The sequence below is a fragment of the Flavobacterium sp. ZT3R18 genome (assembly GCF_007097385.1).
Classification (GTDB): domain Bacteria; phylum Bacteroidota; class Bacteroidia; order Flavobacteriales; family Flavobacteriaceae; genus Flavobacterium.
On sequence record NZ_VJZS01000014.1, the window covers coordinates 57,672 to 115,342 of the forward strand.

38 protein-coding genes and 2 pseudogenes (2 of these 40 cut by a window edge) are annotated in these 57,671 nt (G+C 34.7%); 28 read left to right on the top strand and 12 right to left on the bottom strand.

The features are described from left to right. From FNW52_RS14635 to FNW52_RS14660, 6 genes are all read left to right on the top strand, one after another. Positions 1-49, top strand: partial view of an energy transducer TonB gene (locus FNW52_RS14635; protein WP_185965999.1) — the 3' portion only. The gene continues 308 nt to the left of window position 1, outside the view; 49 of the gene's 357 nt are visible here — the last part of the coding sequence; its start codon lies off the left edge, out of view; the stop codon is at positions 47-49. A 189-nt stretch (positions 50-238) separates the two neighbouring features. Beyond that, positions 239-694 (top strand): DUF3291 domain-containing protein, encoded by a 456-nt coding sequence (locus FNW52_RS14640; RefSeq protein ID WP_143378192.1) that lies wholly within the window; start codon positions 239-241, stop codon positions 692-694. Between the two features lie 3 nt (positions 695-697). Next, on the top strand, positions 698-1,492 hold the full coding sequence (locus FNW52_RS14645) for a cyclase family protein (RefSeq protein ID WP_143378193.1): 795 nt from the start codon (positions 698-700) through the stop codon (positions 1,490-1,492). Positions 1,493-1,515: 23 nt separating this feature from the next. Further along, complete coding sequence (locus tag FNW52_RS14650; protein ID WP_143378194.1) at positions 1,516-1,917, top strand: GNAT family N-acetyltransferase; 402 nt, start codon at positions 1,516-1,518, stop codon at positions 1,915-1,917. Further along, a complete protein-coding gene (locus FNW52_RS14655; protein ID WP_143378195.1) occupies positions 1,914-2,285 on the top strand; it encodes an MmcQ/YjbR family DNA-binding protein in 372 nt (123 codons plus the stop codon). Before FNW52_RS14650 ends, FNW52_RS14655 begins: the two co-directional genes overlap by 4 nt. Before the next feature lie 52 nt (positions 2,286-2,337). Next, positions 2,338-3,033 carry a PH domain-containing protein gene (locus tag FNW52_RS14660; protein WP_143378196.1) on the top strand — a complete coding sequence of 232 codons (696 nt, stop codon included), beginning with the start codon at positions 2,338-2,340 and terminating at the stop codon, positions 3,031-3,033. Positions 3,034-3,510: 477 nt separating this feature from the next. On the opposite strand, the gene FNW52_RS14665 is transcribed toward FNW52_RS14660, so the two are convergent. After that, positions 3,511-4,356, bottom strand: coding sequence for an AraC family transcriptional regulator (locus FNW52_RS14665; protein ID WP_143378197.1), 846 nt, complete (start codon positions 4,354-4,356; stop codon positions 3,511-3,513). 178 nt (positions 4,357-4,534) lie between these two features. On the opposite strand from FNW52_RS14665, the gene FNW52_RS14670 reads away from it, so the two are divergent. From FNW52_RS14670 to FNW52_RS20825, 15 genes and pseudogenes are all read left to right on the top strand, one after another. Then, positions 4,535-5,467, top strand: coding sequence for a dihydrodipicolinate synthase family protein (locus FNW52_RS14670; RefSeq protein ID WP_143378198.1), 933 nt, complete (start codon positions 4,535-4,537; stop codon positions 5,465-5,467). 310 nt (positions 5,468-5,777) lie between these two features. Then, positions 5,778-7,391, top strand: coding sequence for an aldehyde dehydrogenase (NADP(+)) (locus FNW52_RS14675; RefSeq protein WP_143378199.1), 1,614 nt, complete (start codon positions 5,778-5,780; stop codon positions 7,389-7,391). Then, positions 7,364-8,374 carry a 4-hydroxyproline epimerase gene (locus FNW52_RS14680; protein WP_143378200.1) on the top strand — a complete coding sequence of 337 codons (1,011 nt, stop codon included), beginning with the start codon at positions 7,364-7,366 and terminating at the stop codon, positions 8,372-8,374. The genes FNW52_RS14675 and FNW52_RS14680 overlap by 28 nt, the downstream gene beginning before the upstream one ends. Before the next feature lie 150 nt (positions 8,375-8,524). Next, positions 8,525-9,760: an FAD-binding oxidoreductase gene (locus FNW52_RS14685; RefSeq protein ID WP_143378201.1), complete on the top strand. Its 1,236-nt coding sequence runs from the start codon at positions 8,525-8,527 to the stop codon at positions 9,758-9,760. Between the two features lie 2 nt (positions 9,761-9,762). After that, a complete protein-coding gene (locus tag FNW52_RS14690) occupies positions 9,763-11,055 on the top strand; it encodes an aminopeptidase P family protein (RefSeq protein WP_143378202.1) in 1,293 nt (430 codons plus the stop codon). A gap of 954 nt (positions 11,056-12,009) precedes the next feature. Continuing rightward, a complete protein-coding gene (locus tag FNW52_RS14695; RefSeq protein WP_143378203.1) occupies positions 12,010-16,905 on the top strand; it encodes a PKD domain-containing protein in 4,896 nt (1,631 codons plus the stop codon). Positions 16,906-17,166: 261 nt separating this feature from the next. Then, positions 17,167-19,326, top strand: coding sequence for a DPP IV N-terminal domain-containing protein (locus tag FNW52_RS14700; protein ID WP_143378204.1), 2,160 nt, complete (start codon positions 17,167-17,169; stop codon positions 19,324-19,326). Positions 19,327-19,766: 440 nt separating this feature from the next. Then, positions 19,767-21,437, top strand: coding sequence for a T9SS type A sorting domain-containing protein (locus FNW52_RS14705; protein ID WP_143378205.1), 1,671 nt, complete (start codon positions 19,767-19,769; stop codon positions 21,435-21,437). Positions 21,438-21,448: 11 nt separating this feature from the next. Then, positions 21,449-24,745, top strand: a complete 3,297-nt coding sequence (locus tag FNW52_RS14710; protein WP_143378206.1) for an RHS repeat protein — start codon at positions 21,449-21,451, stop codon at positions 24,743-24,745. Positions 24,746-24,761: 16 nt separating this feature from the next. Further along, a complete protein-coding gene (locus FNW52_RS14715; protein WP_143378207.1) occupies positions 24,762-29,369 on the top strand; it encodes a DUF6443 domain-containing protein in 4,608 nt (1,535 codons plus the stop codon). Further along, on the top strand, positions 29,366-29,845 hold the full coding sequence (locus FNW52_RS14720) for a hypothetical protein (RefSeq protein WP_143378208.1): 480 nt from the start codon (positions 29,366-29,368) through the stop codon (positions 29,843-29,845). The genes FNW52_RS14715 and FNW52_RS14720 overlap by 4 nt, the downstream gene beginning before the upstream one ends. Next, positions 29,827-30,099, top strand: a complete 273-nt coding sequence (locus FNW52_RS14725) for an adhesin (RefSeq protein ID WP_143378209.1) — start codon at positions 29,827-29,829, stop codon at positions 30,097-30,099. Before FNW52_RS14720 ends, FNW52_RS14725 begins: the two co-directional genes overlap by 19 nt. A gap of 2 nt (positions 30,100-30,101) precedes the next feature. Continuing rightward, on the top strand, positions 30,102-30,428 hold the full coding sequence (locus tag FNW52_RS14730; RefSeq protein ID WP_143378210.1) for a hypothetical protein: 327 nt from the start codon (positions 30,102-30,104) through the stop codon (positions 30,426-30,428). A 377-nt stretch (positions 30,429-30,805) separates the two neighbouring features. Then, a pseudogene (locus FNW52_RS14735) lies at positions 30,806-31,396 on the top strand (alpha/beta hydrolase family protein); the annotation flags it as partial. Between the two features lie 328 nt (positions 31,397-31,724). Then, a complete protein-coding gene (locus FNW52_RS20825; RefSeq protein WP_185966000.1) occupies positions 31,725-35,762 on the top strand; it encodes a zinc-dependent metalloprotease in 4,038 nt (1,345 codons plus the stop codon). Between the two features lie 206 nt (positions 35,763-35,968). Here FNW52_RS20825 and FNW52_RS14745 read toward each other — a convergent pair whose 3' ends face one another. The 5 genes from FNW52_RS14745 to FNW52_RS14765 all read right to left on the bottom strand — a co-directional run bounded on the left by FNW52_RS14745 (position 35,969) and on the right by FNW52_RS14765 (position 44,940). After that, positions 35,969-38,278: an aminotransferase class III-fold pyridoxal phosphate-dependent enzyme gene (locus FNW52_RS14745; protein WP_143378211.1), complete on the bottom strand. Its 2,310-nt coding sequence runs from the start codon at positions 38,276-38,278 to the stop codon at positions 35,969-35,971. A gap of 52 nt (positions 38,279-38,330) precedes the next feature. Continuing rightward, positions 38,331-40,466, bottom strand: coding sequence for a beta-galactosidase (locus FNW52_RS14750; RefSeq protein WP_143378212.1), 2,136 nt, complete (start codon positions 40,464-40,466; stop codon positions 38,331-38,333). 336 nt (positions 40,467-40,802) lie between these two features. Then, positions 40,803-42,803, bottom strand: a complete 2,001-nt coding sequence (locus FNW52_RS14755; protein ID WP_143378213.1) for a trehalase family glycosidase — start codon at positions 42,801-42,803, stop codon at positions 40,803-40,805. Between the two features lie 99 nt (positions 42,804-42,902). Next, positions 42,903-43,970 carry a proline racemase family protein gene (locus FNW52_RS14760; RefSeq protein ID WP_143378214.1) on the bottom strand — a complete coding sequence of 356 codons (1,068 nt, stop codon included), beginning with the start codon at positions 43,968-43,970 and terminating at the stop codon, positions 42,903-42,905. Between the two features lie 7 nt (positions 43,971-43,977). Further along, positions 43,978-44,940: an ornithine cyclodeaminase family protein gene (locus FNW52_RS14765; protein ID WP_143378215.1), complete on the bottom strand. Its 963-nt coding sequence runs from the start codon at positions 44,938-44,940 to the stop codon at positions 43,978-43,980. Positions 44,941-45,095: 155 nt separating this feature from the next. Here FNW52_RS14765 and FNW52_RS14770 point away from each other — a divergent pair, with 155 nt between their 5' ends. The 6 genes and pseudogenes from FNW52_RS14770 to FNW52_RS14790 all read left to right on the top strand — a co-directional run bounded on the left by FNW52_RS14770 (position 45,096) and on the right by FNW52_RS14790 (position 50,610). After that, complete coding sequence (locus FNW52_RS14770) at positions 45,096-46,646, top strand: S28 family serine protease (protein ID WP_185966001.1); 1,551 nt, start codon at positions 45,096-45,098, stop codon at positions 46,644-46,646. A 56-nt stretch (positions 46,647-46,702) separates the two neighbouring features. Beyond that, a complete protein-coding gene (locus FNW52_RS14775) occupies positions 46,703-47,992 on the top strand; it encodes a S28 family serine protease (RefSeq protein WP_143378216.1) in 1,290 nt (429 codons plus the stop codon). Between the two features lie 164 nt (positions 47,993-48,156). Next, the gene (locus FNW52_RS20830) at positions 48,157-48,294 is read left to right on the top strand and encodes a hypothetical protein (protein WP_185966002.1); all 138 of its coding nucleotides are present in this window, start codon (positions 48,157-48,159) and stop codon (positions 48,292-48,294) included. 16 nt (positions 48,295-48,310) lie between these two features. Further along, complete coding sequence (locus FNW52_RS14780; protein ID WP_143378217.1) at positions 48,311-49,657, top strand: hypothetical protein; 1,347 nt, start codon at positions 48,311-48,313, stop codon at positions 49,655-49,657. 21 nt (positions 49,658-49,678) lie between these two features. Next, a pseudogene (locus FNW52_RS21320) lies at positions 49,679-49,837 on the top strand (T9SS type A sorting domain-containing protein); the annotation flags it as partial. Positions 49,838-49,839: 2 nt separating this feature from the next. Beyond that, positions 49,840-50,610 carry an outer membrane beta-barrel protein gene (locus FNW52_RS14790; RefSeq protein WP_185966003.1) on the top strand — a complete coding sequence of 257 codons (771 nt, stop codon included), beginning with the start codon at positions 49,840-49,842 and terminating at the stop codon, positions 50,608-50,610. 53 nt (positions 50,611-50,663) lie between these two features. Here FNW52_RS14790 and FNW52_RS14795 read toward each other — a convergent pair whose 3' ends face one another. The 3 genes from FNW52_RS14795 to FNW52_RS14805 form a co-directional block, all read right to left on the bottom strand. Continuing rightward, positions 50,664-51,764 (bottom strand): DUF4407 domain-containing protein, encoded by a 1,101-nt coding sequence (locus FNW52_RS14795; protein WP_143378219.1) that lies wholly within the window; start codon positions 51,762-51,764, stop codon positions 50,664-50,666. A 179-nt stretch (positions 51,765-51,943) separates the two neighbouring features. Further along, positions 51,944-53,545: a phosphoenolpyruvate carboxykinase (ATP) gene (pckA, locus tag FNW52_RS14800; RefSeq protein ID WP_143378220.1), complete on the bottom strand. Its 1,602-nt coding sequence runs from the start codon at positions 53,543-53,545 to the stop codon at positions 51,944-51,946. Between the two features lie 64 nt (positions 53,546-53,609). Next, a complete protein-coding gene (locus FNW52_RS14805) occupies positions 53,610-54,011 on the bottom strand; it encodes a DUF423 domain-containing protein (protein ID WP_143378221.1) in 402 nt (133 codons plus the stop codon). A gap of 355 nt (positions 54,012-54,366) precedes the next feature. Here FNW52_RS14805 and FNW52_RS14810 point away from each other — a divergent pair, with 355 nt between their 5' ends. After that, on the top strand, positions 54,367-55,737 hold the full coding sequence (locus FNW52_RS14810) for a saccharopine dehydrogenase family protein (RefSeq protein WP_143378222.1): 1,371 nt from the start codon (positions 54,367-54,369) through the stop codon (positions 55,735-55,737). A 76-nt stretch (positions 55,738-55,813) separates the two neighbouring features. Here FNW52_RS14810 and FNW52_RS14815 read toward each other — a convergent pair whose 3' ends face one another. From FNW52_RS14815 to FNW52_RS14825, 3 genes are all read right to left on the bottom strand, one after another. Continuing rightward, the gene (locus tag FNW52_RS14815) at positions 55,814-57,151 is read right to left on the bottom strand and encodes a M56 family metallopeptidase (protein WP_143378223.1); all 1,338 of its coding nucleotides are present in this window, start codon (positions 57,149-57,151) and stop codon (positions 55,814-55,816) included. Next, positions 57,148-57,519: a BlaI/MecI/CopY family transcriptional regulator gene (locus FNW52_RS14820; protein ID WP_143378224.1), complete on the bottom strand. Its 372-nt coding sequence runs from the start codon at positions 57,517-57,519 to the stop codon at positions 57,148-57,150. Before FNW52_RS14820 ends, FNW52_RS14815 begins: the two co-directional genes overlap by 4 nt. A gap of 83 nt (positions 57,520-57,602) precedes the next feature. Continuing rightward, positions 57,603-57,671 carry the 3' portion of a hypothetical protein gene (locus FNW52_RS14825; protein WP_143378225.1) on the bottom strand. 354 nt of this gene lie beyond the right edge of the window, so only the last 69 of its 423 coding nucleotides appear in the window; its start codon lies beyond the right edge, outside the window; its stop codon occupies positions 57,603-57,605.

The window sequence follows — 57,671 nt, forward strand, 5'->3', positions numbered from 1 at the left end:
GGTTAGAACTTTATGTATGGTTTCGATTGATATAAAGGATAATAGATAAAAATTATTGTCCTATTATAAGGCTGCAAAATACGTCATAATGCGAATCAAGAGTTGGATATGCAACCTTTTGGTTTTGGGCAGAGACCTAACAGGTTTTTAAAACCTGTTAGGTCTAATTAGAAGTATAACAACATTTTATTTTTACACTTGATTCGCATTCGTAATCATCAAATAAACAAATAACAAAATGACAGAATATCAGCTTGCAGAAATAAATATTGCTAGAATGAAGGGTGTAGCTATTAACGACCCAATTATGAAAGAATTTGTCGATAATCTAGACAAAGTCAATGAAATTGCCGAGCAAAGCGAAGGATTTGTATGGCGATTAAAAGACGAAGACAATAATGCGACCAATTTAAACCCCTATAATGATGAACAAATTATTGTAAATATTTCTGTTTGGGATAGCATAGAATCGTTGGAACACTATATGTATAAAACCTTTCATTCGGAGTTTTTGAAACGCAGGAAAGAATGGTTTCAATCTTTTGGACAAGTTTCTACTGCAATGTGGTGGGTTAAAAAAGGAGAAATTCCAGACATTAATCAAGCAATGGAAAAATTAGATTACTTGCAAAAAAATGGTGTTTCGGAAATTGTTTTTAACTTTAAACAAAAATATCCTAAACCGATTGATTAGTTTATGCTCGCAACAATCCAACATAACAACCAGATTATTAAAATTGACCTATCAAAACCCATTGACATTTCAATCCCAATAACCAATACAGACGAGAATCCTATTGCGTGGTACATCGAAAAACCCGTAATAGAACCCGTTGTTTTTGGCGATTGGATCGGTAAAGTTTCAGAAGGAAAATCATCGACCAACTTCAATAATATTTTCTTCAACCCTCATGGACACGGAACTCATACCGAATGTTTGGGACATATTACAAGAGAATTTTATAGCATCAATCAATGTTTGAAGCAGTTTTTTTTCATGGCAGAATTGGTTTCGGTTCAACCCGAAATACTAGGAGAAGATTTAGTGATTACTAAAAATCAGATTCAAAGAGCATTAAGCACTGCGACTTCACTCAGTGTGACACCTGAAGCAATTATCATTAGAACATTACCCAATTTAGAGAACAAAAAATCCCTAAAATACTCAAATACCAATCCGCCTTATCTGACAGAAGATGCTGCGCGTTTCATTCGCGAAAGCGGAATCAAACATTTATTAATAGATTTACCGAGTGTGGATAAAGAACACGATGAAGGAAAGTTATTGGCACACAAAGCATTTTGGAATGTAAAAGATGTCAATAATTTAAATGCCGATGCGAGATTGGATTGCACCATTACTGAAATGATTTATGTTGCCGAAGAAGTACAGGATGGAAGTTATTTGTTAAACCTACAAATCGCTTCGTTCGAAAATGACGCGAGTCCGAGTAAACCTATTTTGTATCGTCGTTTGAACATTAATGAGTAAATAGAAATTTAAAATAAATAGGTATGATTGCCGTTTCAACAGATAAGCAGAAGCTGAATATTCCTTTCATTCAGCATTTTTTGAAAGACATTTATTGGGCAGCAGGACGAACCATTGATGAAGTGCAAAGAACTATTGATAGCTCGGTTTGTTTTGGGATTTATCTCGATGACGTACAAATTGGCTTTGCCAGAGTGATTACTGATTATGTGGTTTTTGCCTATGTGATGGATGTTTTTATAAGTGAAGAACATAGAGGAAAAGGATATTCTTCGATCTTAATTTCGGCGATGATGGAAGAACCTGTTTTAAAAGAGGTTAAAATATGGAGATTGGCTACAAGTGATGCTCATTTTTTGTATGAGAAATTTGGTTTTAAAGCATTGGCACACCCAGAAAAAATGATGGAGAAAATAAAAATATGAATCTAGAAACCTATTACGAATATTGCCTTTCTAAAAAAGGAGTTACGGAACATTTTCCATTTGATGAGGATACGTTGGTCTTTAAAGTAGGCGGAAAAATGTTTGCTTTGTCCTCCTTATTGCAATGGGAAAAGGGAACTCCTGCTATGAATCTCAAGTGTGATCCGGAACGCGCACAAGAATTGCGTGCCGAGTACGATGCCATAAATCCTGGTTTTCACATGAGTAAAGTACATTGGAATACGATTGGAGTAAATAACGACGCCTCGGATTCTCTGGTTAAAGAGTTGATAGATCATTCCTATGACTTGGTTTTTAAAAGTTTAACAAAGAAAATTCAAATCGAAATTGTAGAATTAGAAAATTAGGCATTACTTTTGTTCAACAAGTAAAAAAAACGCTCAGCAACTTTATAAAAAAATGAAAGAACAAATTAAAAAGTTTTTAAACGAAGAACAAGATCCAAAAGCGATTGAGAAAGTCACTTCAAAATTGCAGGACATCTTAATGAGAAATGAAGAAGTAGGGTATATTGCGGTTCAAAAAAAACCAGCATTGACCGTACTTCCAGATAGTATTGTGTTGACCAATAAAAGAATCATCATTTGTCAGCCCAAAAACTTGGGTTTGTCTATGAGCTTTATAGATTACACTTGGGATGATATTGACGGGACTTTTGTAAAAGAAAATATTCTAGGATCAGAATTCTCTTTTTCGACCAAAACAGATATGCAGGTGTCAATTGATTATATCCCGAAGATTCAAGCGCGTAAAATATTTACCTATGCCAAAGAACAATTGGATATTTTGAAAAATGGTGTGGCAGCCTCTGTAATAACTGAGGAAATTGCTCCATCATTAATACAAGAATCAGAATTGATTGAAGAAATGGAAACCGAAGAAGTGACTGATTTTGCTGAAATAATGCCAGTCGTTTCTAATTACGCAGAGCCTATTATAGAAAACACAGCTACTTCTACAGAGAAAAAGTCAAATGAATTAACGCAAGACGAACTTTTTGCGAAACTTCAAAATTATAAAAAATTACTTGATAACGGTTTGATTTTGCAAGGCGAATATGACGCTCTCAAAAAAGAGATCTTAAGCTATATGTAGTCTAAACTGCAACTGCATGCATAAAAACAAAACCCGACAAATTAATTTTTGTTGGGTTTTTTGTTTTTTTATAATGTTTTATCCAGATTCCGCATTAGCAATCATTGGTATTTTCGATTGTTACAGGTTAAATGCCATCTTTGATGCCTTCTGGAAACCCTGAAAGGGTAAAATGATTATCGAAATAATTAATTTCATCATCCCAAAACCCTGAAGGGGTGGTATTTTTATATCTGAATGTATTGATTATTAGGATGTTTTTTTTTAATAAAAAAGTTAAATAATTGCACCCCACCTTCAGGGTTTGCTCACAGATGTTATATATTTTCTATAATCATTGCACCCCTTTCGGGGTTTGGATGAGTTATACCAATTGTTTTTGGTAATCCAATAATCCCAAAAATTTCGGGACTGGTAGGATAACGATTGTAATTTGTGTTGGGCATGAAGTCTAGCGGATTTTGGGTTAAAGATTCCTTAGGTGTTTAACTTTCTATATTGTAATGGAGAACTGTGTTTCAATTCTTTGAATTTTCTGTTGAAATTAGAAATATTATTAAAGCCACATAATTCGGCAATTTCTATAACAGAAAGTTCTCGATTCTTCAATAATAATTTACTTGCTCGTTCTATACGAATATCAATCAAGAACTGAAAAAAAGTTTTGTTGGTTCTTAATTTAAAATAGCGACAAAAAGCATTTTTAGTCATATTAGACAAGGAGGCAATTTCCTCTAGAGAAATGTCTCTTTGGTAATTGGTCATCACATAGTCAAAAACCAATTGCATCCTCTTGCCTTCTCTATCCGTAAAGGGTTTGTCATAGATAAAATTGGAAAGCGCTTTTTTCTCATGGAGGCAAATGCTTTTAATTAGTTTAAAAAACAGTATAAAACGATCAAACTCATTGGCTTTTTTTAATTTATTGAATTGATTTACAGTTTTTTGCGAAATAGCATCTATTTTGAAGCCATTTTTTATAGAAGTAAAAAAGGATTCAAGTATTTTGAATTCAGGCAGATCAAAGAAATTGTTGCCGAAAGAATCTGCTGTAAAAAACAAGGTCATCATAACAGATGTTTCATCAGTATTGATTTCGCTTCTAAATACATGGGGTAAATTGCTTCCTAATACAATAACATTTCCTTTTTGATAGCCGGTAATTGTATCTCCAACAAGAATATTCCCTTCGCCATTGGCAATGTAGCTAATTTGGATTTCCTCGTGTTGGTGTAATTTTCCATAAAAAACAACTTCTTTATCTTCTTGATAAATCAGCGCCTCTTCTTTAGGTTTCGGTATTTTAAAGGGAAAAATTTTCATGTGGTTTTTTGTTTTTGGTTGGTTATATAGGTTTCAAATATAAATTAAATTTGCATATATTACTCAATATTAGCGTATTTCTTTTTAAACAAGATAGTATAGTATTAGTTCTGGGTAATTTACTAAAGGTTTTATAGGGGTATAACATTTAATTTTGGAAAAAAAAATATTAGCGATTATGAGTATTCAATGGAAAGGCGTAATGCCGGCAGTCACTACCAAGTTTACTGCGGATGACAAATTAGATTTCGACATGTTTGAAGTGAATGTAAAAGCACAGCTTGAAGCAGGAGTTAGCGGAATAATTTTAGGAGGGACTCTTGGAGAAGCCAGTACCTTATTAGAAGAAGAAAAAAGAGAATTAGTTAGAGGTACTGTTGGAATTGTAGGTGGGCAAGTTCCTATTATTATGAACATAGCAGAGCAAACGACTCGTGGAGCCATTGCAGCAGCAAACCAAGCTGAAAAAGATGGAGCAAAAGGATTAATGATGCTGCCTCCAATGCGTTATGCTGCCTCAGAATATGAAACGGTTGTTTACTTTTCGGAAGTTGCAAAAAACACTTCATTACCCATTATGGTGTACAATAATCCAGTTGATTATAAAACCGAGGTTACACTGGATATGTTTGAAGAAATATTGAAGTTCGATAACATTCAGGCCGTAAAAGAATCTACTAGAGACATTTCGAATGTGACTAGAATCATTAATCGTTTCGGCGACCGTTTGAAGATTCTTTCTGGTGTGGATACTTTAGCTTTAGAAAGTATATTGATGGGATCTGACGGATGGGTATCTGGTTTGGTTGATGCCTTTCCGAAAGAGACCGTTGCTATTTTCAATTTAGCAAAAGCGGGACGAATTGACGAAGCTTTAGCAATCTACAGATGGTTTTTGCCTTTGTTGGAATTGGATATTAATGCCTTTTTGGTTCAGAATATCAAATTGGCTGAGGTTGCCACAGGTTTAGGAACAGAATATGTTCGTGCCCCTAGATTGCCGCTTCAAGGAGCAGAAAGAGAAAAAGTTTTGGCTATTATTGCTGAAGGTCTTAGAACAAGACCAACATTACCAGATTACAAAAATTGTAATGGTCAAGTGTTGGTGTAATTTTTTTTAGTTCCCAGTCTCAGTTCCCAGTTTTCAGTCTCAGTTTTCAGTCCAAAAAAGGTGTTAATTTTTAAAATTGACTCCCTTTTTTATAAATTAATAAATTGGATTGTTTTAGACAAATTCTGAGAACTGTGACTGAAAACTGAATAATCAATATTTTTTAATTTTAGGTTGTTGGTTTGTGGGGTAGCTTTTTTATAAGTTACCCCTTTAGTAAAAGTTTTGCAGATACAGATATAAATAATGATTTGGGTTTATGTTTTGGGAAGAAAGATAAAACAAGTGAATCAAAATTAAATAACGCACAATGATAACAGGTAAAAATTATATAGGAAGCCAGTTAAAGGCTAGTGGGAATAAAACGTTTAAAACGTTTAACCCTCAGTTAAACACAGAAAATCCATGGTTATTTGTTGAGGCAACTCCAACCGAAATTGAGGAAACAGTTGCTTTGGCAAACGAAGCTTATAAAGTGTATAAAAACTGTCCGGGTAAAGAAAAAGCAGCTTTTCTAAATGCCATAGCCGATGAAATATTGGCGCTTGGAGACGAATTGTTAGCAGTATATTGTGCAGAATCGGGTTTCCCAAAAGGCAGAGCCGAAGGGGAAAGAGGACGTACGATTTTGCAATTGCGCTCTTTTGCAGATATGGTTGCTGAAGGAAATTGGGTAGAAGCAACAATAGACACAGCATTGCCGGAAAGACTGCCTATTCCAAAAATTGATTTACGCAAAATGGTAGTTCCTTTTGGACCTGTAGTGGTTTTTGGAGCCAGTAATTTCCCTTTTGCTTATTCTACAGCAGGAGGTGATACGGCATCGGCATTAGCGGCTGGTTGTCCAGTAATTGTAAAGAGTCACTCTATGCATGTTGGAACCGGTGAGATGGTAGCTTCGGCAGTGATTAAAGCAGCACAAAAAACAAATATGCCAGAAGGGGTATTCTCTAACCTGAATGGTGGCGGAGTAGCTGTAGGAGGTAGTCTTGTTAGACATCCACTGGTAAAAGGAGTTGGATTTACAGGAAGCATAAAAGGAGGTAGAGCCTTATTCGATTTGGCTTCACAACGCCCAGAACCAATTCCTGTTTTTGCCGAAATGGGAAGTATCAATCCAGTAGTTTTATTGCCTCAGGCTTTAGAACAAAAAAGTGCTTCTTGGGCAACGGCTTATGCGGGTTCCATCACTTTAGGGACGGGTCAGTTTTGTACCAATCCGGGACTGCTTTTAGGAATAAAAAGTGATGCATTGAGTCAATTTGTAACGCAATTGTCTAGCGAAATTGAGAAAATTGCTCCATCCTGTATGCTGCATCCTACGATTTTAAATAACTTTACAAATGGCAAAAAAGAATTGCAACAACAAGACGGAGTTACTACCGTTGCTGAAATCAAATCGGAAATAGCACCTAATTATGCTGCACAAACAGTGTTGGTTGTAAATGGAAAAACCTTTTTAGAAAACTCAAGTCTTCATCAAGAAGTGTTTGGGCCTTTTTCGCTTATTGTTCAATGTGAGAATGAAGCGGAACTAGTTGCCATAATAGACAAACTAGAAGGGCAATTAACAGGAACTATCATTGCGGAGGAATCTGAAATTGGAAATTATACCAATGTGATTGCGGCTTTACAAAATAGAGTTGGACGATTAATTTTTAACGGAGTGCCAACCGGTGCCGAGGTTTGTCCTTCAATGTTACACGGCGGGCCTTATCCTGCATCATCTGATTCTCGATTTACAGCAGTTGGAATTCATGCCGTAAAACGATGGATAAGACCGGTAAGTTATCAAAATTGGCCCAATGCCTTGTTGCCAATTGAGTTGCAAGACGAAAATCCATTGGGGATTTTAAGGTTAGTAAATAACAAACAAACGTATTCACACATAGAAAAATGTCAAGAAAAACCTTCTTTTGCGTAGATGCACACACTTGCGGGAATCCCGTAAGAGTTGTTGCCGGTGGTGGACCTAATCTTGTTGGGGCAAACATGAGTGAGAAACGGCAACACTTTCTTTCCGAATTTGATTGGATTCGAAAAGGATTGATGTTTGAGCCCCGTGGTCATGATATGATGAGTGGTAGTATTTTATATCCGCCAAGTAATCCTGAAAATGATTTTGGAATCTTATTTATAGAAACATCAGGTTGTTTGCCAATGTGCGGACACGGAACCATTGGTACCATTACCATTGCTATCGAAGAAGGTTTGGTTACCCCAAAAGTTCCCGGAAAAATCAAGATGGAAGCTCCTGCGGGTTTGGTTGAAATAGAGTATCAACAAACAGGCAAAAAAGTAGATTGGGTTCGTTTAACGAATGTAAAATCCTATTTGGCTGCCGAAGGATTAACTATTGATTGCCCTGAATTAGGAGAAATAAAATTTGATGTAGCCTATGGAGGGAATTATTATGCTATTGTAGATCCTCAAAAAAACTTTTCAGGTGTTCAGGATTTTACGGCTGGTAAGATTGTGCAATACAGCCAAGAAGTTCGTAAGCGTATTAATGAGAAATATCCAAATCTTTTCATTCATCCGGAAAATGATACCATTCGTGATGTGAGTCACTTGTTATGGACAGGAGAGCCATTAGATCCAAGTTCTTCGGGTAGAAATGCTGTTTTTTATGGAGATAAAGCCATCGATCGTTCGCCTTGTGGAACAGGGACTTCGGCGAGATTAGCGCAACTACACGCTAAAGGAAAATTAAAATTGGGTGAAGACTTTATTCATGAAAGTTATATTGGCAGTAAATTTATCGGTAGAGTAGAGGAAGAAACCTTAATTGGAGATATCAAAGCAATAGTACCAAGTATTCAAGGTTGGGCAAAAGTATATGGATACAATAACATCATAATTGATGGCGAGGATGATCCTTATGCGTTTGGTTTTCAGGTAATTTAAGAAGATAATAGAACAAAGAGAAAAGAATAGAGAGAAAAAAGCTAAATGAATATTAAAAAGACATACTTGTTTACCATTTATTGTCTTGTTTCTTACCTCTTGTTTCTATTCTCTTAATTCTTGTTTCTTCTCTCAAATAATAAAAAGTAAATGAAAAAAGTAAGCATAATAGGAGGAGGAATAATAGGGTTGTGTACCGCTTATTATTTGGCAAAAGAAGGCTATCAAGTAGTAGTTTTTGATAAATCAGATTTAAGTGACGGCTGTTCTTACGGTAATGCCGGAATGATTGTCCCGTCACATATTATTCCATTGGCACAACCCGGAATGATAGCACAAGGCATGAAGTGGATGTTTGATAGTCAAAGTCCTTTTTATGTAAAACCTAGGTTGAGTTCTGATTTAATAAAATGGGGGATACAATTTTACAAACACGCCAATCTTAAACACGTCGAAAATTCGATGTTGGCATTGCGTAATTTGTCTCTTCTGAGTAAAGAATTGTATCGTGATTTTGCTCTCGAAAACAATTCGTTTTTTTATAAAGAAAAAGGACTTTTGATGCTTTATAAAACGGATAAAGTGGCAGAAGAGATTAGTCATGAGGCTAAATATGCAGAACATTTAGGATTAGAAGTTGATTATCTTTCAAGAGCAGAAGTGGCAAAGCTGGAAACAGGAACTAAAACCGATGTTATTGGTGCAGTACATTACAAGAGTGATGCGCATTTGTATCCGCAAAAGTTTATGCAATTTATAAAAGAGGAACTAACCCGATTAAACGTTCAAGTTCTGCCTAATATTTTAGTGCAAGATTTCACGTTGAACAACAATATAATTTCTGAAATTATTACAGACAAAGGTACTTTTTCTACGGATGAGGTTGTTTTGGCTGCCGGATCTTGGAGTCCTGAAATTGCTAAAAAATTAAATGTTAAACTAAGTATTTTGCCAGGGAAAGGGTATAGTTTTACTTTGAAAGATCAAGAGAAAAAACCAGCCATCCCAGCTATTTTATGTGAAGGAAAGGTAGCTGTAACTCCAATGAACACCGACATTCGTTTTGGTGGAACCATGGAAATTACACACACCAATGATACGCAAATCAATGCAAAAAGACTTCAAGGAATTGTAAATAGTATCAATGAATTTTATCCTGATTTAAAAGTAAATAGACCAGTAGAGAAAGATACTTGGTATGGATTTAGACCATGTACACCATCAGGAATGCCAATAATAGCGAGAGATAAGAAGATAAAAAACTTGGTATTGGCAACAGGACATGCTATGATGGGATTAAGCCTTGCACCTGCTACAGGCAAAATAATTACCGAAATAATTTCGGGGAAGCCAACATCTGTAAATACTAATATGTTTCAAGGTTAATTATGAGATACCCAGCTATAGTATCCTCTTTATTTAAAAAAAACAGAAGTAATTTTTGTAATGAAATGACTTCCAATGCCATTGCGATTCTTTCTTCTAATGATGTAATGCCTACTAATTGTGATGATGTAATGGGTTTTGCACAAAATAATGATTTGTTTTATCTCTCAGGGATTGATCAAGACGAAACGATATTGTTACTGTACCCGGATGCTTTTAAAGAAGAAAACAGAGCCATTTTATTTGTAAAAGAAGTAAGCGAGCACACTAAGTTGTGGGAGGGAGATTTTTTAACCAAAGCAGAAGTGTCTAAAATTTCAGGTGTTAAAAATGTAAAATGGATTACTGAATTCGAGAAAACGGTACAGCTTTTCGCTTTTGAAGCCGATATTTTTTATTTAGGACATAATGAACATATCAAAAGGGTTACTTCTAAAATGACTACAAGGCAGGACCGCATGATACAATGGTGTAAAGAGAAATATCCTTTGCACCATTATGACAGAGTTGCTAAAATAACACGACAATTACGACCAGTAAAATCCGATGAAGAAGTAGAGCTTATTAAAAAGGCGATTTCTATAAGTATTAAAGGATTTAAAAGACTCTTGAAAGCGGTCAGGCCTAATAGTAAAGAGTACGAATTGGAAGCCGAACTCACTTACGAACTAATTAAGAATGGTGGAACGCGTCAGGCCTTTAAGCCAATTGTGGCTTCGGGGAAAAATGCTTGTGCGTTACATTATAATTCGAATGACGGTATTTGTCAAGACGGCGATATGATTTTAGTCGATTTTGGGGTTTGTTACGGAAATTATAATTCGGATACTACAAGATGCGTTCCTGTAAACGGAAAGTTTTCTCCTCGTCAAAGAGCGGTATATCAGTCCGTGTTGAACTGTTTGAAAGAAGGTTCTAAGTTGTTAAAACCAGGTGTTTTGTCTAGCGATTATGAAAAGCAAATGGCTTCTTTGGTAGAAAAGGAATTAATTGAATTGGGTTTGATTACCAGAAAAGAACTTGTTTCTCAAAATCCAGATGCTCCTGTTTATAAAAAATATTTTATGCACGGTACGGCTCATTATTTGGGACTGGATGTTCATGATGTAGGACTTTATTCCCGTCCATTTGAAAAAGGAATGGTGCTAACTTGTGAACCGGGGATTTATATTCCAGAAGAAGGAATCGGTTGCCGATTAGAAAACGATCTCCTGCTTACGGAGAATGGGAACTATAATTTAACCGGCGCTTTACCTATCGAAATTGAAGAAATTGAGTTTTTAATGAAGCAATAAAATTTATCATTTACACAAAAAAAGGAATATTTCATTCCTTTTTTTGTGTTTTATTTTAACGAAAAAAAGACAATTCCTTTCCAAAACAACACTGCTGTGTCCACTTCGATAACCCTAAAGTGTTGAATCTTAGTATTTTTTAAATAAAAAAAGCTCTGATAGTTAGTTAGTTACAGATTGAAAAAATCTCTTTTTTAGATAAAATGAGGCTGTGGGAGCGGACTCACAACTTATTTTTTTGTGATTTACAGAGATAACCAAAATAACGACAAAAACTATTGAATTTTAAATCAGTATAATCTTGCATAGAAAAATATTTAGGTTACTGGTATGGTTTTTAAAAAGGGTTTTTAAAAAATAAAGCTGTATAAATATTTTTTTTTTTGGAGATAATATAGTATCATGAAAAAATCATGTTAGTAACAAGTTTAATAACAAAATATCTGTCAGTTAATCATTTTCTATTCCTTTTTTACAAATAAATTACCTACGACAAATCTAAAGTTGAGAATTCAGAGAGTTGTTAAGAAATCGTTATTTTATGGTCTTTTTTATGTTTTTAACTGAAATAGTATAGGTAAAAAACAAGCATAAAATCCTAGTATTTTGTTCCTCTATTGAGTAGAGTATAACGGCTCGGAGTTATTTAAAATTAAGTAGAATTAATACGAGTAGATGAATTTTCATTAAATTAAAAAGTAATCATATAGTACCATTTTAAAGAGAGACAATTTAAAAAGAATAATTTATTTGCGTCTTTTTTAAAATACTGGTAGGGACTGGTATGAGTAATTTCAAAACCTTTATAAGTTTGTAAAATATATTTATCATCTATATTAAAATAGGAACAGTTAGATGTAATTCTGACAGTTACATAATGGAGTGTCTTTTTTAATTAGAGATGGTATTATTAAAAACACACAAAAAGGATTAACCCCAAAGAACCCAAAATTAATGAAACAGAAAAACTACTTAGTATTAGTCTTTTTCTTTTTGCTGGCTTTAAACGCTACCGCCCAAAAAAATCCAGGCTGTGGAACAAAACTGTCAGAAAAGGAAGAAGCTATTTTTAGACAAGCGTTGCCTAAAATAGAAGCAGCCAGAAGAGCTGGCCTTGGCAAAAAAAAGGCGTCAGGTCCTTACATTATTCCTGTTGTATTTCATATTTTGAATAACGGTGGTATCGTAACTAAAGAAAATATGAAGTGTCGAATAAACGACGCTCTACTTACGGTAAATAAGGATTTTAATGGTTTGTATCCCTATTTTAACAATGTTAGTCCTTTATTTGAAGGAGTCAAAAGTAAGATGGATATACAATTTGTTGCGGCAACAGTTGATCCCGATGGTAATTTATTAGAAACTCCAGGAATGGATTGGCATGCTGATGCTCATGTTGATTATGGCTATGATCCTAAAATTTTTGATTATATATGGTGGGGTAAAAATGGCAAGTTTTATTTGGATATTGTTATCGTAGATCAGCCCAATAAAATTGGTGAAACGAATGGCTCTGGTCATGCATTTCTTCCAGTTCAGGAAACAATACCTCGTGTAACTTACAACTGGCGTTATATCGGTAGTGCTGCGGCCTGCGGGTCGTATTCAGGTCCAAATTTTGAGAAAGTAATGACACACGAGTTTGGTCATTATTTTGGATTGAAACATACTTTCGAAAAAGATTGTGATCCTATTAATGACGGAATGGCTGATACACCTCCTACTACCCAAGCATTTGGTTGTAACCTGAATGCAGTTAACAGTTGTGGAGTTATTGCCAACTATGAAAATCACATGGATTACAATGTTGAGTGTCAAAAAATGTATACCAAAGATCAAACCATTGCCATGACGTATTGGCTAGATGATTTGACTGTTGCCAAATATCCTAGAGGGTTATTATGGCAAACAAGTAATCTTAGCTCTGTTGGGGTGATAGCAACTGCTCCTATTGCTAAGTTTTCAAGTAACACCACCTCTATTTGCGCAGGGAAATCTATAATTTTTAAGGATGTTTCCCTTGGATTACCAACAGCTAGAACTTGGGAATTTGAAGGAGGAACACCTGCTATTTCTACAGAAAAGAATCCTACCGTAGTTTATAACACAGCAGGGAAATACAAAGTAAAACTGGTGGCTTCAAATTCTATTGGAGATGATCCAGAAGAAATAATAGATTATATAGAGGTTGGTCAAAAAACGTCTGCAGATTTATCGGAGAGTTTTGATGGGATTTTCCCTCCAAAAGGATGGAGTATTACCAATCCTGATGAGAGTTTTGCATGGGAAAAACGCAAAGATGCTGGACACACGGATAAAACTTGTATGGTAATGAATAATGCCGATAATTCCGTTATTGGAGCTAAGGATTATATTAGATTGCCATTTTTCGATTTATCAGCTGGAACCAATAGTCAAATGTTTTTTGATGTTGCTTATACTAAATTTGATGATGCCAGCCCTGATATACTTAAGATACAAGTTTCGACAGATTGTGAAGTGACATGGACTGATGTGTATTCTAAAACGCATACAGAACTGCAAACCACAGAGATTCCAACTGAATTATCAAATGGTTGGATTCCCAAAACCGATGAAAATTGGAGAAAAGAGGTAGTAGATCTTAGTCAATACGTGGGGCAATCGAATGTTACTATCCGTTTTGCCAATATTTCTGGTTATGGTACCAGAATTTGGATAGACAATGTAAATGTTGTTGTCAATAACAGTCCAACTCCAGTTTCGGATTTTACATCTAATGTAAGAAGGACAAACTGTAATAGCTTGAGCGTGCCCTTTGTGGATACTTCTTTAGGAAATCCTACCTCTTGGGCATGGACATTTACTGGCGGAACACCTGCAACTTCTACAGAAAAAAATCCAATAGTTAGGTATAATACGCCAGGATTGTATTCGGTAACTTTGCAAACTTCTAATGCAAATGGAACAGGAACTTCCCTTGGGAAAAACAATTTTATTAACGTTGCTGATCCAGAAGAGACTTCATTTACAGAAGGTTTTGAAGGTGTTTTTCCTCCGGCAGGATGGGAAATCACCAATATAGACAATGCTCTGACTTGGGAGAAACGTTCAGATTCGGGTCATAATTCTGCTTCTTGCATGATTATGAACGATGCCGATAATAAGGTTGGGGACATAGACGAAATTACAATGAAACCTTTGAATTTATCTACAGGGATAACTGATTTTTCTTTTGATGTAGCGTATGCTAAATTTGATAAGGATAGCCCAGATGTTTTAGAAGTATTAATTTCTAAAGACTGTGGTGTAACTTGGAATAAACTATATACTAAAACACATACTATACTTGAAACAGCAGTTAGTTCGGATCCTAATAATTGGATTCCAACTCTTGATTCACAATGGAGAACGGAAAGAATTCTATTGGATAGCTATAAAGGACAATCAAATGTGTTAATTAAGTTTAGAAGTATTTCCGGATTTGGTTCTAGAATTTGGGTCGATAATGTGAAGTTTACTTTTGATAGTAAAGAAAAACCATTTTCTGAATTTAATGCTAGCCAAACAAGTACTAAATGTACTAGCACGAACATTTCATTTTCTGATGTATCTACTGGCAGTCCGATTTCTTGGAGTTGGATTTTTGAAGGAGCAACACCTGCAACTTCTACAGAAAAGAATCCAGTGGTAACTTATAATACTCCCGGCTCTTTTAAAGTTACTATGACAGCAACCAATGCTTATGGAGCTGGAACTCCAAACGAAAAAAGCGGTTACATTAAGATTGTTAAACCAGATGGTGTATCTTTTACACAAGATTTTGAAGGAGCTTTTCCTCCTACAGGATGGGATATTAATAATCCAGATGATAAGTTAACTTGGCAGAAACGATCCGATATTGGCCATAATTCTGCTTCTTGTATGATTATGAACGAAGCTGATAATAATGTAGGTGATATTGATGAAATAATGTTGCAGCCAGTGGATTTGTCCAAAGGGATTACAGACTTTTCTTTTGACTTGGCTTATGCGAAATATGATGAAGTAAGCCCAGATGTGTTAGCAGTTTTGATGTCTAAAGATTGTGGGGTTACTTGGAAAAATGTATATAATAAAACGCATACGGTATTAGAAACTGCGGTAGCAGTTAATGATCCGACTACAGATCTTAATGAAATAAATTTATGGACGCCAACGAAAGATTCAGATTGGAGAACAGAGAGAATTTTGCTAACTGAATACAAAGGAGAGGCTAATGTTTTAATAAAATTAAAAGCGACTTCTGGATTTGGTTCCAGAATTTGGATTGATAATGTGAAATTCACTTTCGACAGTAGCGAAAAACCAGTTTCGGATTTTATTGTAAAAGGAAAAAGTTCTTGTAGTGATCTCCCAATTGAGTTTTCAGATATTTCAACAGGAGAGGCTTCATCTTGGGAATGGTCATTTCCCGGAGGGACTCCAGCAACATCTACGAGCAAAAATCCGAAGGTAATATATAAAAAATCAGGAAGTTATGATGTTTCTTTGGTGGCTGCAGGTGTCTTTGGTGTGGGAAACAAAGCCACTAAAAAGGATTTAATTGTCATTAAACCAAAAAACGAACTTCCTTTTACGGAAAATTTTGCAAATGTGTTTCCTATCCAAGATTGGCAGGTTCTTAATGTTGATAATGATACAATTACTTGGAAAAAAAGTATCAAAGCGGGAAGAGGGGACTTAAAGTGTTTGGTAATGAACAATGCTGATAATCCTTCTAATAAGATAGATGAGTTGATTATGAAATCATTTGATTTCTCCGCTACAGAAACACCGTATTTGCATTTTGACTTGGCTTATACGCAGTATTTAAATGCTTCTGATCCAACACCAGCACCAGACAAAATTGATATTTTGGTCTCCTCAGATTGCGGTGTTACTTGGACAAGTGTGTATTCTAAAAACCAATTGCAATTGCAGACCGTGTCGCCTCCTATTCAAGATGATCCAGCTACAAAACAAGCTAATGAGACCAATGATTGGATTCCTACTCATGATTCGGATTGGAGAAGTGAGGTAGTTGATTTAAGTATTGTTAAAAATCAGCCTAACGTTCTTATTAAGTTTAAAAACACTTCTGGATACGGAACTAGAATTTGGTTTGATAATTTTAATATAAATGATTCGGCAGATCTTAATCCCATTGGTGCCACGATTTCTCAAACTACTGTAATTTGTAGTGGAGGAAATGACGGTACGGCTACTGTAATTGCCACAGGAGGAACTGGAAACTTAACTTATTTATGGTCACCTTCGGGAGGGACAGCAGCCACTGCAACAGGGCTTACTAAAGGGGAATATAGCTGTAGAATACAAGATGTTAGCTTAAGAACGCTTGTAAAAACGATCACAGTTGGAGATGCTGCACCTATTGCTGCTTCCGTTTCAATAACATCAGGAGTTATAACTGTTAATCAAGTTGGTGCTACTTACCAATGGACTAAATGTCCAAATGTAAATATCACTGACGCTATAAATCAATCGTTTCAACCTGTTGAGAATGGAGATTACAAAGTGACTGTTACTTTAAACGGCTGTTCTGCTACTTCAAATTGTATTACTTTTTCAACATTGGGTACTTCTGATTTTGTGGCAAGTCAAGACTTTGTAGTTTATCCTAACCCAAGTTCGGGTATTGTGAATTTTAAATCTGATTTTGATGGAGATTTCAGTATTGTCAATCAATTAGGTCAAACGGTTAAGACCTTTAAAGTAAAATCTGAGGGTGTTAATGTGATCAGTCTGGAGCAACTTAATGATGGAGTGTATTACATTCATGGTAAAAGAGAGAACAAAAAAATATCTCGAAAACTGATAATCAAAAAGTAGTCATGACACGTCATTTCTATTAAATTAAAACTTGCAAGGTTTTGACAACCTTGTAAGTTTGTTTAAATAAGATAGCTTTCTTATTTATTTTATTTCCAATTGTCTGTCTGATAAAAAATAGCTTCTGTTTTTTGTCAGGCAGACAATTGGTTTCATTTTATTTCAAACCGAATAACATTCTTTCAAGCATGTATGCAGATAAACTGTTTTTAAATTCAAAAATATCTTACTAATGTTTAATTTTAAATATAATAAATAATAATGAAAAAGACTTTTATAATCATTTACCTTTTTACCCAAACGATTTTTGCTCAAAACACAATCAATATTGATAGACTGGATTGGTTGCCAAATTCACATTTATTTTGGGTAAATGAGCAGGATAACATCACTGTTTATGATGCAAACGAACTTACTGCAAAGAAAGTAGTTTTAAGCAAAGAACAACTCAAGTCAGCTGGGTTTCAAGGTAAAATTGAGAAACTGGTTTGGAATAAAACGCAGGACAAAGTATTGATTTTTACCAATTCTAAAAAAGTATGGCGTGCCAATACCAAAGGGAATTATTGGTTTTTTGATCTCGTTTCTGGAAAAGGAAAACAATTGGGGAAAAACTTTGAGCCATCATCGCTTATGTTTGCCAAGTTTTCTAATGACAACAAAAATGTTGCTTATGTCTACAAGCATAATATTTATGTGGAAAATACTGAGACTGGGACTGTCAAACCGCTTACGAAAGACGGGACTGCCAAAATAATAAACGGAACTTTTGATTGGGTTTATGAGGAAGAACTCAATGCAAGAGACGGTTTCAGATGGAGTCCAGACGGTAACAGTATTGCTTTTTGGCGTGTAGATGCCAGTGATACAAAGTATCATTTGATGATGAATAATACCGATTCGCTATACTCTTATACTGTTCCTGTTGAATACCCGAAGGCAGGGGAGAAACCTTCGGCTGTGAAATTGGGTATCATAAATATTAATTCAGATAAAACGAACTGGTTAGACATCCCTGGCGAGGCAGATAATAACTACTTGGCTAGAATGGAGTGGACAGGAAATAATGAATTGATGGTTATACAATTAAATCGTCATCAAAATGAGGTTAATGTCTATAAATGTGAAGCCAATACTGGGAAAGCAAACCCAATTTATCAAGAAAAAAACAGCTCTTGGATTGATATTTACGATACTTCTTCTGGAGTATATGATGGTTTTCCGTGTACTATTGTAGATAACGGAAAAGCATTCCTATGGAGTTCGGATGCAGACGGTTGGATGCATGTTTATAAAATTGCGATGAATGGTAAAAGCAAGGAGCTAATCACAAAAGAAAATTTTGACTCTTACTTTTTAGCGTACAATCCCGAAACCAAGACGATTTATACAGCTGCCAGCCCTACCGATGCAACTCAGCAGTATTTATATGAGACTAATTTAGATACTAAAAAAACAAAGCGCAGTACTCCTAGTCAATTTGATGGTACCAATACTTACAAATTTTCTCCAGATGCCGCTTTTGTAAAACACAGCAATTCTAATATCAATCGCAATTGGAATTCACGATTGGTTTCTTTGCAAAAGAACAAGAAAATTTATCCAAACGATGCTGATTTGTTTTCTGCTCCCAAAAGGGATTATACTTTAGAGAAAATTAAAGTCAAAACGATAGATGGAGTTGATATGGATGGTATAATGGCAAAACCACTTGATTTTGATGCTTCCAAAAAATATCCATTATTCTTTTTTGTTTATGGAGAGCCAATGTCGGCTGTTGCCAATGATGTACCTTATTTCAATTCTTTTATTTCGAAATTAATACCAAAAGGATATATCGGAATAGCATTAGATAATCGAGGAACACCAGTATTTAAGGGAACAGAATGGCGTAAATGTATTTATAAAAACATAGGGATTATAAATACACGAGATCAAGCAATGGCTGCCAAAGAAATTTTGAAGTGGCCTTTTATAGATACGGATCGAGTTGCAGTGCATGGCTGGAGCGGGGGAGGAGCGGTGACTTTGAATTTAATGTTCCAATACCCAGAAATTTACAAAACAGGAATTGCCATTGCAGCAGTGACGGATCAACATTTTTATGATAACATATATACCGAACGTTATATGGGCTTGCCTACAGAAAGTGAAGCAGCATATAGTAAAGCATCACCAATTACCTATGCCAAAAATCTAAAGGGAAATCTATTGTACATTCATGGTACTGGGGATGACAATGTGCATTACAAAAATGCCGAAGTCTTGATCAATGAATTGGTAAAGTATGATAAAATGTTTGATTTAATGGTTTATCCTAATCGTACACATAGTATTAATGAAGGAGAAGGAACAAGTCAACATCTAGCCCATACATTCGAAAAATTTATTGAGGAACATTGTCCAGCTGGAGCGAAATGATGTAGATTCTATTTTTTGTATAGTATTCAAAACCAATTAAACGATCTCGTTTAGTTGGTTTTCTTTTTTGAACTGTAGCAGCAAATTTTAATAGAGGAGTGGGGTGTTTTGTTCTAACTAAAACTATGATAAATCGCATTAAATGTAAAATAGATAATATAGTACAATTTAACAGTAAGATAGCATAAATAGTTAGATTAGAACTTACATTAAACTTGTTATTTTAGTATCAGAATCGGATAATTTTTGTATGTAAATTAATCATAAATTTGGCGGATTTTTATAAAAAATTAAGTGATTAATTATTTTATAAATAAAAAAAGCGAATTTTTTTATCCTCTACTAGATTGAATATATGAAATCGCCATGACAGTAGTTGTCGCAAACACCAATGAAGATCTGGCGATACCATATTCCAACAAAAACAATATAATCTACATATGAAAATTAAATTACTTCTACTATTACTTATTTATCCTTGTCTTTCTCAATCGCAAGATATCCTTTGGGAAAAATCATACGGGGGACTACATTCCGACTACCTTTTTGACGCACAACCTACTGCCGATTATGGATTTATTTTGGCAGGAAGTTCCTTGTCTGAAAAAGCAGGTAATAAAACAGAGGATAATCATGGCGATTTAGATTACTGGGTATGGAAAATGAATGAAAAAGGAGATCTTGATTGGCAAAAGAGTTTTGGAGGAAGCGGATTCGATTTACTTCAAAGTATCAAAAACACCAAAGATGGCGGCTTTATTTTGGCGGGTACTTCTAGCAGTCCTCAAACTCCAAAAGGCAAAATTGGAAACAAAAAAGACGACTGTAAGGGATTAACCGACTTTTGGGTCATCAAACTCAACGCCAAAGGAGAAGAGCAATGGCAAAAGACAATTGGTGGCAGTGGGCAGGATGAATTAGTTTGTGCTTTTCAGACTATAGACGGAGGTTATATGTTGGGAGGGTTATCCAACAGTATGTCAGATTCTATGATAGAAGCGAATGAGAGTGGAATCATGGATACAAAACAAGATTTGCCAGGTAAGACTGAAAATTTCCGTGGTAATATGGATTATTGGATTGTAAAATTAGACAATAAAGGAACTGTGCAATGGCAAAAAACATTTGGAGGCGAGTATGTAGACCTACTTAGAAGCATGGAACAAACCTCAGACGGTGGTTATATTATAGGAGGTTATTCAAATTCTCCACGCTCAGTAGACAAAACAGATGATGTAATAGGAATTGGAGATTATTGGATTATAAAAATTAACAATAGTGGTAAAATCGAATGGCAAAAAACGTATGGAGGCAATGGCGACAATCAACTCTATGTGATTCATCAAACAGAAGATGGTGGTTATATCGCTGGAGGGAATTCAAACAGCACAACACCTCTTACTCCTACGGGAGGCAATGTTGCTAACGGAACAGATTGTTGGATATTAAAACTAAATGAAAAGGGAGAAGTCGTTTGGAGTAAAACCTATGATTTTGGAAAAGTAGATATTTTGACTTCTATGGTAGAAAATAAGGATCATACTTTTTTGATAGGAGGTTATGCTATGAGCGAAAGCGATCAAATTCCTAGAGGTGGCTTACAATTGCTAAAAGTAAGTGGAGATAAGGAAGGCATTAATGATTATATCGCTTTTAAAATTAGTGATACCGGAGAAGAACTTTGGAAAAAGACCGTAGGAAGCAAAGGCGAAGATATTCTAAGAAAGCTAATAGAAACCAGAGATGGAGGATATTTGCTCGCGGGGACTTCAAACTCTAAATCATCTAGAGATAAAAACTCAACAATTGGAGGAAATGATTTTTGGGTAGTAAAATTGAAAGACAAGCAAAAACCAGAAGAAGTAAAAGTCCGTATTGAGGCAATCCCAAATCCTGTCAGAACTTTTACCAATATCATTATTGGATATGATTTTGAGCAAGGAACTGCATCACTCTACGATATTACTGGACGACAGTTGCAACATTTTGAAATAGATAGCCGAACCGTTCCCATAGATTTAAGTAATTATCCAGAAGGAATCTATGTGGTTAGTATAAAGACCAATGTGCATACTGATGGGGTGAAACTGATTAAAGGAGGTAAAAAATAATGGTAAAAAACATGATGAAATTATATAATAAAAATACAATTAAAAATTTATTTTGGATTTTGATGCTTAGTTTTTCAGTAAAAACAGTTGGACAAATAAGTAATAGCCCCAACAAATTTTTGCCAAACATAATTCCGCCATCCCCAACTGCTTATCATTTGGGTAAATATGGTAATGTCCCTGTAGGGATGTTTACTGGTTCTCCAAATTTAAATATTCCTATTTACACTTATAAAACAACAAATTTAGAAGTGCCAATTACAATGTTTTATGGTAGCAATGGTATAAAGGTTGATGAAATATCTTCAAACGTCGGACAAGGTTGGAATTTAAGTTTTGGAGGGGTCATATCACGAGTAGTAAGAGATTTACCAGATGAGAGTAGAGGAGCTAATTTTATACCTCTCAATACAAACTCAACTTCAACAGATGTAGATTCGTTCTGTAAATCTATTGCTGATTATGATGATATTGACAGTGAAGTTGATTTATTTAGTTTTAATGTTGGGAATTACTCTGGAAAATTTGTTCTTGATAATGATAATTCTATAGTATTGATGCCAGCGCAAAATATTAAAATTGAAAAACAAATTGAAAACGATTATTTTAATTTTGTAATGACGACACCAGATGGCATTAAGTATTATTTTAATGATAGAGAAGTCACATTCCTTCCAAAAGAATCAGGCGGGAGGCCATTTCCGGTAATTTCAACATCTGCATGGTATCTAACTAAAATTGTTCATCCAAAAGGGGATGAAATTTATTTTAATTATTTTAATAAAAATGACCGATATATAACATCCAAGTCTCAGACTCTAACTATTCAATATCCAACGATTCAATATACTTGCGAAGGGATGGTTTCTATGCTTCCTGAATTAAGTACTATTTTTGAACATCGTATAAATGTATCGGGAAAAGCAATAAAGTCAATTTCTAGTAATAATGGTATTAATGGTGAAATCACGTTTAATTATTTAGACAATAATAGTGCGGATGTAGATTTCGGAAACAATAAAATAAGTGAAATAGTCATAACGAAAAATAAAATTGATGTACTCGAAAAAGTAAAATTCATATATACCACCACTCAAAATAAAAGAGTTTTTCTTGATAAAATTCAATATAATGATTTAGCTAAAAATTATCAATTTGAATACCTTGAAAAAGAAAAATTTCCAGATAGGCTATCGTTAAGTCAAGATCATTGGGGATATTATAATGGAGCTAACAACTCCTGTTTAGTTCCTAATAAGACAGGATTGGATACCGATAATATAGATTACAAAGGAGCTGATAAAGAACCTAATGGCAATTTTGCAAAACTAGGAATGCTAAATAAAATTATTTATCCAACCAAAGGCAGTTCTTCATTTGAATATGAATCGAACGATTATTATGGAGATAAAATAATAAGCCCAAATCTCACTAATTGTAGTTTGGATATATTTATAGATGGAGCATCAACAAAAGAAATTATCATTACTAGTTTATCTAAACAAGTAATAGAGCTAAATGCCAATGTTTTATTTTATGATCAATGTGCTGAAAGTGATTACGGAAAAACACAAGCTTTTATTAGAGCCAAAAATATAAATACTGGTAGTTATGAATATTTTAATGTTAAATTGTATAATGGAGAATTATCAAAAATTGAAAATACGATACAAATTAGCCCTAATAATGGAAGAAAAGTTTATTTAATCGCTGAAGCCAATCAAACATATATAATATCATTAGCATTGGGTAATTTTTCTCAGTTAACAGAAGTGAGATCTTGTACATCTGCATCCCTTAGATTTTCTTATTTAGCATCGGCTCCATATACAATTAAAACTAACTTAATTACTGGAGGTATAAGGATTAAAAATACTAAAGATTATTCAAATAATAATTCAACACCAATCTATAAAAGATATTTTTATGCAACGAAAAAGGAATTGTCAAAATCTTCTGGAGTTGAAGGAAATAATCCTCTTTATATAGATGATTCGTCAGTTATTGTGCAAATTGATTGTCCAAATGCGGGTAATTATTATACAACCGTTAGCTATTTAAGAACATATAAGAATGCTACCTCTAGTAGTATCACTTCTCTTTTTGGTAATGGCAATTCAAATATTTCATATGAGAATGTTACTATTTCTAATGGTGATGATAATTTTATAAATGGGGGAGAAGAACATGAATTTTATATTGATAAAAGTATTCAAGGTAGTCAAATAGTAGGCAAGTATAGGATGCTAAGTTCGCCGAGTAGTTATGGTCTTTTAATGAATGGATTACCTAAAACTATTTCATTTTTCAATAACTATGGTAAGACTATTAAAACAACAATAAACAGTTATGAAGACAAATTATTAAAAGTATCCAAATCCTATAGTACCCGAAAGTATTTTAATAATGAAGGAGTTATAGATTATTTCGAAGATATTCAGGATAATATAGGTGTGATTGAATACTACAATAGTTCTTATTGGAGTTATTTAAAATCTATGACAGATTCACTATTCGATTTAAATGGCTTAAATCCAATTACTACGACGACGAATTACAATTACACAAGCCCAAGACATTTGCAGATAACATCTCAAAGTACTACTTCGTCTATTGGAGAACCTCTAGAAACCAAATATTACTATCCTCCAGATTTATTAGCTTTAGGTATACAAACTTCAGAAATGCAGAAATTAACAGATCAAAACAGAATTAATTTGCCACTTAAAACTGAAACCTTTGTAAATAATGTACAAACTTCCGAAAATAACACTAAATATGAGGAAAGTACTGCTACAGGAAATTTACTGTTACCAAAAGAAATTCATGAAATTAAAGGTTTGGGTGATATAGATCTTACGACAATTACAAATAGGAAAATAATTTTCACTCTATATGATACTGATAGGATTAATGGATTACCAAAAGGGAATGGTAATATATTAGAGTATAAGCTTGAAAGCGGTACTCCTGTATCAATTATTTGGGGCTACAACAAAACCCAACCCATTGCTAAGATTGAAAACGCAGCTTATAGTGAAATTTCCTCTTATGTAGATAATTTACAAACTATTTCAAACACAGGAACGGAAGCTAATTTACTAACAGCCCTTTCTGTTTTAAGAAATGCTCTACCTAATGCAATGATTACAACCTATACTTATAAAACACTTATAGGTATAAGTAGCATAACAGATCCTAAAGGAGATACTACCTTTTACGAATACGATGAATTTAATCGTATAAAACTCACGAAAGATACTCAAGGGAATGTATTATCAGAAAATCAATACCATTATAAAAACTAAATAAGATAAGATAACAATGAAAAAACATGTATTTAGTTATATTTTATTACTGATTGTATCTTTAATGCATTCTCAGGTTACAAAAAAAGTTTTAATAAAAAGTTCTTTAGGAAACTATGAGACAAACGGAACAATTGGATCAAACGGGACAATTGGACCAATTGGGGATGGAGTGTATACTTGGTGGTATATGGATCGTGATGGTGATGGTTATGGAGGGTATATAAAAAATTCATATGGAGATGTTAAACCAATAGGATGTGTAAGCAATAATTTAGATTGTAATGATAATGATGCCCGAATTACTCCATATACCTTTTGGTATCTTGATAGCGACAAAGATGGTTTCGGGACACCGTCAAACATAAAAAGACAATGTGCTGATCCTAATATTGCAAATGGTGTGCAATATGTTTTAAATTCTGAAGACTGTAATGATGGGAGTGCACTCTTAAAACCAACAACCGTATGGTATCTTGATAGCGACAAAGATGGATTTGGAACCCCTTCTACCTTTTTGACACAATGTGAGGATCCTAGCATTGTAAATGGTGTGCAATATGTTTTAAATTCGACAGACTGCAACGATGGGGATGCCCCACTAAATCCAAACACCATTTGGTATCTTGATTCTGATCGTGATGGTTTTGGTACAAGTACCTCCACTCTTACCCAATGTATCCAGCCTATAAACTATGTTCGAAATGCAAGCGATTGTAATGATGGAGATGCTTCGTTGACTCCTAACACCATTTGGTATCTTGATTCTGATCATGATGGTTTTGGCTCTAGTGCCACTACTCTTGCTCAATGTACCCAACCTACTAACTATGTTCGAAATGCAAGTGATTGTAATGATATAGCTGCCACTATAAATCCCAATACCAAATGGTATCCTGATACCGATGCCGATGGACAAGGAGAACCTTCTAGTTTCCTTCAGCAATGTGCTAATCCGGGAGGGAATTATGTGCTTAATAATACTGATTTATGTCCTACTGTAAGAGGATCTGGTACCGATTGCGAAAGTATAAAAGCACCTTCTCTAGATCAAAACTATATAATAACTGCAACGTATAAGAAACCCACGACAAGTGTTTTTGTAAATCCAGATCCTAGCAAAGCTCAGGTAAACATCACCTATTTTGACGGATTGGGCAGACCTATTCAACAAATTGCCAATCAGCAATCTAATTCAGGAAAAGATATTATAACACATATCGGATATGATGATTTTGGGCGGCAAGCCATAGATTATTTACCGTTTGCAAGTACAGCAACCAATATGGGTTATGACACAAATGCTTTAACAAATACATTATCTTATTATAAAAAAGCCATTTATGATAATACCGACAATCCTTTTTCTCATAAAAAGTTAGAATCCTCTCCACTCAATAGAGTGTTGAAACAAGCTGCCCCTGGTACTGATTGGGCAATGGATGCTGGACATGAAATAAAACTCAATTACCAAACCAATACAGGTACAGAGGTAAAATTATACAAAGCGACTGCTACTTGGAATACTGGATTAGGTTTGTACGATATTGCTTTTTCTGACAATGGGAATTATGGCGCTAATCAATTGTATAAAACGATTACTTATGATGAGAATTCTGCTGCCAGTCCAATTGAATCTTTAGGATCAACTGTAGAATTTAAAAACAAAGAAGGACAGGTAATTTTAAAACGAACTTATGAATTGGGTGCCAAACATGATACGTATTATGTATATGATAGCTATGGCAATCTAACCTATGTTTTACCTCCATTAGTAACCAATCCTACAGCACAATTAGATGGTTTATGTTATCAATACAAATACGACAACCGCAATCGTCTTGTCGAGAAAAAACTACCAGGTAAACAATGGGAATTTATTGTATATGACAAACTAGATCGGCCTGTGGCTACGGGGCCAGTATTTTCTCCATTCAAAGGCGATACCGCTGTGGGCTGGTTAATTACCAAATACGATGTTTTTGGCAGACCCGTTTATACGGGTTGGTACAACTATGTTTCAAATACATCTACTCGAAACTCACTTCAATACACTCAAAATAATGCTGCAGTTTTGTTTGAAACCAAACAAGCTTCGGGGACAATTGATGGTATTCCAGCTTTTTATACCAATACCGTTGCCCCAACAAGTTTCAAGCTTCTTACGGTTAATTATTATGACAATTATGTTTTTCCAAAAGTTCCAGTCATTCCCACAATGGTGCAAGGACAAAACGTTTTGATAAACACCAAAACGCTAGCCACAGGATCTTGGGTAAGAATAATGACAACTTCTTCAGAAAGTTTGGGGGAAACAACAGCTATTTTTTATGATCTCAAAGCAAGACCCATAAATAGTGCAGTAATCAATTATTTGGGAGGATATACCAATACCGATAGTAAACTCGATTCTTTTTCTGGGCAATTGCAATATACAATAACGCGACATAAACGCACCACTGCCAGTGCAGAACTTATTATAAAAGAAGATTTTACCTATTCTCCACAAGGTCGTTTACTTACCCATACCCATCAGATAAACGGCGGTGCAATACAGCTTTTAGCAGCCAATACTTATGATGAATTAGGGCAATTAATGAGTAAAAAAGTGGGGAACACTTTTGCTGCACCATTGCAAAAAGTAGATTATAGCTATAATATTAGAGGATGGCTGACAGCGATAAACAATGTAGATAATTTAATTCAAGGAACTGATCCAAAAGATATGTTTACTTACAAATTAAATTATAACGCTACTACAACCGCTATTGGAGGGGTAACAGCATTATACAACGGAAACATAGCCGAGACCTACTGGCGTACTAGCGAAGACAACGTACTTCGCAGTTATGGTTATACTTATGACAAGCTTAATCGTTTAAATTATGCTACTTATCAAAGAAATAGGATGACTACTCATGCGTATGATGAAAATGTTACCTATGATAAGAACGGAAATATTATTACAATGAACCGATATGGCGATATCGATCCCGAAATTCAACCTTTTAAAATGGATGATTTAGTATATACCTACAAACAAGATAGTAACCAACTAGAAAAAGTAACAGAAGGTTTTGCAGGAAATAAAAGTAGTGGTTTCAAAGACGGCATCAATACGGGTATAGACTATACTTATGATAGCAATGGTAATTTAATTACCGATCAAAACAAGGGAATTACAAGTATTTCTTATAACCATCTAAATTTGCCCCAAGAAATTATTTTTAATGGTAATAATGAGACAAAAATAACTTATATTTATAATGCTCTTGGAGTCAAAGTAGAAAAGATAGTCAACTTTGTAGGATCATTTCCTGGAGGAACAGGGCCACGTGGTTTAATGGATAATATAGGATATTTGAACGGATTTCAATATAAAAACGGTGTTTTACAGTTTTTCCCGCATAGTGAAGGTTATGTAAAACCCGAAAATGGTTTTACATATGTTTTTAACTACTGCGATCATTTGGGTAATGTTAGACTTGGTTATAGTGAAAATAAAACAACTCATGCGCTTTCTAGAATAGATAGTAATGGTTTTTATCCTTTTGGGCTTCAACATAGCGGATATAATGTTTATAATGGAGGTGTTTATACGACCTCGAATACTGTTACCAGTACCAGCAAGTTAGCTACTACAAAAGGAGTAACTGGAGCGGCTGGATCCTCTGGACCACAACTTCCACCTCCTGGTCCATCTCCAACTTTGTCTATAGGTACTGATTATCCATTAAGGTATCAGTATCGCTTTGGAGCAAAAGAATACCAAGACGAATTAGGGTTTAACTCTTATGACTTTGGAGCAAGAAACTACGACCCAGCTTTGGGGCGTTGGATGAATATTGACCCAATGGCGGAGAAGTATTTTGGAGCAACACCATATAACTATGTTCTAAATAGTCCAGTTAATTCAATTGACCCCGACGGAATGGATGTATACTTGCTTACAGAGTCTGGAAGAAGTATACTTGCTTTAAAGGAAAAAGGTAAAAATACAGATACAATGTATGCTGTTAATAATTCAAGTATAACCGATATATCCTCTTCAAGTGGAACTAAAGAAACTACTTCGATATTTGATATGAAAGACACTAATGGTGATGGACAATTTAGCAAGGAAGATGGAGTGACGGTTAAATCAGGATTGATAGGGCAATTAGGTAAAGCTTCTAATAAAGGGGATGGCAGTTATTTATCAACAAGTGAATATAGTAAGGAAAATGAAAATAATTATTTAAGTCTTTTTAAATATATTTCAGATAATTCTCTACAGAGTGAATTCTCCTTACAATTTTTTAAAGATGGAGGAAAAGATAAGATTCAATTAGGTACTTATTATGAAAATATGGTGTCTCCTGGCGCAAACAACATAACTAAATCGTATCATAATCATTCCGATACAGATTTAATTGATGAAAGAATGTCTATGGGGGATAATGGAAGAGGTAGACCGAATTATGCTCATGGGGAAAATGATTTTAACCTATCGAATTCTGCCCAAGTATCTTATTCAAAGTATGTATACTTTGGAAAATCACATAGACTTTATGAGGTAACAAAGGACAATATTAATTATATCAAAAAAATTAATAATTCAAATGAATTAAAAACGAAAAAATGAAACTAAAAAAATTATTATTAGGGCTAATATTATTGTTTTTTTTTGCATGTAAAAAGGATGAAAATCTTGACAACAAGTTTAAAAATGTAATTATTGATTATCAAAAGAGATATCCTATTCCACTTAAAAAAAAGAGAAACGAAATTATATTTATATACTCAGCCTATTTCGAAAAAAATAAAAATGACACATTGTTAAAAATAACTAGAACTTCTAGTGGTATAAATAATATTATTTTTAAAAAAAGCGGTGGTTTTGGGGTCTATGAAGATAGTGAGTTAAAGCCAACTCTTTTATTTGACAACGAAAATTTAGGAAGTAAATTTATTTTGAAAAAATTCATCAAAATTGACAAAAAATATTACAAGAATAGCGATGTTTTTGATGAAGGATTCACACCTATTCATACTTATAAAATTAGTAACAAAAATATTGAACTTATCAAAATTGACACAGTTTGGAGGCATTGGGATTGAGGAACACAAACAAAGTCAATAAACACAAAAGCCACCCGCAAGAAGTTCTTGATAATTCATTAGAATTACCAGGTAATACTACTAGAAGAGTAGGAGTTGACACAGAAAATAAAGAGTTTAATGTTTTTGACGAACACGCTGAAGGAAAATTTCATGGGCATGTTAGAGAATGGGGCGAACTAACACAGCAAATGAAAAATGTATTAATCGAAGCAGGATTAGTAAATAGAAAAGGTAAAATTTTAAATAATTAAAAATGATATACGAAAATTATTCTTTTACTTCAAAATCCGAAGTTGAAAAGTTATTGAATGGTAATAATGAAGATATTAAAAAGGCTATTATAGGTGCTATAAACGGAATCAAAGAATGGGAATGGTTACAGAATTTATGTTTAAAGTATATTTTTCATAATGATTTTTGGGTTGCCAAGACTGCAATCGATGGAATAGGAGATATAGCCAGGATTCATAAAAAATTAGATGTTAATAAAGTTAAATATGATTTTAATCAAATTTCTGATGAGAGATTAAAACCAATTATTAATTCTGTAATGGATGATATCAAAGTTTTTTTGAAATAAGATATTTTTAGGTAATGTTCCAGATGTATTGGTACCTAATTATTTCATAAAACATTTACAGAGAATCAAATATTTAAAGTATTATCCCCTGCTCTCCGAAGAGTTCTTTAAAAGCGTACACGCTCCGCAAATGTCTCATGACTTTGCGTTTCATTTAAAAGTTCTTGAAAAGGATAAATTTGTCAAAGGTCTCCCGACCTTTTCCGTGAATGTCTTTAGAACGGTATGCGATGCAAGAGTTGTAGAAACCACAAAGTAACAAAGCTGTTATTTTGTGGTTTTTTTTACTTTATTTTGAGGATGTGTGTTTCGATTGATAAACAAGCGGTTTGAATTTCTGAGATATTTACGGGAAAAGTCGGGAGACTTTGCCAGCGGGATATATCGGAATAGCATTAGATAATCGAGGAACACCAGTATTTAAGGGAACAGAATGGCGTAAATGTATTTATAAAAACATAGGGATTATAAATACACGAGATCAAGCAATGGCTGCCAAAGAAATTTTGAAGTGGACTTTTATAGATACGGATCGAGTTGCAGTGCATGGCTGGAGCGGGGGCGGAGCGGTGACTTTGAATTTAATGTTCCAATACCCAGAAATTTACAAAACAGGAATTGCCATTGCAGCAGTGACGGATCAACATTTTTATGATAACATATATACCGAACGTTATATGGGTTTGCCTACAGAAAGTGAAGCAGCATATAGTAAAGCATCACCAATTACCTATGCCAAAAATCTAAAGGGAAATCTATTGTACATTCATGGTACTGGGGATGACAATGTGCATTACAAAAATGCCGAAGTTTTGATCAATGAATTGGTAAAGTATGATAAAATGTTTGATTTAATGGTTTATCCTAATCGTACACATAGTATTAATGAAGGAGAAGGAACAAGTCAATATCTAGCCCATACATTCGAAAAATTTATTGAGGAACATTGTCCAGCTGGAGCGAAATGATGTAGATTCTATTTTTTGTATAGTATTCAAAACCAATTAAACGATCTCGTTTAGTTGGTTTTCTTTTTTGAACTGTAGCAGCAAATTTTAATAGAGGAGTGGGGTGTTTTGTTCTAACTAAAACTATGATAAATCGCATTAAATGTAAAATAGATAATATAGTACAATTTAACAGTAAGATAACATAAATATTATGTTTTGGTTAAGGTTAGATTTGAAAAATGAATTAGAATCTAAAAATTGGAAGAATAATGTAAAGCCTAAAGCATCAAATTTCAATCATTTAGTTTCTAAATAATTACCATAATCTAACCAAAATTAATTAACCATGAAAAATTTTTTACTTTCATTAGTATTGTGCTGTCTTTGGAGTATTCAAGGAATTAGGGCGCAAGACTTAATCGACCCTTCGCACAGTTGTCGGACAAAAGAAGTCAATGACTTGCAATTGAAGAGGAATCCGAAATCACTAAAAGAGCGAGATGCGTTTAACCTTTTTAGTAAGGAATACGCAAAAAAATTAAAAACCCAAAAATCAGCGGCAACTACCACTTATATTATCCCTGTAGTTTTTCACGTATATGGAACATCATTTAATGGTAAAACGGTCACTTTAGAGAAAATCAAAACAGCTTTAATGCACCTTAATGAGGATTTTCAGGGGTTAAATGATGACTACAATACAGTAGAACCGTTCTTTCAAGCTAGAAGAGCGACTTTAAACATCGAGTTTAGGCTAGCTCAAAAAGATCCTAATGGTGGCTGTACCACAGGAGTTGTTTTTGAAGGCAAAAAAAACGGGTATGGAGGTATATCGGAAAGTGTTGAAAAACAAATTGCAGCAGACGCTTGGGATAACTATAAATACATGAACGTGTACATTCAAAATGATTTATATGCGGATGGGGCAACCAATAACTCAGGAGTTTGCTGGTATCCAAATACGGATATGTCTGACAATGGTTTGGCAAGATGCGTTTATAATGGGTATTATTTAGGAGAAAATACAAATAAGGAGTTTGCATCCGTACTTACGCATGAGTTTGGGCATTTCTTAAACTTGATACACACTTTTGATGGTGGTTGTACGGGGACAGATGAGGTGGATGACACCCCAATTGAGGATGGAACACATTCTTTGGCTTGTACACCAGGAACCAACTGTACTGGCGATAAGGTAAATATAGAGAATTATATGGGATACAATGCCGCGAAAGGATGTAGCAAGATGTACACACAAGGGCAAGTAGCCAGAATGCTGGCGGCTTTGCAGCACCCTGCTCGGAAAACATTATGGTCTGCACAAAATATTATTGCTACTGGGGTAGATGCTACGGGTAGTAGTTTGACTGCTAATTCAACTAAATTTAAAGAAGATGCTGCGAATAACGGTGCCATTGCAGGAAGCTCAATTGTTACTTTAACAGGCAAAACTTTTTCAAAATCGGCAGGTACTTTAACCGCTGGAGTTGATTTTACCGCTACTTTGCCTGCGGGTTTAACCGCTGTTGTTACTTTAAACAGCAATACACAAGCTACCATTACCATTACTGGAACTGCAACGAGTCATTTATCGGCAAATAATACAAACGTTGGAATTACTTTTTTAGCCCCATCAATTACTGATGGCGTGAGCGGTATGCTTTGCAATGGACTCAATTGGAACCTGATATTTAGAGATGCTTACGGTATTTTCTTTGTGGATATTGAGGATAAAACGGTTTCTGCTACTGCAACTTGGAAAAATGTGAATACAGAAATTGGAGATGACAAATTATATGGTGCATGGCAATATGCCACCAATCATTTAAAGTTTGAAACTTATGGTAAAAGATTGGTTACCAATACAGGAACAAGCAATATTACTCCGCTTGGTTTTAACACGGCAATTAATGCGAGCAGTAATTTTGTTGCTCCAGGAGCTTATCCAGGTCAGCTGGATATTAGAACTCCAACCTTTACCACTTGGGATGGGAAAACGGATTACTTTGGTTTTGAATATTTAATTGATGGCGAAAAATGCTACGGATGGTTCAAGGCAGTAGTTGCTGCGAATGGTTCAGGATATAGTATTACCGAATATGGTTATAATACAAAGCCGGGAGCAACAATCTATACCGGTATGACAGACAAGATTGCTTTAAGTGTGTCTCCAACCGCTCTTTCGGAAGCAGCTGTGAATGACGGAAGCATTACTCAAATTTCTTCTTTCAAACTAACCACTAATAATGGAACTTTTACGAAAAGCACCGGAACATTAATCCTTGGGACAGACTACACTATTACTGGAGTTCCTGCTGGCTTGACAGCAAAATTAAATGTTGTAAATAATGTCGAAGTGCAACTTGTTTTTACAGGCAAGGCAACAAATCATTTGAAAAACAATAGTACCTCAGTAGCTGTTGCATTTTTAAATCCTGCCATTACAGGAGGAATAGCCACTTTATCTAGTACAGGTGCTACTATTGCAATCAAGTTCAATGATCCTTATGGCATTGTACATGTAAAAGACGTTAATTTATCTGTTGATGCGGCCAATACCTGGAATTTTTTAAGAATTACGGCTGATGCAGATAATCAAGATTATGGTCTTTTTGTAGACAAAGGAGACTTGAAATTAGAAACCTATACAAAATCTATTGTTTGTGAGGGTAGTTCATTAAATATTACCTTGATTGGTGCAAACCAAATTATAAACGGCAGCAAAAATTTTGTAGCGGGAGGAGATTATCCAAATGAACACCTTTTAAGAGGGGCTAACTACAAAGTTTGGGATGGAAAAATAGGTTATATTGGTTTTAAATTCACTATAGGAGGTCAGCCTTGTTATGGTTGGTATAAAGTGAAAGTAAATGCCAAAGGTACTGGCTATACTTTGTTGGAATACGCTTATAATACAGAGCCTAACGCAAGTATTACTACCGAAGATATTCCAGCCGATCTTACGGTGCATTTGGCCAATACACCAGATGTTATTAATGAGGATCTTTTGAGTAATGATGGAAGCTTTAGTACAAAAATTGACATTCAGTTAACGACAAACGGAGGAACTTTTACGAAAAGTACAGGAAACCTTGTTTCAGGAACTGATTTTACAATTACAGGTTTACCTGCGGGATTAACGGCAGCTGTTGCAGTTATTGACAATAAAACGCTGCAATTAAGTTATACTGGTAAAGCTACAGCTAATGAATTGGCCAATGGAACTACAGCAACAATCACTTTCTTGGATCCTGCTATTACTGGAGGTGCAGCTGTTTTAGATGCCAATTATTTTACAACTAAGTTTGTTTTTATGAATGCGTACAAAATCGTTTATGTTGATTTCCCAGCACCTTTAACGGTTTCAGCTAGTAGCACTTGGACTCCATTCAATATTACAGCAACTGCGGATAACACAGCTTACGGATTGTATTTTGATGGCAGTAATTTAAAATTAGAGACCTATGAGAAAGATGTGGTTTGTAAATCTGGAAGTAATGACATTTCATTGATAGGAAATGGCGCCAAAATTGATGAAACAAACAATTGGAATGGTACTAGAGTTCCTACTGTAAGAAGTAGTTCTTATACAGTTTGGGATGGTAAAACGGGTTACATCGGATTTAAATACACCAAGAGTGGGTTCTCTCATTATGGGTATTTTGAAGTGAAAGTAAGTGCTGATGGACAAAGTTATTCAATAGCAAAATATGCTTACAATACCGCACCACAAGCTTCTATCACGACTCCTGCTCAATTGGGTTCTGTTAAGATGACGAATACTCCAGCTGTTATTGCAGAAGATGGCCTAACTAATGATGGTACTTTTAGCACCACTATTGCTGTACAATTGACAACAAATGGCGGGACTTTTACAAAAAGTTCGGGCAATTTAGTTGCAGGAACTGATTTTACAATAACTGGTTTGCCAGCAGGTTTAACCGCTAATATCAGTTTAACAAACAATACAACGGCTGTGGTAAGTTATACTGGAAAAGCAACAGTTAAAGATATTGCTACTGCAACTATTACCTTTTTGGATGCCGCCATTACTGGAGGTACTGCAGTTTTAGAGAACAAATCGTTTACTACTGAATTTACTTTTAGTACTTTGAACACAACCGACTTTGAAACAACAGTAAGCTATACGAATTATCCAAATCCGTTTAATGAGACAATAAACATTAGCTCTAGTTCATTTTCAGGAAAAAAAGTTGAAGTTTTAATTTATAACAATTTAGGACAAAATCTGTTTACTAAATCATACGATAAAGGCAACGACACTATAGCTATTAACGGTAGTAATTTTGGAACAGGTTTTTACTTTTTGAAAGTGATCGTAGATTCTAAAGTTCAAGTTATTAAAAAGATAATGAAAAATTAAATTTTAAATAACAAATCTTTTCTCTTAGAGGTTGTCTGCAAAGACAGCCTCTTTTTGTTTCTTGTTTTATTGCAGTAAATTTTATGCTTGAATGGTATTATACATAGAATAGACAATTTTATAACAAAAAATAGGATACCGATTATGGTATCCTATTTCTTATTTGGTCTTGGCATTCTTCAAATTATATCAATTGAAGATCTTGATTATTTTTGGATTTTCACTTCATTTAAAATAATGTCTAAAAACCGAACCATTTCATCTGCATTTTGTTTGCTGAAAGGCATTGGTGGTTTTATTTTTAACACATTATGTAAGGGGCCGTCGGTACTTAATAAGTATCCTTTCTCTTTCATTTTTTCGACTACGATATCAATTTCAGGCACTGCGGGTTCCATCGTTGTTCTGTCTTTTACCATTTCGGCACCAATGAATAGACCGTGTCCTCTAACATCGCTAATGGTGGGGTGTTTTTGCATTAACTCTCTTAATCCGTCCATTAAGTGATTCCCAACTTCTTTAGCGTGTTTTTGCATTTCTTCTTCTTGTATCACATCTAAAACCGCTAATCCAGCAGTCATCGAGACTGGATTGCCCCCAAAGGTGTTGAAATATTCCATCCCATTATTAAAGGCATCGGCAATGGCATTGGTTACAATTACAGCTGCTAATGGATGTCCGTTACCAATTGGTTTTCCTAAGACAACGATATCTGGAACCACATCTTGAAGCTCAAATCCCCAAAAGGCATCTCCAACTCTACCAAAACCAACTTGTACTTCATCGGCAATACAAATTCCGCCAGCTTGTTTGACATGATTGTAAACCGTTTTTAGATAATTTTTTGGCAATGGAATTTGTCCTCCAACTCCCAACAAAGTTTCACAAATAAAAACAGCGGGTGCTTTACCTTCTTTTTCTAATTCTTCAATAATACGTTGCACATCGACTGCATATTTTTCGCCTGCATTTTCATCCCCATATTTAAAAGGGCCTCTGTACATATCTGGATTAATAGCTTTGTGAATCCAAGGCATTTTACCAAAGCCACCTTTGCCGTCAAATTTATACGGACTCATTTCCATGGCCACAGTTGAGGTTCCGTGATAGGCATGGTCTAACACAATGATGTCTTTCTGTTTCGTAAAATGACGACTCATTCGTATGGCTAAATCATTAGCTTCACTTCCGGAATTTACAAAATAGCAAACGCTTAACGAAGGAGGGAAAGTAGCGGTAAGTTTTTCGGCATATTCTAACAAGGTATCATTTAAATACCTTGTATTGGTATTAAGGGTTGCAATTTGTTTTTGCATTTTGCGAACCACTACAGGATGGCAATGACCTACATGTGATGGGTTGTTTATGCAGTCTACAAAGGTTCTTCCCTTATCATCATATAAATATTGAAGAGCCCCTTTTACAATTTTTAAATTTTCTTTGTAACCAATGCTTAGATTTCGCCCAACATTTTTTTGACGCTTTTTTAATAAATCGGAATAATCTCGATCATTGATTACTCCTTCAAAACCACACATTTTTCTAAAAGTATCTTGAGCTTTGATAGGGTTGATTTTAATGAGTTGGTACAATAGATTCCAAGCCGGTTTCTCGGTTATAAAGTGATGCTCATTATTACTGTCTAATGATGCATTATAAGCCGATTGGGTTACGCTGATACAAAGCCTTGCCGCTATCAAATAATACAAAACATCCAATTCTTGTACAGTAAGCGCATAGGATTCATGGTATCCTTTGACCACTAATGAAGCTGCGGTTAGCGGATCTTCATGGTTGAGCATCGCATACGTACAGGTTATGGCTAGGTTATTAATCAAAGCGGTATAAACCATATCGCCAAAATCAATCAAACCAGTTACACTTTCATCTTGTATCAGTATATTATAATCATTGGCATCGTTATGAACATACGCATGACGCAGCGTATGTATTTGCGAAAGCACTTCGGTGTCAAATTGCAAGAGGAAATAGCCTGCTATTCTTCTTTTCTCATGATCTTTTATGTATTTCACTTTGTCATAGGCATCACTCGCGTTACTGATATCCCAAGTGTAACGACGGTGCATTGCTGTATGCGAGAAATCCTGAAGAGACTTATCCATAGTTCCCATAAAGTGCCCCAATTGCTGGTATAAACGGATTGATTTGTTTGTTTTTTCAAACCAGAAAGTACCCTCAAGAAAACTGAGAATCCGCAGGTAATATGTTTTCCCATCTTCCAGAATTGGGGTTAATTCATTTCCTTGGGTGTTGATACAAAACTGTTGAAAGTTTTCTGCCAAAGGACTATTTGATAAATGTTTGACGATTTTAACCTGTGCGTCCAGAAATGGGTACGATTGGTTTTTATCAGATACTTTTAATATGAATTTTTTATTATTCGTATCGGTTAAAAAAAAATTTAATTCATCATAACCATTTAACATTTTTGCTGTAGCGGATAATCCGTAATGTTCTTTTGCTAATTGTTGAATGTGTGCTTCAGTAAAATTCATTATTTCTTTTGTATTAAAAGATTATTGTTTTGTCTTGGGTTTATCTAAATTTTCATTTCCAAACAATGGCTTGAGCAGGCTCTAACGGGTTTTGTCCAATCAAAATTTGGCTGCCTTGAGGAATGGGTAAGTTTATGGGGTCATTGGTATAATTAACCCCCACATAAAATCCATCTCTCCATTCTATAGTTACCCCTTTTGGCAAATCTTCTATAGTTACTTTGGCTTTTTCATAAATGGAACGAACAATTTGTCGCTCTAATTTTCCGTCTTTGCTTTCTACTCCAATATAGGTAATGGTTCCCTTGCCTAATTTTCTTGTGGTCACTGCAGCTTTACCTTTATAAAATTGATCCGAATAAGTGGCTAAAACTTCGGTTTCTTGCTTCGGTTTTAAAACATCTGCCCAGGTATTCCACTCATAATTATTGTTTCCAGCTTTTATTGTTCCGTTTACATCGGCTGCCAACATATCAAAAAATTCTACATCGGCACCTATTAATGGAACAATCGGAGCACTCCAATTCGCTTCAAAAAAATGACCGTTTTTGTCTTTTTGTCCTGTTCGGCATGTTAAGATTAAGTTCCCTCCATTTTCTACATATTTAGTCCATTTGTCTACCAATTTTTGATCAATAAGTTGGTAGGCTGGTGCTAAGATAAAGGGATAGGCAGAGAAATCATCATCTTCTGTGATGAAATCCATCGGAGCGCCTGTTGATTTTACAGCGGTAGTATAGGTATTACGATGTCTCCAAGTACTCCACGCTTCGGTTTGTTTCTGGTTTTCCAGATCCCAAAGGTTTTCGTGACTCCACAAAAAGGCTGTTTTCCTTTGTGCAATTTCTTTTGGAATTACCGCTTTTGGATTGTACTCTTTTCGAAGTAATTTCATGTCTTGGATAGCTTGTACAAACTCTTTTCCTCCAGTAGAAAGTGTTACGCCATCGGTTCCAACAATTCCGTCATGATACATCTCACTACTCCCCAGCGGATGCCGATATCGGTAAGTGCAGGCAAAAGAGCAGCCGCCTCCAAAAGCATTTGTCAACCACATGTGAACGGTACCCGGTAATAATTGTGGATTGATGGATGCCCAGTTTACTTGTCCGGGCTGCATTTCCATAACACCCGTCACTCCATTTATGGATCGGTAATAATCATTGGCTTCCGATATTTTAGTGGGAGATCCCATTCTAAAACTATTTCCGCCTAACGGATTCCTACCACTTACGGGATACATGGTGTAAGTAGCAAAATCCATTTTGTCTGTTCTTCTGGGATCTGCACCGTAAACAACGTTGGTGTAATTGGTGGTAATCCACTGTTTGGGATCACTATATTTTCTAAGTATTTCTGCCTGTACGTTCAAATACTCCGCTTGCGAATCAGCCGTAAATCGTTTAAAATCTAGAACGGCATGTGGACTCAATTTGTCTTCGGTATAAATCTCAGCATTTGGAATCGCAATTTGCTCGAAATTATTGTATCGAATACTCCAGAAACTGGCAACCCATTCTTTATTTAGGTTCTCGATAGTTCCATATTTGGCTTTAAGCCAATTTCTGAATCCTTTTTGTGCCGATGGACTGAAATCATCTGGTGCGCCAGGTTCATTATCGACTTGCCAGCCCATAACGTTTTTGTTTTTTCCATATCTTTTTCCAAGTTCAGTAACAATTTTGGCTACAAACTCTCGGTATTTTTCATTAGAAACCGATTGGTTAGCTCTGTTTCCATGTTCTCTACGGCGACCCGAAGCATCTACCAAATAAATTTCGGGATATTTTTCTCCCATCCATGCGGGAGGTGCGGGAGAAGGAGTGCAAAGGATTACTTTCAAACCTGCTTTCTCTGCGAGAGCCAATGATTTGTCAAGCCATTCAAAATCGTATTTCCCTTCTTCGGGTTCCATAAAACTCCAGGCAAATTCTGCAAAATGGGTAAACTCAAATCCTAGTTTTTTAATGTTGTTCAAATCACGTTCCCATTGTTCTTTAGGCCATTGTTCAGGATAATAATACACCCCGATTTGCATTAAATCAGGTTTTGAGAAAAAACGTTGTGCTTTGTTTTTATCCGAAGCATCAGCTTTTTTCGCTTGAGCAAATACAAATGATGAATTGCAAGTTAGGATTAGCAAGAGTGCGAATAGAGGTCTGGCAATGAATGAAATGGGCTTGTTCATGTTCTATTTGTTAAATAAGTTGATCAATTATTGAATGGAAATTTTAAATTTCATGCTTATCCGTAATCATGCAAAAAAAGCGGATACTCCCGATAGACCAATGACATTAAGTTAAGAGTTGTAATACTTAACAGGTTAAAAAAAACCTGTTAGGATTAGCGTTTCCTAACAGGTTTTTTTTAACCTGTTAGGTATTAATTTCTTAGCATTTTTCCTTAACCTTAATAACATTGCCCGATACTATGGGATTCACATATTAGCCCGGATTTTTAATATAAATGAATGTTTAATTTGTGAAAATTTGTGAAATCTGTGTCAAAAAAATCCTTTTATCCTTTATTCTTCCAAAAGAAGCATCAAATAATGGGCTGCTGACCAGCTAAAATTATAGGATTCTAAACCTTTACCCGAAAGGGGTTGGTAATTTTCCCGAATAGCTTCCCCTTTTTCCAAAACTCCTTCTGCATTGTGAATGAGTTTGTGTGCCAATTGATTTGCCTCGTTCGTGTAGCCATATTTTTCTAATCCGTTTATAGCAAAATAACTTTGATCTAGCCAAATGGGACCTCTCCAATAACCGCCTTCGGGTTTGAATTTTGGATGATTGGCCGCTAATGTCGGTAACGGAATAAAAGTATTAAAAGTAGCAGGATTGAGCATGTTTTCTTTTATTGCTTTAGCCTGCTGAGGTGTTGCCACTTCTGCCCAAAGCGGCAAGTATCCTTCGCACCCCATTTCTTTTACAAAGGATTTTCCATCCATTGAAGTATCATAAAACCAGCCGGTAGACGCATCCCAAAACTGGTTTTGAATTTTTGTTTTTAATGCGAAAGCCTCATCTTGCCATTTTTTGGATTCTTGGTCTAGTTTTAATACTTGAGCCATTTGGTTTAAATACCCTTTTTCGGCGTATAAATAGGAGTTTAAGTCAACACTTTCCTGATCTATAGAAAAAGCTTTTTCTCCATTTTTCAATATTTTACTGTTGTCAAAACGAACAGCATTATCCATTCCGCTTTCCCATTTTCCAGCAACCAAAGTACCGTCTGTCGAACCAAACTCGCATAGAGCATCTTGGTCGTGATCTCGATCTTTGTACCACCAGTTGTGATAGGATTTTAGTTTTGGATAAAACTCTTTCAAGAAATTGTCATCTTTCGTTTTTTCATAAATTTTCCAAACAGCCCAAGCAGCAAGAGGCGATTTTGTGTTTCGGTAATTATTGGGTTCAATTAGAGTGTCTCTATAAATACAATCTGGAATGAAACCATTTGGTTTTTGACGGTCAAATAAGGCACGGATTTGGTTCTTGGCCAATTCGGGATTGTAATTTACAACGGCGGCGGCGTGTTTCCAGCTGTCCCATGCCCAAAAACCATTAAACCATTCGTAATTATAACTAGGAAAAATGCCTTCATGTTTCAATCCTTCTGCTGCAATTCTGGAATTGTTTTGTAACGTCAGTACTAATTTTGCTATTAGATTTGAATAAATGGGATCTTTATAAATCCCTTTTTTATGGGCTATTAATTGGGTTAGTTGATTTTCTTTTTCTTTTTGGACAGTGTTAAGAACAGTATTGAAATTTACTTTAGCTAAATTTTGCCCTTCTTTTTGCCAGGAGTATTCTGGAAAAATAAAAGTTTGGGAAACTATTATTTCTTTGGTTTCATTGGGCTTTAGGGTTAGTTTTTCAATTTGGGCATTATATCCATTTTTTGTGATTTCAATCGTGGCTTTAGTATTCAAAAACTGGGTATATCCAATCGCTTTGCTTTTTGTGGAAACGATTTTTAGCATTTGACTTTCATTGGAAAGTTTTAAATTATCTAAAAATAGTTTCGAATCGAATGAGGGATATAACGTTATTATTTCTTTTGATCGATTGGTAATACTCGTTTTTTGAATTGCCGAATGTCCAGAGGAAAATACTAATAGTTGTTTTACCTCTATTTTCTCATTCTTAAATTGCTGTTCTAAATGACTGTTATAGCTATTTTGGGTTACTAAAGCCGTTTTCCAGTTAACTAGCTCCTGTTTATTTTTATCATTGAGATGCAACGAAAGAAACGAAGAACTTAGCCAAACACCATTTTGTTCGGTTAATAAATAAGGACCAGAAAAACCGCCTTGAACTTCGGAAGGTTCCAAAAAACCAAATCCAAACCAAGCTCCTTTATCTGAGAAAGCCAAATATTTTCTGTCGGTTGCGCTCGTTGGATTTCCTTTGTAATTTAAACTGTTTTTACCGGCTTCTAAGTTTGAAAATGTCTTTTGAGCGATAATAGTGTGAGCAAAAAGCACTAATAAGAATGAAAATGTTGTGATATGTTTCATATATGTTGAATTTTATTTGTCAGCGGTCATATATGTTATCGCCTTTTTATTTATTGGTGTTTGCTTGCGCAAACTTGTTGTTAATGGCGATTTCATAAATTACCTCAGAATAAATCCGTTTTTCATCGGGTCATTGGGGTCAATAATAAAAGTATTCATTCCTGTTATGTGAGCAGTTCCTTCTACTTGAGGAATAACGGCATTGAAAGAACCAAAGTCTTTTTCGGAAAATAGAGAACAATTAAAAACACTTCCTGTAATACTCTCGATAGCTAATCTGCTGTCAAAATCTATTGCTTTTCTAGATCTTTCTATGGCTATTCTACCGGAAACTCCCGATCCTGTTGGGGAACGGTCTACTTCGCCTTCGGCAAAAACACACACATTTCGACTGTGGTTTTCTTTTTCTTGAGCATTATCAATAAAAATAGTTCCATATAGAAAACTCAAATCGTTTTCAAAGGGATGTAGTATTTCTTTGTCTTGTAACATGACCGCATGTTTTATCTCCATACCAATTTGAATGATGGTGCGATAATCAGAATCGGTTAACCCAAATTTCAAAAGGTTGTTTTTTCTTAAATCAACATACCCATAGAATGCACCTCCATAGGCCAAGTCGTAAGCTATTTTACCAATTCCAGGCACTTCGACTTCACGATCCAGACCCACTACAAAACTGGGGACACAATGAAAACGGACTCCCGTAACGGCTCCCGATTTTATAGAGACATAAGAAGTTATTCGGCCACAAGGGGCATCAATCTCTAGTTTGTTTTCACCTTCTATAACGGCAATCCAGTTCATATTTGCGGCTAATGTGCTGATAGCAATAATGGCGTGGCCGCACATGGTACTGTATCCTTCATTGTGCATGAATAGAATACCAAAATCGGCAGTTTCATCATTTGGCGGAAGCAAAACACAACCATACATATCAGCATGACCACGAGGTTCAAACATAAGCGCAGTACGTAAATAGTCGTAATTTTCTTTGATGTCTCTGCGGTATTCTAACACCGATTTTCCTTTCAATTTCGGAAATCCAGAAACGATGACGCGCAATGGCTCACCGCCAGTATGCATGTCTATAGTTTTAATTTGTGTCCAATGATTTGGAACAGTATAATTTGTTTTTGAAAGTATGTTTTGATAAGTACTTGACATGTTTCTTTTATTTGATGGAAATAAATTCATTGTAAAAATAGGAGGCAGCAACTAAGTCTTCTAAAGCATGACCAACCGATTTAAAATAGGTAATTTCTTTTTCAGAAGTTCTTCCTTTTTTGGTGCCATTGCACAATTCGAATAAATCGGCTTTGACATCTTCGGTTTTTAAAGTGCCATTGTTTAACGGAATTACAATATCTCCGCTCTCTTTTAATCCTCCTTGGTACGTATCCAAAAACACTGATGACTTTGTAACAGCTTCGTCATCAGCTTCTCTGGTGTCTTTTTTATAAGCTCCAACCAAGTCAAGATGTTGTCCCTCTTTCAACCATTTTCCAAAAACCAATGGGGTAGGAGATAATGTGGCGCAGGATATAATATCAACCTCCGAAATTTTGTCTTCTATAGCCGTAATAGCGGTGCAACTGTATGATTTGTTAGTGAGAGAATCACAAATGGCCTGTGCTTTTTCTAAAGTTCTGCCCCAAACGTACACTTTTGTAATAGGTCTAATACTGGCATGGGCTTGGATTAGATTTTTTGCCAAAGCTCCCGTTCCTATCATTAAAAGAGAAGAAGAGTCTTCTCTGGAAAGAAAACTACTGGCTAATGCAGAGGTCGAAGCAGTGCGTTTTGTGGTTAATGATTTTGCGTCCAAAATGGCTTTGATGCTTCCTTTGTGAGCATCCAAATAAATATAAGTTCCTTGAATGGCTGGAAGATTGTATTTGCCGTTATTTGGACTTACCGTCACAATTTTTACGCCTGCATCCACACCTGGATTAAAAGCGGGCATTAGCAATAAAGTAGAGTCCTTATCTTCTTGAGGATTGGGGTAATCATGGTGATGACGCATCGGTACTTGTATGGATGGAGTTGCAAAACCTTCTTTTAAGCGTTCGATAAGTTGTTTGAAATTACAATTGTTTTCTATAAAAGAATCAGGTATGAGTTGTATGGTTTTCATTTTAGGAATAGATTTTTATAAAAATAAACTAATTTTTTTTCTATCCGTATTTTTACTCTAAAGTCGATAAAATACAACAACATTGGGTTAACATAGTATCGTTTTAAGCCGCACTGTGATTGTATTTTTAAAAATTAATTTAACCTATATTAATCATGAAAAAGATATTTAATCTTTTAGTTTTATTCGCTTTAGTATTTCAATCCTATTTTGGATTTTCTCAAACTGCTTTAAAAACCAAATTGATAGAATTATTTCCAAATGCAACCATTACTCAGATCAGTAACTTGTCGGGATATACAGAAACCTATCAGTTAATTGTAAATGAACCATTAGATCACAATCATCCAGAAATTGGAACCTTTAAGCACTATGTTTATTTATCTCATGTTGATTATAATAAACCAATGGTTATAGAAACTCATGGCTATGATACAGGAAATATAAAAAGTGAAGTAAGCAAATTGCTTAGTGCCAATCAAGTGGCAGTAGAATATCGATTTTATGGCAATTCAAGACCCAATCCAATCCCTTGGCAGTATTTAACCAACGATCAAGCGGTAGCAGATTATCATGATATCACTATGAAACTAAAAGGACTGTACAAAGGAAAATGGATTTCTACTGGAATAAGTAAAGGAGGAGAAACCGCTTTAATTTATAAAGCAAAATACCCAGATGATGTTACTATTTCTGTGCCTTATGTAGCTCCTATCATAAATACACTCGAAGATTCAAGAACTACAGCTCGCATAAATAGTAATGGAACCGCAGATTGTAGATCAAAAATTGTCGCTTTTCAAAGAAGTTTATTGACAAATAGAACAGCTGTTTTGGCAGAATTTGCTAAATACGCCACAGCCTACGGAGTAAGTTATACTGAGGTTTCTATGGAGGAAGCATTAGAATATGCAACTTTAGAATTTCCATTTTCTTTTTGGCAGTGGGGCGGGAATTGTGGTTCGGTTCCTAGTAGTAATGCCACAGCGCCACAACTTTTTAATTATTTAAATACTATTGTAGGTGTTGATTTTTATGGAGATGAGAAGTATGATGAATATTTACCTTCTTTTTATCAACATATGATTGAGTTGGGATATTATGGTTTTGACTTGTTTCCTGTCCAAGATTTATTAACCATCGTGAAATCACCCACAAACATGCGGTTTGCTCCAAAGAACACTCCTGCTTACAATCCAGATTATATAAAAGGTGTTAGAAATTATTTAGAAACAAAAGGAGAAAAAATAATGTATATCTACGGAGGAAATGACCCATGGGGTGCTTGTTTTGTCACTCCAGATGCAAAATTAGATTATAAAATGATGGTTTTGCCTGGGGGAAGCCACAGTACAAGGATTGGCAGTTTTTCCTCACAAGACCAGACCCAAATTATGAGCACTTTAAATAGGTGGCTGGCCGAAACGAACTTGAAAGTTTCGGATAATGAAACTAAATTAAATGGAATTGTAGTATATAATCATATTTCTAAAGGATTATATACTATTGAGGTTCCAATTTTAAATGAGGATTATTCAATCAAAGTGTACAATATATTAGGGCAAATAGTTTATCAAAAAGCGATGTCTGGCTCTGAATCAGGTTCAAAATCAATTGATTTGACGGATAAACAAAATGGAGTGTATATTCTTAAAATTGAATCATCAAGAAATTTAACATTCACACAAAAATTAATAAAACAATAATTTTATTTACGCTATTTACAATTAAAACTGTCTATTACATCTAATTCTAAAATACAATGAAAAAGTTTAAAAATGTCTTTCTTTTAGTACTCTTTGTTTGCTGCTCCTTTTCGGGGTTTTCCCAAACGGAGACTGCTGTTCAAACGGATTTAAAGAAAAAATTAATTGAGTTGTTTCCCAAGGCTGAAGTTTCTGAAATAAAAAATCTTGAAGGTTACACGGAATCGTATCAGCTAATTTTAGAGGAGCCTTTGGATCACAAGCATTCTGAAAAAGGCACTTTCAAGCATTATATTTATCTTTCTCACGTTGACTTTAATAGTCCAATGGTAATTGAAACGCATGGTTATAATGCGGGGAATATTAAAAGCGAAGTGAGTAAATTACTAAAAGCGAATCAAGTGGCTGTAGAGTACAGATTTTATGGAAAATCGAGACCCAATCCTATACCTTGGCAGTATTTGACCAATGATCAAGCGATTGAAGACTATCACAACATCACTACAAAATTAAAAGAGCTATACAAAGGGAAATGGATTTCGACTGGAATTAGCAAAGGTGGAGAAACGGCTTTGATTTATAAATCAAAATATCCAAATGATGTAGCTGTAGCCATGCCTTATGTAGCGCCACTTATTAATACACAAGAAGACCCTAGAACTGTTGAGCACGTAAAAATTGTTGGCACTCCGGAATGTAGAGCAAAAATCACTCATTTTCAGAGAGCTTTATTACAAAATAGAGAGGGGCTGCTGAAAGAAATTACAGCGTATGGTGATAAAGAAAAAATGACTTTCACTGAGGTTTCTATTGATGAAGCTCTTGAATATGCAACTCTAGAGTTTCCGTTTTCATTTTGGCAATGGGGAGCAAAATGTGAGGACATCCCTGTTGAAGGGGCTAGTCCTGCAGCATTATTTGATTATTTGAATAAGGTAGTTGGAATTAGTACCTACAATGACCAAAAATATTTTGACTATTTACCCTCTTATTATCAGCATATGACTGAATTGGGTTATTATGGTTTTGATTTTGAACCTGTAAGTGATTTATTGAAAACGGTAAAAAGCACTTCGAATTCCCGATTTGCACCTAAAGGAGTTGACAATACCTATAATCCTGAGTACATAAAAAAAGTAAGGAAATTTGTAGAGACTAAAGGTAATAAGATACTTTATATTTATGGAGGATATGACACTTGGGGATCCTGTTCGCCAACTCCTAACCCTAAGTTAGATGCTTTAAAAATGGTTCTTCCAGGTGGTAGTCATTCTACAAGGGTAAAAAATTTCCCAAAAGAAGATCAGGAAAAAATTAGGGCAACATTAGATCGTTGGTTGAAATAGAAAAACCAACCCCGCAGTTTTTTTGTACGGAATTGGTGGGTTGCTCCTTGAAATAAATTGACTATGCAATTGGTAACAAGTTGTTTATAGAAAATGATTGTGAATATTTAATAGTTGCATGAAACCGAATGACAAGCGTTACGTAAAATTTCAACATTTAGCCAATGAATGGCATATTAACAAAAAGAAATGACGAAACGGTAAATATAAAGTCTATTGTAGCGGGAAGAACTTCCATATTGGAGAAAAAACGCATTAACCCGAGACTGCCTAAAAGTGCCAGAAGTACTTGCGAAGGTTGAAGCAAAAAACAAACAAATGAAAATAAAATTAATGTTATGTTTTAGTGTGCTATTCACTAATTTTTTAATGGCTCAACAGCAATCGGTTACTATTAGTGGTCCAACATCTGTAGAAGTGGGGGTGCCTTATAACTACACTTTTGAATTTAAACCAGTCATGCCTTGGTTAAATGGAGTTCAGGCAGATGGCTATATTATTACCAATTGGATAGTCTCTACAGGAACAAATGGTAGCTCAGGCTCTATTTCTGGATATATTGGAAATCCTAGTAATCAAAGTAGTTATCTTAATGATGCCACATTTAATAATTCAAATCCAAAGACAATTCCAATCCAATGGGGTAATGGTACTTATTTGAGTAGCGACAAAATAACTGTAAAACTAAGTGGTATTTACATAAAAAAAAGCACTGGTCAACACATTGGGTATTTTAATTTTCAACCTCAAGCAGAGCAATCTGTAACCGTAGAAAGAATCGTAAATCCAGCTATTGGAGGAAGCACATCTGTTTTGAACTGCGACCAAACTTCTTCAACTTATTTTATTTCTAATGCAACTAATGCAAATAACTTTCAATGGGAAGTAACCAATGGAGCTCAAATTTTGGGTTCAAACACTGGTACAGCTGTTATTGTAGTACCTCCTTCAACAGGAGATTTTTATGTGAGTTGTACAGCCAAAAGAGCAGGAGGTAATCCAAATTATTACGTTGGCTCTGACAAGAAAATAACAAGGACTTCACGTTCAGTAGTATCGTCAACCAGTCCTGCCAATCAAGGTTTCTTATGCAAAGGTTCTGGACTCATATTTCAAATAGACAATCAAAGTGATATTGTAAATGCAATATGGAATGCGCCAAATTGTACGGTATCAGCAGAAACAATTGTCAACGGAAAGCGACAAGTTATTATTTCTCCAAATAATTCAGCCTCTACTGGTTCAACAATATCAGTAAACGCAATAGTCAACTTTGTTGGAGGATGTTCGGCAACAACATCAGTCAAAGGGTATGCTGTTTTTGACGGTTCTGCACCACCAATACCAAATGGATATATTAAAGTTGGAGATTGGGAATGTTACCAAGATTCGCCTATAAAGCTGTCATTTGTACCTTATAACCCTTTTACAAACGGGAGTATAAATATTTATCCGTCTGTAATGTCTCATCCGAGCGTCTCAAGACTTGTTAAGGTTACCGTCACTTATACTAACTTCTGTACTGGAGCAAAAGCTAGTGAAATATACACAATACATACCCCTACACCTTGCCCAGAAGCTAGATTAGCTTCAAAAAGTGAGGCTACGAGAGTTACAATTTTTCCAAACCCTACAAACGGAAGTGTCAAAGTAAAGTTGCCCTAAACGCTTTCGGGTAATTATCAGCTTTTTGATAAAAATCAAAAATTAATTCAAGAGGCTAAATTTGACAATCAAAACGAATTGCAAATAGAACTCCAGAGCCGATTAAATTCAGGGATTTACATTCTTAAAATAATAACCGAAAACACCATTTTTACTGACAAAATAATTTTAAACAGATGATAATGAAAAAGTTTCTAGTAGCTTTCATCTTGGGTATTTCCTTTATAGGAAATGCTCAAGATATAACAGATTGGCAGGTAGGTTTTAATTTGAATCCGTTCTTTTTTACCCGAATAAATCCTGGTTCCTCTTTCTCAAAGGACAGACAGGATTTACCAAATGGTTTTGGATATGGCATCACAATTGAAAAAAATTGGAATGATCAGTGGGGTGTAAAAACAGGATTTGAATATTCCAAACAAAACGAAAAATACTTTTTTGATGCTATCGGCGATAATACAAGTATTAAAACAAATTTTGAATATTATAAAATGCCAATAACTATTCAATATTATTATCCTTTAAACGATAAGTTGTTTTTAACATTTAACCAAGGCATTCAATTTTCATTTCTTAAATATTACAAAACGGTTGATGAAAACGAATATCAAATAAGAACTCAGACTTCTGATTATTATGAATACATTTCTTTTGAACACCCAGAAAGCAATCAATATTCTAAAGAAGAGGGAATAATGCATAAAAAAACATTATTCGGTATTATTGGTTCAATTGGTTTAAAAGGGTTTTTGTCAGAAAAAATTTCATATTCTACAAGTTTAAGATATGAATATGATTTCACAACTGCGGATAATTTTCCTTATTATTCTAGTATTCCTGATGGTAGTGATACTGAAAAACCAACGCATAATTTCCGTTTAGGTTTAGAATTAGGCCTTCAATATCATTTTTCAATAAACGACCGTTTTAACAAAAATTCACATAAATTGTAAACATGTGGTAATACAAAACATTATAAAAAAAGAGGCGTAATTGCCTCTTTTTTTTATAATGTTTTCATTTGCTTCTCTACAAAATTATAGGATTGCTGTTCCAATAATTCGATTGTATTTTTCCTTTGCAAATTGTATAAGTTTTTATCTTCTACAATATCAGCATAGACTTTATCATACATCGATGCGCTAGTTTTTAGTAATAGGATGCGTTGGTATTTATCTTGGTCAATTGTAGCTTTTAATGCAGTTTCTAAGTCTTCCAACTTAAAATCATATTCTCCTCTAGGCGATAATAATTTAGCAATAATTGGCGAAGTTTCAATCGCTAAGAAAAGTAACATTATAAAAAAGGAAGGAAGCCAAGGTAATTTATTCAAGGCATTGATCCGAGCCATCAAACCATCAAAACCATCAATGACAGGTTGAGTTTCAGTAACTTTTTTGTCCAAATCGGTTTGTAATGTTTTGGTTCCTTTTTCCAGAACTGCAATTTTGGCCAAGCTATTTTTCCGAATGGTATCCAGTTCTTTAGAGGCTAAATTGTGTTTGGCTATTTTTTCTTTAAAAACAGGCCCTTTGCCCAGTCTCTTTGTTCCTGCTGTTCCTTCGGCTTCTTTAATATAGGTTTCATAAAGCGTGTTGACTTCTTTTTCTTTATTGGCAATTTCGGCTTTAAGACCCGTAATTTCAGTTTTGTTTTTGTCTAAGTCCGACTTGAAATAATTGGCCACTTCTTTTTTGTTATTCAGAGCCATAGCGTTTTTCTCTTTCAATAAAACGGTATTGATTTCTTTTTCGAAAATTTTAATTTCCAAGGGTTTTGAAATCACAATAGCAATGATGATGGCTAATATAATCCTAGGGGTTGCCTGCATTATTTCACTGCTAAAGCTATCCCTTTTTCTAATAGTCGAAACAATAAAACGGTCGAGATTAAAAATTAGCAAACTCCAAACCAGTCCAAAAAGCATAGCGGGATAAATACTGTCGAAAACAGTAAAAAGAGCATAGGCACTGGCTATAAAAGCCATAACAGCCGTAAAAAAAACAGTGGCGCCAATACCAACAAATTTGGTTTGTTCGCCATCGGAGCAACCTTCAAGGAGCTGTTTGTCTGCTCCTGAGCAGAGGATGAAAAATTGTTTTAACATGATTGATTTGATTTTGATTGATTGAGGCTGCAAATTTAACACCAAAAAATTAATATTGGCATAAAATGTTGATTTGTTTTTGATTAGGTATTCTGCAAAAGTGTTTTTGGTTGTTTCTTAAAAACAAAAAAGAGCTGTTCGATTAGGAACAGCTCTTCTAATTTTGAATTAATAGTAACTTAAGCAATCGGTGCGCCAGCCATTATTTCGGCATTGGCAAACTCTTCAAATTTTGCAAAATTAGCTTTAAATTTATGAGCTAATTCAACGGCTTTTGTATCATATAAATTTTGATCTTCCCAAGTATTTCTTGGATTTAAGATTTCGCTAGGAACATTTGGACATGATTGTGGAATTGCAATACCAAATGATTTGTGATCTACATACTCAACGTTGTCTAATTCTCCGTTTAATGCAGCAGTGATCATAGCACGAGTGAATTTTAATTTCATTCGGCTTCCAGTTCCATAAGGACCTCCTGTCCAGCCTGTATTAATAAGCCAAACTTTTACATTGGCATCCTTCATTTTTTTGCTTAACATTTCAGCATATTTAGTAGGGTGTAATGGCATAAATGGAGCGCCAAAACAAGCTGAGAAATTCGGTTGAGGTTCTGTAACCCCAGCTTCTGTTCCTGCAACTTTAGCCGTATAACCAGAAATAAAGTGGTAAGCTGCCTGACCTGGTGTCAATTTTGAAATAGGAGGCAAAATACCATAAGCATCGGCTGTTAAGAAAAATATATTTTTAGGATTTTGACCAATAGACCCAGGTTGAATATTATCAATATGGTTAATAGGATAGCTTACCCTTGTGTTTTGAGTAATAGAAACATCTTGAAAATCAACTTCATTGGTTCCTGCTTTGAAAACTACGTTTTCTAGAATAGCTCCTTTTTTGATAGCTCTAAAAATGTCGGGTTCATTCTCCTCAGTAAGATTAATTACTTTGGCATAACAACCACCTTCAAAATTAAAAACTGTATTTTCGTTAGTCCATCCATGTTCATCATCACCGATTAGTTTTCTTTCTGGATCGGCAGATAAAGTTGTTTTTCCTGTTCCAGATAAACCAAAGAAAATAGCGGTATCTCCATCTTCACCAACATTCGCACTACAGTGCATTGGTAAAGTGTTTTTGAAAACGGGTAAAACAAAATTCAAAGCAGAGAAAATTCCTTTTTTCATTTCTCCTGTATAACCAGTGCCGCCTATTAAGGCGATCTTTTTTGTAAAATCTAAAATAGCAAAATTGCTCTGACGAGTACCATCTACCAAAGGATCAGCATGAAAACCTGGAGCGCAGATCACAGTCCATTCAGGTGTAAAGCTGCTCAATTCTTCTTTTTCTGGTCTCAAAAACATATTGTAACAAAACAAGTTTGCCCAAGCTGTTTCGGTAACCACTCTTACATTCAATCTGTAGTTTGGGTCGGCACATACATAAGAGTCTCTAACAAAAACTTCTTTGTTTGATAAATAAGCTGTTACTTTTTTATAAAGTGCATCAAAGGCTGCAGGTTCAAATGGAATATTTACTTTCCCCCACCATACTTTGTCTTCAGTAATACTATCCTTGACAATAAATCTATCTTGAGGAGATCGTCCAGTAAACTCGCCTGTATTTATAGCTAATGCTCCAGATGAATTTTCTACTCCCTGCCCAGATTGGATTGTAATATTATGTAACTCGTTCGGGGTTAATTGATACTGAATTTTGGCATTCTCAATTCCCAGTTCATTTAACGAAATCGATTTCGCAAATAAGGCATAGTTGTCCATAAAAAATTAATTTTTGTGAGTGTTGTTTATTTACTGCAAAAGTATAATTTTTTTTAGAACCACATTATATTTTAATTTTCTTTTTCATTGGTGTTAAAATGTCAATGAATAGTTTAATCCAAGCCGAAATAAGAAATAGACCTCCAATAGGGGTTATAAAGCCAAATACTTTGAAATCTATTGACGTAAGGTTGTTTGTAGCCAATAAATAAATAGAACCCGAAAAGAAAATTGTTCCAATAACAGTTAAATTATAAATAATTTTTTTTGATTTTTGATTAATCAAATGTGTCGTTCCTATGAATAACAAGAACAATGCATGATACATTTGATACCGTACTCCTGTCTCAAAAGTGGAAAGTTGTTCTAAGGAGAGTACATTTTTTAGGGCATGTGCACCAAAAGCTCCTAGAATTATTGCAATCATACCCATTAGGGCTCCAGTTGAAATTATTTTTTTCTCCATTGTCTTTTTCTCAATTTTAGACAAAAGTATTTCTTTATTTTTAATCTTAAAGTATTTGTAACTACTCAAGTTCGTTTTACCACAAAGAAATCAAACAATATTGCCCGCAAAGGCACAAAGAATAAATAAGTCATTGAATTTCTCGAATAATTATCGAGTGTGGCGGAAATTTGCTTAGTGTTTGTGGTACTGAAGGTTTACAAGTATTTTATAACATACTTGGGGGTCAGAATGTAATTAATAGCGTTAATTTTGCTACATATTATAGTGTATTTTACGATTGTCTAATTTATTTTCACAAACTGTTTGTTATAAATACAACAATATTGTATGTTTGTGTTATATTTATAAAGTTATGAGAACAATTCTTATTATAGGAGCAGGAAGGTCTGCTTCATCTTTGATACAATATCTTTTGAATAAATCGGTATCAGAAGATCTACATCTTATTATAGGTGATTTGTCTTTGGCTCTAGCCGAAAAAAAGACCAATAATCATCCTAATGCAACTCCTATCGCTTTAGATATATTTGATGAAAATCAAAGGAAAAAGGCAATCGAAAAAGCAGATATTGTTATTTCAATGTTGCCTGCTCATCTTCATATAGAGGTGGCAAGGGATTGTGTTGTTTATAAAAAGCATCTCGTAACGGCATCTTATATAAGTGATGCCATGCAAGAGTTGGATGAAGCTTGCAAAGCAAACAATCTTATTTTCATGAATGAAATAGGGCTTGATCCTGGAATTGATCACATGAGTGCCATGAAAGTGATCGATGAAATTCGTGAAGAAGGTGGGAAAATGCTTTTGTTTGAATCTTTTTGCGGAGGTCTTGTGGCTCCAGAATCAGACAATAATTTATGGAATTATAAATTTACTTGGGCTCCAAGGAATGTCGTTCTTGCCGGACAAGGCGGTGCTGCGAAGTTCGTACAAGAAGGCGCTTATAAATACATTCCGTATGTGAACTTGTTTCGTAGAACCGAATTTTTGGAGGTGGAAGGGTACGGCAAATTTGAAGCGTATTCGAACAGAGATTCTCTAAAGTATAGAAGTGTTTATGGTCTAGACGATGCGCTTACCTTATATAGAGGAACTATTCGAAGAGTAGGTTTCTCTAAAGCTTGGAATATGTTTGTGCAATTGGGTATGACAGATGATAGCTATGTCATGGAAAACTCAGAAAACATGAGTTACAGACAATTTGTGAATTCATTCCTGCCATATCACCCAACCGATTCTGTAGAAATAAAAATGCGTTTGATTCTAAAAATTGACCAAGATGATATCATGTGGGATAAACTTTTAGAATTAGATTTATTCAATCGAAACAAAAAAGTAGGATTGAAAGAGGCAACTCCTGCACAAATTCTTGAAAAAATACTCAGCGAAAGTTGGGCTTTACAACCTCATGATAAAGATATGATTGTGATGTATCACAAGTTTGGATATAAGCTCGATAATGAAGAAAGACAAATAGACTCAAAAATGGTATGCATTGGCGATGACCAAACCTATACCGCTATGGCAAAAACCGTAGGATTGCCAGTCGCAATGGCTACTTTGTTGATTTTGAACGGTAAAATCACAACTCCCGGAGTACAGCTTCCAATACGTAAAGAAGTGTATCTGCCAATTTTGAAAGAGTTAGAAGAGTATGGAGTTGTTTTTAATGAACAAGCCATGCCGTATATTGGGTATAATCCCGATAAAGTCTTCAGTTAGCATTTTTTTTAGTTTTTTTTAGATTTTTTTTAGACTGAATCCGCTTCGAAAGAGGTGGATTTGTTGTTTCAAGATGTTATTTCGAAGCTTCAACTTGAATGGGTAAACTGTATTTTACTCTTACGGTTTCATTGTTTTCTTTTCCGGGAGTCCATTTTGGGGAAAGTTTTAATACCCGAATGACTTCTTCTCCTGTACCAAATCCAATATCTTTTAGGATTTCAAATTCAGAAAGGCTACCGTCTTTTTCTACAATAAAAGTTAAATATATTTTGCCACCGCCTTTTAATTCAGCAGGAACTTTAAAATTAGTGCCAATGAATTTATAAAAAGCAACTATGCCTCCTGGGAATTCAGGTTGAGTAGTCTCAGTTATAGGTTGAGTTTTTCTAGCAATAGTATCTGCAAGTATGTTTGAGTTGGTATCATTGGTGTTGACCAGAGGTTTTGCAACAGCTGTTTTTTCAATTACTTCCTTTTGTAAAACGGTATTCGCTTTTGTTAATTTATTTTTAGAATCTCGACTTTTTGTTTGGATTGAATGGGATGGTGGATTTTCCATAGCCACTGTTTTAAAAGAAATGCTATAGAAAAGTATAGCAAAAACAGGAATTAAAGCTATCTGTTTTAAAATTGCTTTGGTTTGTGTTGTGGTTTTTGTCATCATGAGTAGTCTTTTTTTGGTTACTAAAAAATTCAGGTTGCTTACTAAATAAAGAGGCTGACTTATATTTGCTTTTGAGACTAATAATGATTGGTAAAATGGAATGTCTTCATAGTAGTGAATCACAAATTCATCAGCTAGAAATTCATGATTGAGTTGGATGGCTTTTTTGTAAAAAATAAATATAGGGTTAAACCAAAATATCGTTTTCAAGAATTCGATCAACAATATATCATGACTGTGTTTTTGAGTTACGTGAGTAAGTTCATGGGTGTATAATTCGGCTTCAATGTTTCTATTTTTATAATCGGTTTCATTGATAAAAATGTAATTTAGAAAAGTATGTGGCAAGTTTTTTTCGGGTATCAAAACTAGTTTTGCACCATAGTAATCTATTGTTGTATTCGTTTTTGTTTTAGAGGTGATTTTCAGAATATTTCTAATGAATCGAATACTACATACGAGTGTGACTAATCCATAAATAGCCCAAAGCAAATAAGCGGTATAATTTGTTTCTGCAATTATTTGAGAACTTCCTTGTGCAAACAGCAGATTGCTAGTATTCACAACAGGTTGTATGATTTTGGATGCTATTTCTATAGTGACGAATGGAATGACAAACGAAAATACAAGGCTAAACAATAAGTAAAACCTTTTGAATTGATGCATTCTTTCTTTTTCAAGAAATAAGTGATACACCATCAAAAGCAAAAACAAGGGTAGTGTTGATTGAATAAGAAATAGAATCATTTTCTCTTTTTTTGAATTTCACCATCTATTATTTTCTTGAGTTCTTCCAGTTCCGATTCCGATAAATTTGTTTCGGTGGTAAAGAAAGAAGCAAATTGCGAAGCCGAATTGTTAAAAAAATTACTAATCAATCCGTTTACGTGTTTCGAGAAATAATCTGTTTTCTTGACTAATGGATAATATTCTCGGGAATTTCCAAATTCAGTATAAGCAACGAATTTCTTGTCAATCATCCTTTTTAACAAAGTGGCAACCGTTGTAGTGGCAGGTTTTGGTTTAGGATAGGCTTCAAGTAAGGCTTTCATAAAAGCCTTTTCTAGTTGCCAAAGATGTTCCATTAATTGTTCTTCGGAGTTGGATAGTTGCATTTGGTTTTATTTTTTATATTTTAAAATTGAAATTGCCATTGAAATTGACATTGAAACCGCCATTCACATTTGAAATCTTCATTTTAATTAAATTCTACTTCCGAAACTAGTTCGCCATTACTGTATTTTCTTGTGACAATCAGTTTTCCTTT

Excerpts from the sequence above, each read along its gene's own strand:
- FNW52_RS14640 (WP_143378192.1), top strand. The coding sequence starts at position 239 with ATGACAGAATATCAGCTTGCAGAAATAAATATTGCTAGAATGAAGGGT.
- FNW52_RS14645 (WP_143378193.1), top strand. The coding sequence starts at position 698 with ATGCTCGCAACAATCCAACATAACAACCAGATTATTAAAATTGACCTA.
- FNW52_RS14650 (WP_143378194.1), top strand. The coding sequence starts at position 1,516 with ATGATTGCCGTTTCAACAGATAAGCAGAAGCTGAATATTCCTTTCATT.
- FNW52_RS14655 (WP_143378195.1), top strand. The coding sequence starts at position 1,914 with ATGAATCTAGAAACCTATTACGAATATTGCCTTTCTAAAAAAGGAGTT.
- FNW52_RS14660 (WP_143378196.1), top strand. The coding sequence starts at position 2,338 with ATGAAAGAACAAATTAAAAAGTTTTTAAACGAAGAACAAGATCCAAAA.
- FNW52_RS14665 (WP_143378197.1), bottom strand. The coding sequence starts at position 4,356 with ATGAAAATTTTTCCCTTTAAAATACCGAAACCTAAAGAAGAGGCGCTG.
- FNW52_RS14670 (WP_143378198.1), top strand. The coding sequence starts at position 4,535 with ATGAGTATTCAATGGAAAGGCGTAATGCCGGCAGTCACTACCAAGTTT.
- FNW52_RS14675 (WP_143378199.1), top strand. The coding sequence starts at position 5,778 with ATGATAACAGGTAAAAATTATATAGGAAGCCAGTTAAAGGCTAGTGGG.
- FNW52_RS14680 (WP_143378200.1), top strand. The coding sequence starts at position 7,364 with ATGTCAAGAAAAACCTTCTTTTGCGTAGATGCACACACTTGCGGGAAT.
- FNW52_RS14685 (WP_143378201.1), top strand. The coding sequence starts at position 8,525 with ATGAAAAAAGTAAGCATAATAGGAGGAGGAATAATAGGGTTGTGTACC.
- FNW52_RS14690 (WP_143378202.1), top strand. The coding sequence starts at position 9,763 with ATGAGATACCCAGCTATAGTATCCTCTTTATTTAAAAAAAACAGAAGT.
- FNW52_RS14695 (WP_143378203.1), top strand. The coding sequence starts at position 12,010 with ATGAAACAGAAAAACTACTTAGTATTAGTCTTTTTCTTTTTGCTGGCT.
- FNW52_RS14700 (WP_143378204.1), top strand. The coding sequence starts at position 17,167 with ATGAAAAAGACTTTTATAATCATTTACCTTTTTACCCAAACGATTTTT.
- FNW52_RS14705 (WP_143378205.1), top strand. The coding sequence starts at position 19,767 with ATGAAAATTAAATTACTTCTACTATTACTTATTTATCCTTGTCTTTCT.
- FNW52_RS14710 (WP_143378206.1), top strand. The coding sequence starts at position 21,449 with ATGATGAAATTATATAATAAAAATACAATTAAAAATTTATTTTGGATT.
- FNW52_RS14715 (WP_143378207.1), top strand. The coding sequence starts at position 24,762 with ATGAAAAAACATGTATTTAGTTATATTTTATTACTGATTGTATCTTTA.
- FNW52_RS14720 (WP_143378208.1), top strand. The coding sequence starts at position 29,366 with ATGAAACTAAAAAAATTATTATTAGGGCTAATATTATTGTTTTTTTTT.
- FNW52_RS14730 (WP_143378210.1), top strand. The coding sequence starts at position 30,102 with ATGATATACGAAAATTATTCTTTTACTTCAAAATCCGAAGTTGAAAAG.
- FNW52_RS20825 (WP_185966000.1), top strand. The coding sequence starts at position 31,725 with ATGAAAAATTTTTTACTTTCATTAGTATTGTGCTGTCTTTGGAGTATT.
- FNW52_RS14745 (WP_143378211.1), bottom strand. The coding sequence starts at position 38,278 with ATGAATTTTACTGAAGCACACATTCAACAATTAGCAAAAGAACATTAC.
- FNW52_RS14750 (WP_143378212.1), bottom strand. The coding sequence starts at position 40,466 with ATGAACAAGCCCATTTCATTCATTGCCAGACCTCTATTCGCACTCTTG.
- FNW52_RS14755 (WP_143378213.1), bottom strand. The coding sequence starts at position 42,803 with ATGAAACATATCACAACATTTTCATTCTTATTAGTGCTTTTTGCTCAC.
- FNW52_RS14760 (WP_143378214.1), bottom strand. The coding sequence starts at position 43,970 with ATGTCAAGTACTTATCAAAACATACTTTCAAAAACAAATTATACTGTT.
- FNW52_RS14765 (WP_143378215.1), bottom strand. The coding sequence starts at position 44,940 with ATGAAAACCATACAACTCATACCTGATTCTTTTATAGAAAACAATTGT.
- FNW52_RS14770 (WP_185966001.1), top strand. The coding sequence starts at position 45,096 with ATGAAAAAGATATTTAATCTTTTAGTTTTATTCGCTTTAGTATTTCAA.
- FNW52_RS14775 (WP_143378216.1), top strand. The coding sequence starts at position 46,703 with ATGAAAAAGTTTAAAAATGTCTTTCTTTTAGTACTCTTTGTTTGCTGC.
- FNW52_RS20830 (WP_185966002.1), top strand. The coding sequence starts at position 48,157 with ATGAATGGCATATTAACAAAAAGAAATGACGAAACGGTAAATATAAAG.
- FNW52_RS14780 (WP_143378217.1), top strand. The coding sequence starts at position 48,311 with ATGAAAATAAAATTAATGTTATGTTTTAGTGTGCTATTCACTAATTTT.
- FNW52_RS14790 (WP_185966003.1), top strand. The coding sequence starts at position 49,840 with ATGAAAAAGTTTCTAGTAGCTTTCATCTTGGGTATTTCCTTTATAGGA.
- FNW52_RS14795 (WP_143378219.1), bottom strand. The coding sequence starts at position 51,764 with ATGTTAAAACAATTTTTCATCCTCTGCTCAGGAGCAGACAAACAGCTC.
- pckA (WP_143378220.1), bottom strand. The coding sequence starts at position 53,545 with ATGGACAACTATGCCTTATTTGCGAAATCGATTTCGTTAAATGAACTG.
- FNW52_RS14805 (WP_143378221.1), bottom strand. The coding sequence starts at position 54,011 with ATGGAGAAAAAAATAATTTCAACTGGAGCCCTAATGGGTATGATTGCA.
- FNW52_RS14810 (WP_143378222.1), top strand. The coding sequence starts at position 54,367 with ATGAGAACAATTCTTATTATAGGAGCAGGAAGGTCTGCTTCATCTTTG.
- FNW52_RS14815 (WP_143378223.1), bottom strand. The coding sequence starts at position 57,151 with ATGATTCTATTTCTTATTCAATCAACACTACCCTTGTTTTTGCTTTTG.
- FNW52_RS14820 (WP_143378224.1), bottom strand. The coding sequence starts at position 57,519 with ATGCAACTATCCAACTCCGAAGAACAATTAATGGAACATCTTTGGCAA.